The sequence below is a fragment of the Oceanobacillus sp. FSL K6-0118 genome, from assembly GCF_038006665.1.
Lineage (GTDB): Bacteria > Bacillota > Bacilli > Bacillales > Amphibacillaceae > Oceanobacillus > Oceanobacillus caeni.
Genome location: NZ_JBBOVR010000001.1, coordinates 980,416 through 1,038,086, shown reverse-complemented (window position 1 = coordinate 1,038,086; position 57,671 = coordinate 980,416). Strand labels below are relative to the sequence as shown.

Genomic DNA, 57,671 nt, shown 5'->3' with positions numbered 1-57,671 from the left:
TTCAGATGGCGCTATATGTAAAAAATCCCACCAACCTAAGTTAGTGGGATTAGAAGATTATTTATTACTTACTACGATTTCTCCATCGGCAACATCAACTTTTACATGATCAACTTTCTCTTCTTCTAAGATTAAATCAGTAAGTTGGTCTTCAATTTTATCTTGGATAACTCTACGTAAAGGTCTTGCACCAAATCGTACATCGTATCCAAGTCGTACAAGTTCTTGTTTAGCTTCTTGTGTAATATCAATTTTAATATTATTTTCCTCGATTGTTTTCTCTAATTCATGAAGCATTAGATCCACAATTTCTAATAAATTATCTTCCGTTAATTCATTGAACTTGATAATAGCATCAAATCGGTTTAAGAATTCTGGTTTGAAGTAATTGCTAAGTGTTTCTAGTGTTGAAACAGATTCATGTTTTGCTTGATTAAAACCAACACTAACCTCTTTCACACCAGTACCAGCATTACTTGTCATGATGATAACTGTTTCCTTAAAGTTAACAGTACGACCTTGTGAATCCGTTAAATGACCATCTTCTATGATTTGTAGGAACATATTTTGTACGTCTGGATGTGCTTTTTCAATTTCATCTAAGAGAATAATGGAATATGGATTGTGACGTACTCGTTCCGTTAATTGACCTGCTTCTTCATGACCTACATATCCTGGAGGTGAACCAATAAGTTTAGACACGGAATGTTTTTCCATATACTCACTCATATCAAGTCTGATAAGTGCATCACGAGTACCAAACAATTCTTCTGCTAAAGCTTTGGTCAATTCCGTTTTACCTACCCCAGTCGGTCCAACAAATAAGAAGGAGCCAATTGGACGATATTTGGATTTCAATCCCGCACGACTTCGACGGATAGCTTTTGCAACTTTTTGCACTGCTTCGTCTTGTCCAATAACCTTTTTACTGAGGTTATCGCTTAAAGCTTTCATTTTTTGTTGTTCATCGGATTGCATTTTTGTTACAGGAATACCTGTTTTTTCTTCTACAATCAATTGGATATCTGATACATCAACATCGATAACTTTTTCTTTGTCATCTGCTTTTTCCAATTGTTTTTGTAGTTGAATTTCTTGATAGCGTAAGTTTGCAGCACGTTCATAATCTTCTTTTTCAGCCGCTTCTTGTTTTTCTTTAACAACTTCATCTAGACGAGCTTTAATAGTTTTGGAATCCCCTTGCGAATTCCTTAAATTCAAACGGGAACCTACTTCATCCATTAAGTCTATCGCTTTATCTGGTAAGAAACGATCTTGGATATAACGATTAGATAACGTTACGAACGCTTCGATCACTTTATCGGAATAGCGTACTTCATGGAATTTTTCATAACGGTCTTTAATTCCATTTAAAATTTTGATTGCATCTTCTAAAGAAGGTTCTTTTACAATAATAGGTTGTAGACGACGTTCTAATGCTGCGTCTTTTTCAATTTGACGGTATTCTTTTAGAGTTGTTGCACCAATTAATTGTAATTCACCACGTGCTAATGCTGGTTTTAAAAGGTTACCTGCGTCCATTTGTGAATTTTCTGCAGTTCCAGCACCTACTAATAAATGAATTTCATCAATAAATACAATCACATCATTACGTGTTTTCAATTCTTCTATTAGTTTTTTCATTCTTTCTTCAAATTGACCACGAATACCAGTGTTGGCAACTAATGATGCAACATCAAGCATATAAATTTCTTTATTTAACAATTTAGTAGGTACATTTCCTTCTACAATCTTGAGAGCTAATCCTTCTGCGATTGCCGTTTTACCTACCCCTGGTTCCCCAATTAGTACAGGGTTATTTTTATTTCTTCTATTTAAAGTTTCAATAACACGTTTAATTTCAATATCACGACCAATTACTGGATCAATTTCACCAGCTCTTGCGGAATCAGTTAAGTTTTTACCTAATTGATCGATAAGGCCTTTTCTCTTTGTAGTTTGTTGTTGTGTTTTTGTTGTAATAAAGCCTTGATTTTGACCATTTCCTTGATTAAAGAAATTAGAAAAAACTTCTGCATTACCTAATGGGAAACCGGAGAAAAAGTCAGATTGATTAAACATTTGACTTTGAATTTCTTGAAAACATTCATTGCAAAGGTGTAATTCCATCTTTTGATTGTTCATTTGCATTGTTGCATTAATGTTCGCTTCATTTACACCACATTTTTGACATTTCATCGTTCCCATTCCTCCTTGAAATAAAAAGATTTTTAAGATCATAAAGCCATTTTTGACTTTGACTATCTTTGACCTTATGACTTCATTATACTCTGACCTTTTTTGACTTTCAAGGGTTTTGATCAAATTTTTTTATCCTTTTCTTAACGTTACGCTGTTATTCAATCTGAAGCTGAATCACTTCCTATTTAGACCAAAAGCTTATGAGTGACCGTTTGACGATTCGGCTGCTTCATTCGGGCACTCATTTACCTTATGAGTGACTATTTGACGATTGGATTGCCTCATTCGGGCACTCATTCATCTTATGAGTGACTATTTGACGATTGGATTGCCTCATTCGGGCACTCATTTACCTTATGAGTGACCGTTTGACGATTTGGTTGCTTCATTCGGGCACTCATTTACCTTATGAGTGACAATTCGTTGGTTATTTTTCTGTATAAAAAAAGCTTGGATAAAATCCAAACTTTTCTTCTATTCAATACTCCTCCATAATGTTAAGGAAGCATAACTACGGTAAGGATACCATTCCTGACTTATTTCCTCTAATACTTCTTTTGTCGGCTTTTGATCCATCGCCAAGAATTTTTTCACTGCATTTTGAATCCCGATATCAGCTTTTGGAAATTGATCTTCCCTTCCTAAGCCAAACATAAGCCAGTTTTCGGCTGTCCACCTACCAACTCCACGAATTTTAATCAGTTCCGATAAAATCTCTTCGTCCGCTTTCCCTTTTAATTCGTTCAAATCTAATTTCCCTTCTGCAATCAATCTCGATGTATCAATCACATACTCCGCTTTTCTTCCACTAAATTGCAGCTCACGCAAATCTTCTACTTTTATACTCGCTATTCTCTCAGGAGTCGGATAGAACCATACACCCTCAACTTGTTCTCCGTAGCGCTCCACAAAACGAGTAGATAGGACATAAGCAAATTTCATATTTAATTGTTGGTGAATGATTGTTTTCATCAAACTATAGTAAAGGTCAAATTCTCTTACAATTGGAGTTCCGGGATATTGATTAAAAAGTGAAACCAAATTAGTACCAATAAAATGATTTTTAATTTTAGCTAAATCTTTCTTCCATTGAAATAAATCAACTATAAATTCTAAGATTTCATTTTTTCTTTTAGCATCTTTACTTTTTACAATAAAACGAGGCTGTTTCGTTGATCCAATTGCTTGAACATGGATAATATGTTTTTCATTCCCCATAACAAAAGGAATAGAAACGAATCTTTCCTCTATTTGAACTGATGCAAGTGGATCGAATGAGATACGATATAAAGAATAATCAAAATCATAAATGGTATTTAATTTTATTTCTTCTTCCCACATTCTATATGTCCCCTTTTTCCCTAGAATACAAAATCTAACGAAAAAAAGCGAGGTAAACATACCCGCTCTAAAATCCAGGAAACCCATCCGGCAACATATTCTTAACTACTAGATCGTCTAAGTTTTTAAATTCATAACCTTCTTTTTTCAAATCTTGAATGATTTTTTCTAAAGCTTGCGCGTTATCAGAAGATACGGCATGAAGTAAGATGATAGCCCCTGGGTGGATTTGTTCCATCACACTATCATAGGCATATTGCCAGCCTTTTTGATTGGATGTATTCCAGTCTTTAAATGTAAGGGACCAGAATACATGGGTAAGGCCTAGTTCGTTCGCCCATTTTAGCGTTCTTTCATTAAACATCCCACGTGGAGGGCGTAAAAATTTAATTTCTTTTTGATCTGTCACTTCAGCCACCGCTGCTTCTAGTGTCTTTAATTCCTCCGTCATCGATTCCTTACTAACAATCGTAAAATCTGGATGGTGGAAAGAATGATTTCCTACTATATGACCTTCGTTTACCATTCTCTTTACCAAATCCGGAGAACTTTTAACATAGTGACCTGTTACAAAAAAAGTCGCTGGAACCTTTTCTTTTTTTAATACATCAAGTATTTCATCTGTATAACCCTCTTCATAACCATTATCGAACGTTAAGTATACGACCTTATCCCCTGAAAGATCTGCATAATAAGCACCGTACTTATCCAACATTTCTTGGTATTTACCAATATCCGGAACTTTATGATCTTTATTCTTCTGATATCCCCATCCGTATCCACTTGCTTCTATTTGTACTGGATTCGCCCATGCAAGGAAAAAGGCAAGAGAAAGAATAATCGTTGTGAAAACATGTTTTTTCATAACAACCCACCTACTATTTTTCTCTTACCTTTCCTCAAATCAAATTAAATTATTCTAAAGTATAAGGGATGCAATCCACCCAAAAACAAACAACGGAATATTAAAATGAATAAACGTCGGAACAACCGTATCCCACATATGATTATGGTTTCCATCCGCATTCAGCCCTGATGTTGGACCTAATGTACTATCGGATGCTGGTGAACCTGCATCCCCTAATGCACCTGCAGTACCAATTAAAGCTGTTATAGCTAATGGTGAGAAGCCAGCCGCTAAACAAATCGGTACATATAACGAAGCTAAAATAGGTACCGTTCCGAAAGAAGTGCCAATTCCCAGTGTGATTAATAAACCTACTAATAGTAATACAAAAGCAATAACTGCTTTATTATCTCCTATCATACTAGAAGATGCTTCAACTAAAGCGGAAACCGCACCTGTTTCTTGTATGACAGTAGCAAATCCTGATGCGGATAACATAACAAACGCAATGAATCCCATCATTTTAATACCATCTGAAATAACTTGATCTCCCTTTTTAAACGGAATAACAAAAAATAAAAACATACAGATTAGTCCAGCTAATGCTCCTAAAATCAAGTTACTTGTCACAATCTGTACAACGAAAGCGGCAAGGATGGAAATTATAGTTAGCACATGTTCTTTATTAAATGTTACATTCTGATCGTCTGCTTCACCTATTATAGTTCCTGTACCACCTGCTCCTTCTACAGCATCTCGACCTTTTCGGTACGTAATAAATATAGCAATGAATAAACCTGCTACCATTCCAAGACCAGGGATAATCATCGCTAGTACAATATCTCCCATTTGTATAGTTAACCCAGCATCAACCATTGCATTATAAATCGTCTCATGGAATAAAAGACCAAATCCAGCCGGTATCATCATATATGGAGTTGTCAGGCCAAAAGTTAAGGCAACAGCTACCGCTCGCCGATCCAATCGCATAGAATCAAATAATTTTAATAATGGCGGAATTAATATTGGAATAAAGGCAATGTGAACCGGAATTAAATTTTGCGATAAACATGCTACGCCCGCAATTACAAGTAGTAACATCGTTTTCTTCCCAGTTAATACACGGATTAAGAATTTAACAAGTAAACCGGTAATCCCTGTATAACTTATCGTAACTGCAAAAGCCCCTAATAAAATGTAGCTTAATGCAGTACTAGATTGACCACCCATTCCACTAACAAATAAATCAATTGAATCTACTATTGAAAATCCTGACATCAATCCTGCAGAAATAGCAGCAGCAATAATGGCTATTATAACGTTCACACGTAATAAACTAAGAACTAACATGACTAGTACGGATATAACGACTACCCATTCCATTTTTACTTCACCTCAAATTTTTCCTTACTCTTTAATACTTCATCATGATAAAGCATTAAAGAGAATAAATCAACCCTTTTTAATGAAAAAATAACCCTGATTGATAACCAGGGTTTCTAACACTATTTAATTTGAAATGAAAAGGAAACATGATCCTGAATCGGAATCCAGCCTCCGATACCTTGTTTCGTTACATTCTTAATGATTAAACCTTTATTACTACCTTTTAACTGAACATATACTTCCCCAAAGGTTACTTGTCCCTTTTCATTGACCGCGGGCGCGAAAGCATTCAATACACCAAATTTTTCTGCAGGAATATTATAGGAATTTTCCTTTTTTGTATTTTTACCAATGATGGTTTGGTAAGATAGTGGTAATTTTGTTTTTTCCTTCGTTGCTAAAAGCATCATTTTTTTTACATCATCTGGATTTTTTATTTTGTTTGTTAAAGCACCTTTAATTTCCTTTTGTTCTTGTTGAACATAATTCATCACCTGGTTAGCATCCCCACCAAGATTGTTTAGTTCATTTGTATTAATTTTTTGATATTCCCAGTTTATATTTGTTTCTAGTGACTCATAATTTAATGGCCAACGTCCCAAATAAATCATTCCCCGGTAACCAATTGCAACTGGAGATGGGTCTAAAGTGGATTCATTCAACATTTTTATTAAATCCGGATTTTTTATCGGGATGTCTGTTCCCTCCATTAATTCTTTTGTTAATTCACTAGGCTCAATAACTTCCTGATTTTCTGTCGTATTTGGATACGTATTTTCTTTGGAAATATCTAATACGTGGCTAGGAATTTCAAAAGGATCTTTACTCTTTTTAGCATCTTTTTGTTCTTCAGCGGAGCTTAGAATCGGAAAGATTAATGCATAAAGGCAAGCCATTAGTATAGTAAGTTTTCTTCCCTTCATTTCAGTTTCATCCTTTCATTTTTCCCTAGTTTTTTCTTATAGGATAAAAATATACGTGACTGAAATTAAATATTAAAATAAGACCAAATCACTCAAGATTTGGTCTTGTAAAAGGGTATAAAAATTCAGCTTAATAAATCTCGCCATAAGGAAGACCATGTCAAGGACAGGCGACAGGGCGCTTCCGCTTTTGTTCATTAAACATACTTACTATAATGACTTTCTAATCTTTCCTGCATGTAACCAATTAAGATACATATAGGCCAATAAATAAGCGCAACTAATATATACATCGTCATGGCATCAAACTCTCTACCGGCAACGATTTGTGTTTTTTGAAAAAGCTCCGGTACAGTGATGACAGCTGCTAATGATGTTGCCTTCACAACATCCATAAACACATTGGTTAGAGGCGGAACCGCTATACGAACAGCCTGGGGCAAAATAATCGATCGTAATGTCGTTCCGTAACTTAACCCTAATGACCTAGCAGCTTCCCATTGCCCTTGATCTACAGAGCTTAAAGAGGAACGATTGATTTCAGCGATATAAGCAGCACTATTTAAGCCGAACCCTAATATAGCTGCACTAATTGCATTTAATTTCATCCCTACAACTGGTAATCCAAAATATAAAATAAATAAGAAAACAAGCATCGGAGTTCCTCTCATAAATGATATATATAAACGTGCGGGCCAGCGTAACCCCCTCATATTTGAACCTCTAGCAAGCGCTAAAAATAGACCAAGGACTAACCCAATTCCCATTCCTACTACCGAAATTAGAATCGTCATGGGTAATCCTTCTAAAACAAAAGGCAAACTCCGTATCGCTAGTTCTACATCAAATAATCCTTCAAAATCAAAGCCATTCACATTCATTGTACTCTCCTTACAGATCTAACCCTTCAATTTCCTCAATTTCTCCCTCTGGTTTTTGGGAGGCATCTTCTTTGTAAAATTGATTTGCTAATTTCGATAATGTTCCGTCTTCACGCATTTCTTTTAAGGCTTTATTAATTTCTTCTGTAACTCGATCTGCATCTTTAGGTAAAATAACACCTTGTTCTGTTGGGTGGAACTTCAATGTCGGATGTAAATGAATATCGAAGTCAGGGAATGCTGCTACACCAAATTTAGTTAAGAAGTAATCGTTTATAACAACATCCGTTCTACCGTTATCTACATCTCTTAAATATGCCTCATTTGGTGCATTTCCGTATGTAACTACTTCCGCTCCGAAACGTTCTGCAATTTGACTATAAATCGTAGTTGCTCCACCACCAGCTTTTTTTCCTTTTAAATCTTCCAATGATTCAATTCCAGAATTATCTTCTTTTCTTACTGCCATCGTTGTATAAGAATACTTATATGGTTCACTAAAATTAAATTCTTCTTTTCGTTTATCTGTAATTTCAATGTCATTCGCTGCCATATCGATTCTTCCACTCTTAATTGCTGGAAGCATACTATCGATTCCCATTATTTCAAAAGAAACATCTAACCCTAAGCGCTTACCGACTTCACGCATTATTTCAACATCATAACCTGTTAAATTTTCATCCTCATCATAATAAGAAGAAGCAATTAAAGTTCCGGATGTCCCAACAACTATTTTTCCCGTATCTTGAATTTTCTCCCAGACCTTATCATCAGACGCCTTCTCTGTATCACCACAGGCTGATAAAATGGTAATACACAGAATGAACAACAAAACTAAACTACCTTTAAATTTATTCATCCTAATCTCCCCTTTGTTATAATTTATTATCCGAATTACATTGTAACAGCATCAACATAGTTAATCCACAAAATCATAAAAAAAGACATCCGTTTATGATAACGAATGCCTTCTGAAATTTATGATTCTGTAATGATTAAAAAAATGTTCCTCTTTCTTTCTTAAACTTACTAATGACCGAGTTAATAATTCCGCCTATAATAATAATCGCGCCAAGTAGATAAAACCAAATCATTAAAATAATAATTGCACCTAGACTTCCGTATTTAACGGAATAATTTGCAAACGTACTTACATAAAAAGAAAAACCATAGGATACAACTTGCCATGCAATCGTACCAATAATCGTTCCCCAAATTGCTTCTCCAAAAGAAATATGTTTATTCGGGGCTAATTTATATAAGAAAAGTAATACGATAAAAAATATAACGGTAGATAACACCCATCTTAATGTGTGCCACAATTGTAAAAAGCTATCCGATAATCCAACAAATGCAAAAATGTATTCACCAATAATTTGCCCAAATACCGGCAGTAGTAAGGAAATAATAATAACTAGTACCATTGCGATGGTTAAAACAATCGCAATTAACCTTGTTGCAAGAAAAGAACGATCTTCATCGATATCATAAGCACGGTTAAAAGCTTTCATAATACCATTAATAGCGTTGGAAGCAGCCCATAAGGTCCCGATAATCCCAATTGAAAGCAATCCCCCATTTGCTTGGCTCAATAATTGATCTAAATTCGATTCAATTAACGTCATAATCTCGTCTGGAGCATAAACGTCCATGATTTCCATAACCGATTCCACATTAATTGGAAGATATCCGATTAAGTTAAGTAAAAACAGTAAAAACGGGAAAAGCGAAAGTAAGAAGAAATAAGCTAGTTGTGCGGCCAATCCAAAAACATCCACATCATCCATTCGTTTAAACAACTGTCTACTCATAATGATTAAATTATCCAATTTCCTCTCTCCTATTGTCAAACGGAACTTTTCTTTATTCAGAAAAAAATCGGCTTTTCGCCGATTCCCTTCCCTTTACATTATGTAAATTACCCACTATTTATTATTCGTAAACTTATTTATTGTTTCTTCAACTTGCTCTAAAGCGTTAATTGCATTATCCGCCCCACTAGTTAATGTTTCATTCCAACGATCAACTGTTGTACGGAATGTTTGAACTGCTTCAGATGGATTCTTAATATAATGAGAAGAACAAGATTTTACTGAATTCAAATGTGTTTTTGCATATTCTCTCGTATCCTTATCAAGTAATGCAACAATTGCTCCAACTGTTGCACCTGCAACCACTCCTGTAATCAATCTAGCTTTACCCATAAGTAATCTCTCCTTTTACAATGAATGTTCCATTTTAATATAGTTTAATAATTGGGTGCAACCCTCTAACACTAACTCATAAGCGTAATCAAAATTCCCAGTAAAGTAAGGATCCGGCACATTTTTTTCTTTAGGATTCTCTATAAAGTCCATTAATTTTCCAGTGGTTGCCTTATGGTTATTAGCATTTCCTAAATCCTTTAAACCTTTCATATTTTGATCATCCATTGCAATAATATAATCAAAATCCTCAAAGTCATGTACATTTACTTTTCTCGCAACCATGCCTTCGTACGAGATATTCTTACTATCTAATATATCTCTCGTACCTTTGTGTGGTGCTTTACCAATGTGCCACTCACCTAGACCCCCAGAATCCACTTCAATTTTATCGGCCAAGTTTTCTTTACAAACCATGTCTCTAAAAATAGCCTCTGCCATTGGCGATCTACATATATTCCCTAAACAAACAAATAAAACACGTATCATTTAATCACCTATTTTACAACTATTGTTATTATAATCAACTATTCCTATCATAAGCAATATTAATCCATTTTTCCAGAAGTTCTCCTTAAAAAACTTGGCATTTGTTTTTAAACTTATGTAATTGGTTGAATACACATTTCATCATTATTTATTGCAGCATTCACATAAGAACCTACATTATAAGCTGTCAATTCTTCCATCTCTATTGAATGTATAAATTCATGCGCTTGTTCGGGATGAAATTTAATAGGTGAAATCCATTCATTTTCCTTCTCTTTTGGTAAAATAACTGGCATCCGATGATGAATATTTCGCATAAATGTATTAGCCTCTTTTGTAAGGATTGTACATGTAAATAAGACCTTATCGTCCTGCACCCACTTATCCCAAAGACCGGCAAATGTGAAAATGTTCCTGTCTTTTACTTGAATTCGCTTTGGTTGCTTTTCACCATCTACCTTTTTCCATTCATAAAAACTGTCTGCTACAATAAGACATCGTTTTTGTGACATTAATTTTTTAAAACTCGGTTTTTCATGTGCAGTTTCGCTTCTTGCATTTATCATTTTATACCCTATTTTTTCATCCTTCGCCCATGACGGAACTAATCCCCAGCGCAAATATCCCGCTCGCTTTTTCTTTCCATCATGAATAATAGCTAATACATTTTGACCAGGAGCGATATTATAACTAGGTTGATAGGAATCAATTGGTTCATCGATATCAAATTCTTCAAGAATCTCTAGTTCATCTTTAAGCAACGTATACCTGCCACACATGTTCAATCACCCCTTGTAGAAAACCTTGCATTCCCTTTTCCTTTAAACGTACGATAAGCCCCTTCCATACATGCTACTATAAACGCAAAAACTTTTGAATTACTTTGAATTGAGAATGGGACTTCAACATTCCTAGACTTGATTATCATTCCGAGTTTGATAAGTGGACTTAAACCTGTAAATATAATTGCAGTTACCAAACCATTGGAAAGGATTCCCCGAAGCTAGTTGATCTGAAGCTTATTAATCAACCTGATTAAACAGATATTAGACAACTACTTTTTGGGCATATTATCAATATCTTTATCATTCATTTTTGTCCGAAGGGAGAAGATCAGATGGATTTTTTTCACGGTCAAGAAACACTTACGGCCATGCAATGGGTTTTGAGGGCAGTAGTAAGCTATTTTTTTATGCTTATTATCACAAAATTAATGGGACAGCGCTCCATTTCACAGCTTAATTTACTTGATTTTGCGATTGCAGTGATTATTGGTAACATAATCGCCCACCCTTTATCTGACGAAGGATTAGGCTTAAAAGGAGCTATGATTACGATGGGTTCACTTGTCATTTTATATGTATCAAGTGTTTTCATCGTATTAAAATCAAAATATATAAGAAAATTTGTTTTACCAAATCCAATGCCATTAATTAAAAATGGACAATTTGTTTATAAAAACTTAGCAAAGGCAAGAATTTCAGTGGATTACATATTATCAGAAGCCAGAAAAGAAAATATTGATGACCTTAAAAAGCTCTCGTTAGCTTTATGGGAGCCTAATGGAACGATTTCATTTTTTGTTAGTCCTAATTATCAGGCTATTACTCGGGGGGATTTAAATATTTTAACGAAGCCTTTTGATTTTCCAAAAGTTGTTATAAGAGAGGGGAATATAGAAAAATCTGTCCTACAGCAAGCCGGAAAGGAGGAAAGCTGGCTGCTATCAGCATTAAAAACAAATCATAATGTTGTACTGGAAGATGTGTTATTAGCTACTATAGATAAGAGCTATCAGTTAAAAGTTTTCTTATATCGCTAATGAAGGTACTGATTACTCACATACTCCATTAGGAAAAGCCATCATTATCATTCCGTTGTAGAATTTTTCTTGAATAGCAGATGAAAAAAACAGCACGAAACCAAATGTTTATCCATTCGATTTCATGCTGTTTATTTGTTTTAAAAAAGTTTTGTTCCAGTCTTATTTACCAATAAATTGTTGTGTCCAAAGGTTACCATTTTCTACATAACCCACACCGATGTGTGTAAAGTTTCCGTTAAGGATATTAGCACGGTGACCTTCACTGTTCATCCAAGCATTTACCACTTCTGCTGGAGTACGTTGACCTTTGGCAATGTTTTCACCTGCAGTACTGTAGCTAACGCCGAATTTCTTCATCATATCAAATGGTGAACCGTAAGTTGGGCTATTATGATCAAAGTATCCATTCGCTGCCATATCACGAGATTTTTCACGAGCTACTTTACTCAATTCATTATCTACTTTTAGTGCTGCTAAACCATGTTTTGCTCTTTCTTGGTTTGTTAAAGTAACTACTTCTTGTTCAAATTGGCTTAATTGATTACCTTGTTCTTTTGTAGCTTCTTTTTCAGCTGGTTTTTGAGTTTCCTTCGTTGGTTGTTGTACTTTATTATCAGCTGGTTTTTCTACTTCTTTTGCTGGTTGATCTGCTTTATTTTCAGCAGGTTTTTCTACTTCTTTTGCTGGTTGGTCAGCTTTATTTTCGGCTGGCTTTTCTACTTCTTTTTCCGGTTGATCTGCTTTATTCTCTTTTGTTGGTTGTTGATTGTTGTCATTACAGTTTATCTTATACTTGTTCATTGCTTTCTGAACTAAATCGTGAATCTTAGCTTGATCTAGATTTTTATTGTTTAGGTTAACTTGTTCTCCATTAATAGAGTAATAAACTTTATATGAACTATTTGCATTAGCGTTTGTATCTGCATGTGCATCTGCGGAATCAAATGCTCCCCCAAAGATAATTGCAGCCGATAGTGCTGTTACAATACCTACCTTCTTAAACATATATATGTTCTCTCCTTTTGGTTTTTATTTTTGAAAAGCCCTCGTGTGACTTACAAAATCATCATAGCACAGGTTTTTTGTAATAATTTTGGCTCTAATTTCCAAATGAGAGATTTAAAATAAACTAGATTCATAAAAAAAGAGAAAACCTTGATTTATCCATCAAACTGAAAAATCCTTGATTTAGAATAAATGGATAGGGATGCTTCTTCCTACAAAATTTTCCATAATATTAATGTTGACACTTTTTTTAATGGCGTCATTTGTTACAAAACCACCTTTTTTGTAAACAAATTGTCACTTGATTTGTTCTCTATTTCGGATTATTTTTATTAATATGCTTTTCACTATTAGATATATATAGGAAGTTTCTAAAATCTATTAAAGGGAAAAATTAAAACTATTATACAACCCCCATAAAAAAGTAGAATTAGAAGTATTACTATATAAAGTCTGACTTCATTGGAGGAACTTAAATGTTTTCAAATGCTGAAATTGGAATTGATTTAGGAACAGCTAACATCCTGATCTATTCAAAATCAAAAGGTATCGTACTAAATGAGCCATCTGTTGTGGCAATTGACATAAATACAAAACAAGTCGTAGCCGTTGGGGCTGAGGCAAAAGAAATGATCGGAAAAACTCCTCAAAACATCGTACCTATCCGCCCCTTAAAAGATGGCGTTATTGCGGATTATGACGTAACCGCGCAAATGTTAAAAGTTCTCTTAAAAAAGGTAAGCAAAAAAGCAGGAATTTCTACGAGGAAACCTATTGTTGTAGTCTGTACTCCATCTGGAAGTACTTCTGTGGAGAGACGCGCAATCCACAATGCAGTCACTAGTTACGGTGCAAAGAATGTACATTTAATAGAAGAACCAGTTGCTGCAGCAATTGGTGCTGACTTACCGGTTGATGAACCTACTGCAAGTGTGGTTGTTGACATTGGTGGAGGTACAACCGAGGTTGGAATTATCTCATTCGGGGGTGTAGTTGCTTGTAATTCAGTACGTGTAGCAGGCGATCGTTTGGATGAAGAAATCATTCTTCACATTCGCAAACATTACAACATTTTAATTGGGGAACGTACTGCTGAAAGTATTAAAATGGAGATTGGCCATGCAGATTCGGATCATGAAGAAGTAAATATGGAGGTTCGTGGACGTGATATGGTTACGGGGTTACCAAAAACCATTACAATCTCATCTAAAGAAATTCACTCTGCTCTTAAAGAATCTCTAGAACAAATCCTTGATACAATCCGTGCAACATTAGAAGATTGCCCACCTGAACTAAGTGGAGACATCGTAGACCACGGTATTGTTCTAACTGGTGGCGGAGCATTATTAAATGGAATACAAAAATGGTTGTCTACAGTAATCAATGTTCCCGTTCATATTGCACCTAGTCCACTAGAATCAGTTGCAATTGGAACAGGTCGTTCTTTACAAATGATTACAAAATTACAAAAGGCTGCAAAATAATCCTCTTCAGTTCATGTATTTTTTTAATGCATGAACTGTTTTTTTAATCATAATAAAAAATATTTAGAAATTAACGATAGAAATCGTTTACAAATGTTTTACTTTGCTTTATAATACTAATTAATCAACCGTGTTCATTCACGGTTAAAACCTACGAATAAGTTACTGCCTAGTCTGTTCACATTCCTTTATAGGTCTGTTCCAACAGATGTAAGCCATTTCAAAACATTTGAAATGGCCTTTTTTTATTCCACCTAAATGGGCAGTAAGAAGTCTTCTTTATTATATTCGAAACGAACAACATTAAAAAACCTGCTTCACATAGCAGGTTACATTCTAGCAGTCACATTCTATCAGCATTAGCACTCTTTTATATTTACTCCACGTTTTGCCATTTCTTTTATATACAAATCCCCAGGAACTATTTGCTCTGGAGGTAGAACGCCTTTATCCTTGATCGTTCCATTTCCTATCATTTGTGCAACAACAGAAATCGTATTAGCAGTAGCGCGAGCCATTGCTGTTGTTTTCTTTTCTTTATAGGTCACCATTTCATATTGACGTTTGCAAGGTTTCCCGTCTTTTAAACCTGAGACAATAACCCGAAGTAATACAACATCGTCTTTTTCTCCTAATTCTACGATTGGATCCAGCACTTTTAAAAATACTTCTCTCGGACTTACCTTCATTCCGTTGATATCTACTTTAAAGCCTTTACGCGTTAAATTTAAATCAATCAAAAACTTAAATTTTTCTGCATGGCCTGGGTAGCGTATGGTTTTATATTCTAATTCCTCTAGGTTAGGAAATGAAATCGACAGAGTAGATGTCCCCCCCGAAGTATGAAAGGCTTCTAAAGGTCCAAATTTTTCAAAATGAATTTCCTCTACTTCAGATAAGGAAGGAATCTCTTGTTTCACGCCATTTCGTATAATAAAGGATGGGTCTGTATAATGATCAAAAACGCCTTCCATGGAAAATACATGATTATACTGAAATGGAGGCTCTGGTCTTAATGGAATTCCACCAACAAATAGTTTAATAGACCTAACGTTATCTAGTTTACTACCCCCATAGCCAGATAAAATATTGATCATGCCAGGAGCAACACCTAGATCCGGAATGATTGTAATTTTAGCTTTTTTGGCTTCCTCAGCTAATTTTAATACTTTATCCGTTATATGACCGATGTGTCCTCCTAAATCAACAGAATTTACCCCTACTTTAATAGCCGTCTTAGCAACTGTTTCATTAAAAGTATAAAATAATGCATTAATAATCACATCAAACTGTTTCATGAAATTCTCTAATTCATTAAGATTATTCGCATCAACTTGATAGGCGGTTAGTTTAGCCGATTCAAGTTGTTCACATACCTTTTGAGCACGATCTAAATCCACGTCAGCCAAACCAACAGCTGAAACATTCGGACTCGTTACTAAATCTCTTACCACTTCTTTCCCCATTAACCCAGATCCCAATACACCAACTTTCATACGGTTACCTCCAGTATCTCAAAAGTTGTTTACTTTCATTGGCAGGTACCCCCTGCATAAGTGCAACTAAGACATTCGCTAAAAGCATGCGAATGTCAAGTTTTCTAAGTGTCTTCATTAGTCTACGTCAATTTGGGCACGTTGTAATTTACCACTATAATCCACATAAACCGCCTTCCATTCTGTAAACACGTCCAGTGCCTGAACACCTGAATCACGATGACCATTTCCCGTTCCTTTTGTACCGCCGAATGGTAAATGAATTTCCGCTCCAGTTGTTCCTGCATTCACGTACACGATACCAGTATCTAAATCACGTTGTGCTTGAAATACACGATTTACATCTTGAGTAAAAATAGAACTTGATAGACCAAATGACACCCCGTTATTAACCTCAATCGCCTCTTCTAGACTTTGGACAGGAATTAACGAAACAACCGGACCAAAGATTTCTTCCTGCGCTATTCTCATATCTGGTTTAGCATCTGTAAACAAAGTTGGAGCAAAGAAAAATCCACCCTCAAAACCAGAGCCGCTTAATTCATATCCACCTTCGACTAATCTGGCACCTTCCTTTTTACCAATCTCGATATAATCTTTAATTTTATTCATACCTGCCTGATTAATGATAGGACCAACTTTTATGTTTTCATCTAAACCATTGCCAATTGTTAATTCTTTCATTTTTACTAATAACTTTTTCTCAAGCTGCTCTTTTACTGCTTCATGCACAATAACACGGCTACATGCTGTACAACGCTGCCCACTTGTTCCATAGGCGCTCCACAATATTCCCTCGACCGCTAAATCTAGGTCAGCATCATCCATAACGATTACTGCATTTTTTCCCCCCATCTCTAGTGAAACCTTTTTTAGTTGTCTACCACAATCAGCCGCAATATTTCTACCGACATCATTAGATCCTGTAAACGAAATCACTCGAATATCGTCGTGATGGACCATCGCATTTCCAACAGTCGCTCCACTACCAAAAACAACATTTATTACTCCTTTTGGTAGACCAGCTTCTTCAAAAATTTTAGCGAGTTCATAAGCCATAATTGGCGTTTCCGAAGCTGGCTTCCATACTACTGCATTTCCAGCAACAATTGCCGGGAATGATTTCCATGTTGCGATTGCAATCGGAAAATTCCAAGGGGTAATTATCCCAACTACTCCAACTGGAACCCGCTGACTCATAGCAAACTTACTTTTTAGTTCTGCCGGGGTCGTCTGTCCAAACATCCTTCTACCTTCTCCTGCCATATAAAAGGCCATATCGATTCCTTCCTGCACTTCTCCCCTTGCCTCTTCAATTACTTTTCCGTTTTCCATCGTTAGCAGTTTAGATAAATGTTCTTTTCTTTCTTCTAATAAATGACCAACTCGATATAAAAATTGTGCACGTTGTGGAGCTGGTACAAGTGCCCATTCTTTTTGAGCGTTCTTTGCCGCAAAAACAGCATCATTTACCGAATCTTGACCGGATAATGGAACTTGAACAATCTCTTTACCGTTCGCTGGATTAATAACAGCTACTGTTTCTTTCACCTCCACCCATTTTCCGTTGATGTAGTTCTTTAATTTGTTCGTATCTAAAGAAACTGACATATAAGCATCCCCTTTCCCTTTTTTAAAGAGAGACTCATACTACTTCTAAATTCATCTGACACTATATTTTATTAAAAGGCCAATTGTTTAAGAACATTTGTTTACATGGATATGCTTATGTTATACTTATAGAATTGTAAAGCAGAGATATACAAAAGAGAGGACATAGTTTCATGCAGAAAAAACAACAATGGACATCACGTTTAGGATTTATCCTTTCATCTGCTGGTGCTGCCATAGGCCTTGGTGCAATTTGGAAGTTTCCATATATGACCGGTACTAATGGCGGAGGAGCATTTTTCTTATTATTTATCGCTTTTACCATCATTATTGGATTACCTATTCTAATTGCAGAATTCATTATTGGTAGGGGGGCTGGTACGGAAGCTGTTCGTGCCTATAAAAAGCTTTTACCAAATGGTATTTCTAAATATATTGGTCACTGGGGAGTTGTTGGGGCTTTTTTACTTATGTCATTTTATTGTGTCGTTGGTGGATGGGTTCTCATATATAGTATTTTGTCTATTCCTGGACTTATTGTTCAAGAAGGCGCTAATTATAATGAACTTTTCTCCCAAATCACAGGCACTCCATGGGTTACCCTCTTAGGTTTTGCACTATTTCTTCTAATCAATATGATAGTTGTTTCTTTCGGAATTCAAGATGGAATAGAAAAGGCTAGTAAAATATTAATGCCGCTATTATTTATCTTTTTTATCATATTAGTGATTCGCGCTGTCACGTTTGAAGGTGCTATAGAAGGTATCCGCTTTTTCCTTGAACCTGATTTTTCAAAATTAAATCAGGAAAACATTTTATATGCATTAGGACAATCATTCTTTTCCTTAGCAGTTGGAATTTCGGTTATGGTAACATATAGTTCCTATTTAGGTAAGGATGTAAGTTTACCAGTATCAGCTGGTTCTGTTTCGATTATGAATATTTTAGTTTCCTTGTTTGCTGGACTAGCTATCTTCCCTGTTGTATTTGCATTTGGATTGGAGCCAGCAGAAGGACCTGGGTTATTGTTTATCGTATTACCAGAAGCTTTTAGCAGCATGCCATTTGGTGAATTGTTCTTGAGCTTATTCTTATGGTTGTTTTCATTTGCGGTCTTCACTTCTTCCTTTAGCATGCTTGAAATTATAACAGCAGCATTTATGAATAAAAACCGTTCGCGTAGAAAAGTAGCAAGTATTTCAACTCTATTAGTATTCATCGCTGGTATTCCAGCTGCACTTTCTTCCAATATACTTAGTGATTTCACAATTTTCGGTTTGACCGTATTTGATGCTACAGATTTCCTTGTTAGTAATATTATGCTACCGGGTGGGTGTTTGTTCATCGCTTTATTTGTCGGATTTAAAATGGATCGAACTTTAGTACAACAAGAATTTCTAGCTGGAGGTCAATTTGGGATTAACACGTATCACGTATGGTACCAACTTATACGCTGGTTAGTTCCGATAACGATTATTATTGTGTTCTTAACAACACTTGGAATCATATAAAATAAAACAAGGCTCTGGAACTCTGGAGCCTTGTTTTATTATTTATAGTTCAAACTATAGACGTGAAAATAATATATTATTTTCTAAATGAATGCGTTGGAACGTATCCTCTTCTGATTCTGCTAAGCACGCATATGTGATTTGATAAGAACCACATGCATCTGCTGGCGGTAAGAAATCACCAGTAATGATTCTCATTTCTTTCAACAGATTTCCTACAGCGTTATGTTCATCTTCTAATCCACCATTTGCTACCCGAATCTTTTCTAGCAGTTCTTTACTTTGATTGGCCTCATATTCCTTGATAAGCGGGAATACTTCATTATTTTCTTTAATCGTGTGTTGCTTCAAACGTAGAGAGTGGGTATCATGGACAAAAGATACTGGATTTTTATTTCAAACGTCCGTGAGATCCTACACCTGCTTCTGTCAAGTAGACAGTACCAAAGTGTCTCAAAAAACTTTTCACAATACCTTTGTTTCCGATAGTTTGAGCTATGATCATATACGCCACCCTTGCCAGGCATTTGGGTTCGTGGTGGTGAATAAAGTGGCGAATCGGGAAAAATAAAGCTATTAAAGCTCCCTATTCGCACACAGAGCGTACCACGAACCATCTCTTCTAAGTTCTCGCTGGTCGGGGGCCCCTATCCCCAACACACCGAATCACTAAGAAGAGGCATGCCAGGCAAGGGCAAGCAGCTCCGCTGTGGTTCCCTGCGGTGCATTTTTAGCTTGCGTAACGCTTGATATATTTTACAGGACTCGTTTGTAATTTTGTGTTGATTCGATTATGATTAAAGTAATGGATATATTGGTTTGCCGCATTTTGAACTTCGAATACAGTCTCTGTGTTTTCAAAAAAACATTCTATTTCACACTTGTAATGACTAAAGAAGTTTTCAATGCATGCGTTGTCCCAGCAGTTGCCTCTGCGGGACATGGATGGGGTGAGGCCCATCTCTTTGACACGCATTTGATAACCAGCGTTTGTGAACTGTGTGCCTTGATCACTATGTAAAATGGCACCTTTCACAAACTTTTTTTCTTTTAAACGATCTAACGCTTCGTATACAAGCTCTATATCCTGACGTTGACTAATAGAATACGCCACAATCTCGTCATGAAATAAATCTTTAATCGCACACAAATAAAGATTCTTGTTTGGCCCCTCTATCACTGGTAAATAGGTAATATCAATCGCAAACTTCATTCCGGGTTTCTTTGCTTGAAAGTTTCGATTTAATATATTCGGTACTTTTTTATTTATCTCGTTACGCTTAACAAAGCGCCTTTGGCGGATCTTACAACGAATACCATATTTCCGCATGATTTTAGAGACACGCATCTCTCCAACCTCAATGTCATATTCCTCCTTTAATGCCATTTTCATTCTTTTTCTTCCCAATGTACCACGGTGTTTATGATGTAATTGGATGATATAGTTGTATAATTCTTCGTCCTTTTGTGCCTGCACACTACCCCCTCCACGTTTTTTCCATTTGTAATAACCAGATCGTGATACATCAGTCAGTTGCACTAACATCGTAACAGGATAATCTTTCTCATTTGCTTCTATAAAGGCAAATTGTACCTCTTTCTGCTTTCTCACATCCTTTCCAGCTCCAAAAGCTTTTTTAAATATTCGATTTGTAATGCTTGTCGTTCGATAAGCTCATCTTTGGTTTCCTCTTCTTTTCGTTTCTGTTTACCTATGCTTTTCATACCTCTTGTATCTTTTAACGCTTCATAACCTCCTTCACGTACCTTATTAACCCACCGATTCGCTACTCGAGGTGCACTAATGTTATATTCCTTTATCAAATCTCGGATTGCATACCCCTCAAAATACTTTTCAACCACTTTTTTCTTTAATTCATAACTGTATCTTTTTAGTTGTCTTGTCATATTCATCCCCTATTTTCTATCTAATTCTATATATAAGATTATCAAATGAATAGGACACTTTCTAAAATTGTCTACTTTATAGATACAATATCAGGAGTTATCACGGACAAATCTGGCTGGTTTCCTCCTTCAATCGTCCGTGAGATCCCTTATCATGGACAAATCTAACTAGTTTTCTTCTCCAATCGTCCATGAGATCCTTTGTCACGGACAAATCTGGCTGGTTTCCTCCTTCAATCGTCCATGAAAACCTGTCACAGCCCAAACACTCTTTCATTAAAAAAAGCAGAGCAAATTCAATTTGCTCTGCTTTTTTAATTCTATTTAATCTTCATCAAATCGATATAGCAATTCATAGTTGTCTTCGTTTAAAAGCTCGGCAACATGCACTCTTACTCCATGCCCAAAAACAACCTCGTCTTCTGTCATTGCCACAATCATTGCTTTTGTTTTGTTTTGAACATCCAAATAAATATCCCCAACAACCGGGTTTAATGCATCATCATTTTCAGCTAAATACGAAATCGATTCATCTTGTAATTGTTTTTCTTCGGGTACTAGGCTCTTGTCATAATAAGCAATTTCCTGGCTAGCGTCTTTCTTACCAGGAACTAATACGACATACTCATGATGTTTAACACCATTATCTCTTGTCGTTACAACATTTCCACCTTCCACACTTTCTACCTTTTCAATTTCATTTAAAGAATAGTGATCAAGAAAGTCTGGTGCCGGTTTAACGATGAGAATATAATCTCCAGGCTTAGCTTTTTCATTTTCGTCAATTGTGTAACGTTTACCATAAAAAATAAATGTATCATTATGTTTCGGTTTGTAATACTGTATCTCTTTCGCTTGCGTTAAAACTTGTTGCATATCCTTTAAGCGATATAAATGGACTGATCTTTTAAACATTGGTTTTACACTATATACTTTATGCAATTCATTTTTATAGAAAACAAATTGACCCTTTCTTACCTGGAAAAGTTTCATTTAATTCCTCCTAGTTGATTAATAAAGATAAAAGTTCAGAAAAAAGTATAGGACTTATCTCTTTATGTTAGCTGGTCGTAGGAAAGCATAAAGAAGACTTCCCCTACATAAGCCAACCAAGCATTGCTAAATTCTAATAGAGGTTATTCAAAAAGTCCAGTAAAAATGACACTTCGAATTCCCGACGCGCAGAAAACAAATTAAAGGAAGGCCGACTAAAACAGCCTTTGCGGCTAACTCACGTCTCCCTATGTAGGGGCAGCGTTGCAACAAATCTTTACCGCGGGATGAGTAATCGTAGTCCCAGGACGTTGTGTTCTTAGCCGACTCGGTCTTTTTAAACACACTAATAGTGAATGCTAAGTTTTCTAAGATTCATCCTCGAATAATCTTATATTATTTTCCACTAAAAACATATATTTAAACATATCTTCTAGGCATTTTCCATTTCTTCTATCAGTAAAGACAATTCTTCCCAACGCTCCATTTTTGCTTCTAGCTCCGCTTCAACTTCTTGCTGTTCTTTAAATAACTCCTGAACTTTCTCAGCATCACTTCCAGCTTCAACAATACCATTTTGTAATGCTTCTATTTTCATTTCCAATTCCGTTATTTGATCCTCTATTTGATCCCATTCTTTCTGATCCATATACGATAATTTTTTTCGTTGCTTTTTCGGTTTTGCTGTCTCCTTTACCTTTTCAGCCTTGACTTCCACTCTTCTTTCCATTCCTAGTTTATCTAAATACTCACTGTAGTTTCCGTAAAAGAGATCGATTCGTCCATTTCCTTTAAATACAAATAGTTGATCCACTACCCGATCTAAAAAATAACGATCATGGGATACAGTGAGAACGACACCGGGGAAATGATCCAAATACTCTTCCAAAATACTTAGTGTTTGTGTGTCTAAATCATTCGTTGGTTCGTCTAGAAATAATACATTGGGCTCTGTCATTAATACTTTTAGTAGATAAAGTCTACGTTTCTCCCCACCAGAAAGTTTACGAATATACGTATATTGTTCATACCTAGAAAATAAAAATCTCTCTAACATTTGTTCCGCAGTAATCATTTGCCCATCTTTTGTATGGATGACCTCGGCAACTTCCTTGATATAGTCAATGATTCGTAAATCTCCGTCTAGTTCTTCATCACCTTGTGTGTAATAACCAATTTTGACCGTTTCCCCAATATCAATTTCCCCATCATCAGCTTCTATACGAGCCGCCATCATATTAAGTAAAGTTGATTTTCCCGAGCCATTTGGTCCAATAATTCCGATACGATCCCCCGGGACAACTAGATGACTGAAATCTTTAATTAATGTTTTGCCTGCAAAGGTTTTAGAAATTCCTTTTAACTCCAATACCTTCTTACCTAGTCTAGTTGACCCTACTTGAAATTCAAGCTGATCTTTATTCGTATCAAATGATTTCTCTTTCATCTCCTGAATACGATCAATTCTAGCCTTTTGCTTCGTTGAACGAGCTTTTGCACCTCGTCTTAGCCACGCTAATTCCCGTCTTAAAGTGTTTTGATGTTTCGTTTCATTACTTATCTCTAGCTCTTCGCGTTCTGCCTTTTTTTCTAAGAAAACTTGGTAATTTCCTTCATAAATATATAAATACCCTTTATCCAACTCAAAGATCTTATTTGTTACTCGATCTAAGAAGTAACGATCATGCGTTACTAATAATAAAGAACCCTTGTATGTTTGCAAATACTTTTCCAACCATTCCACGGTTTCATTATCTAAGTGGTTGGTCGGTTCATCCAAAATTAATAAATCCGCTGGTTGAATTAATGCTTTCGCAATCGCTACTCTCTTCTTCTGACCACCAGAAAGTTCAGAGACCTTTTTATCAAAATCAATAATACCTAGCTTTGTTAATACCGTTTTGGCAGTGGTATTAGCTTCCCAAGCATCTTCTTCATCCATTTTTTGTTGCATTTTCATTAAATGACTTTGAATATCAGGGTTTTCAGGATCTTGTTGGAGCTTTAGTAAAGCCGCTTCATACCCCCGCATTAATCTCATGATTTCTGCTTCACCATAGTAGATTTGTTCCATCACCGATAATTCTGGATTAAGTTCTGGTTCTTGCGCTAAATACTCTATATGATAATCTTTCGGGTGATAAATATCTCCCTTTTCTGCAGAGTCAATTCCAGCAATTACCTTTAAAAAGGTGGACTTTCCAGTACCATTAACCCCGATTACTCCTATTCGCTCATTTGGCGAGATGGTACACGTAATATCTTTAAATAACACTTTTTCGCCATACGACTTATATAAATTTTCAATTGTTAGCATAGGTATCTTCCTTTAAATAAAAGTGTGGGTTCAAAAAGGAGGATGAAAAGGACCGAGGTCGGCTAAATGCGCAATGTCCTATTGCAACGCCGACACTAGCACGTCCTGTGCGTCGCAGTTCGAGGCGGCGTAGCTCCCGGCAACGGAACGTATGCAATTAATACGTGAGTAGCGGAAAAGCAAGCCAACTAGAAACGTCGAAGTGTCATTTTCACCGGACTTTTTGAACAACCTCTAAAAGCTTATTTTGCATTCTCTTTTCGATTTGTCAACCATGTTTTGATCACCACTACAAAAATAAATAATAACCATGAAGTTACTAAATAAAAAATCAACTTACTTCCTTGATTCATATCACTATAGAAAACAGCCATTGCAATCCAAATTACGAATGTTAATGCCAGTTGGCCTAATAATAGTTTCATTGTCATCTCCCCCAGAAAGTAATAAAGAAGACTTCCATCAGTGGAGGTTTTCCTTCATCTCCCATTGATGGTGGGATAGATATCTCGAATCATCTTAAGTTCTTCTAACCCTTAGTTTAGCTTAGAAGACTATATTTTTCCACTTAAGAAAACAAAAAACCAAGTATGTATAATATGTACATACTTGGCTCCAAATCATTACCCTATTAATTTCATCATATTTGCCATTTCAATTGCTGTTACAGCAGCTTCTGCGCCTTTATTTCCTGCCTTTGTTCCAGCTCTTTCTATTGCTTGTTCAATTGTTTCCGTCGTCAATACCCCAAACACAACAGGTTTCCCGCTTTTCACAGAAGCTTGTGCAACACCTTTAGCAGCTTCATTACATACATAATCAAAATGAGGAGTAGAACCACGTATAACCGTACCTAACGTTATCACTGCATCATATTTATCTTGATTCGCCATTTTGTCGGCAATTAACGGAATTTCAAATGCACCAGGAACCCAAGCTACATCCATTTGATCTTCACTCACACCATGTCTTTTTAATGTGTCTATAGCACCATCTAATAATTTACTCGTAATAAATTCGTTAAATCTCCCAACTACGATTCCAATTCTTAAATCTGTTCCAACTAAATTTCCTACGATTGTATTTACCATTTATTTCTCCCCTTTTCTTCTATATTTCCCTAAGAAATGATCATTTCTGTTTTCTTTCGATAAGCAATTAAGTCCGCTATCGTAATAAATTTCAAATCAAACCTTTTTGCCAACGTTTTTAAGTGAGGCATTCGAGCCATTGTTCCGTCTTCTTTAATAATTTCGCAAATAACCCCGGATGGAAAAGCTCCACTTAATTTCGCCAAATCCACAGCAGCCTCTGTATGACCTGGGCGTGTGAGAACACCACCATCTTTAGCAATGATGGGAAAAACATGTCCAGGTTTTTTAAAGTCCTCTTCTTTTACCCCCGCTTCCATTAATGCGCGAATCGTTAATGCTCGCTCATAAGCACTTATACCAGTTGTTGTTTTTATATGATCGATGGATATGGTAAAAGCTGTAACAAGTGGATCAGTGTTTTCTCTAGCCATTCGATACAAACCTAATTTTTTTGCCAATTTCTCTTCTATCGGTGTACATACAAGTCCTTTTCCATGGGTAATCATAAAATTGATGACTTCTGGTGTTATTCTGTCAGATAAAGCAACAAAGTCTCCTTCATTTTCTCGGTTTTCATCATCACTTACAATAATTGGTTTTCCTTTTTGCAAATCAGCTATAGCCTCTTCAATTGTATGCATTTTTTCACTCCTTTACATAAAGCCATTTTGTTGTAAAAAGTCTTTACTTATTCGATTTACTTTCTGCTCGCGATCATCGTTATGAAGCATTTTTTGAACATACTTTGCGAGCATATCACACTCAATATTTACAATATCTCCTTCTTCTTTTTCGCCAAGAATCGTTTCTTTTGCAGTATGTGGAATTAAGGAGATCGTAAAAATATTTTTTTGGATTCCAAATATAGTTAAACTAGTTCCATCCACCGTTATGGAACCCTTATGCAAGATGTATTTGGTTAAGTCGTTGGGAATTTCTATGTCGTAATAAATCGCATTTTGTTCTTTTTTCTTTTTAACTATTTTCCCTGTAGCATCAATATGTCCAGAGACAAAATGCCCGCCAAATCTTCCATTCGCTGCCATAGCCCGTTCTAAATTTACGGAAGATCCTTTTTTTAGACTGTTTAACGATGTTGCTTTTATCGTTTCTGGCATGGCATCGACTTCAAAATAATCAGATGTAAAATGAGTAACGGTTAAGCAAATACCGTTTACTGAGATGCTATCGCCTAACCCGACATCTTCAAGAATTTTACTCGAAGAAATAGTCATCGTTACAGCTTGATCAGAAACCTTTTGGATCTTTTTTACAGTTCCAATTTCCTCAATAATACCTGTGAACACAAATCTCCCTCCTTTTATTCCTTCATCAGGGGTATAAGATATTTAAATAAATGCAAAAAGCTCTCGACAGTAATACCATCGAGAGCTAAAAGGTTAGAATTTTAGTTAGCAAAATAAAGCATTTTTAACCTATACAAATACAGTATAGACCAAAATACGCCATTCTAAAATTCCTTCTCCCATCCAGACTTTAACTGTCGGTTCCGGATTCTCACCAGATCCACCGCTTGGTATCATAACCGCACGGGTCACGGACTTTGAAGCATTGCTTCATCACCGCCGGTAGGGAATTTCACCCTGCCCCGAAGGAATATATTCGTTATTAAATTCTATTTCATTGTAGCATAAGTTACCGTTCAATTCAAAATATTTTTTAATCCATCTTATTTAAATGCTCTACCATTGTTTCGTATGGCATAGCTCCTAGCGATTTATGCCGAATAATCCCTTTTGAATCAATCATATAAGTCGTAGGAATGGGATTGATTCGATATTTGCTTGAAACGGCCCCATCCCCATCTAGCCCAATGGTAAAGGTCATGCCAAATTCATCCACAAATTTTTGAACATGATCCCTTTTCATTTCTGTGTCTAATAAATTAACAGCTAAAACGACTACTTCATGTTTTTCATGAAATTTTTGCATGTCTGGCATTTCAACTTGACAAGGTGGACACCAAGTTGCCCAGAAATTAAGCATGACTGGTTTTCCTTTATAATCAGACAAGCTTACTTTTTCTCCATTTAACGTTTCTATTTCAAAATCAGGCGCTTTATTCCCTACTTCGATACCCTCTTTATTTTCCTCCGCCAATAATTGTTCCGTCATAAAAAAGGAAAAAAATATCCCTAATACGATAGGTATTAAATAGTTAAACTTCATGATTCATCCTCCGCTTAACATTATTTACTCTTATTGTTCCTGTGCATTACTAATTCATGCAAATAAAAAAGTGAAGTGAATGCTTTTAAGCTTTGCATTCACTTCACTTTTTTTCTAATCTTCATCTTTCACATCAATATCATCAGGAATAGGTTCATTTAGGTATTCCTGAATCATTAGTCGATATTTTTCTACTTGTTCGAAATGCGTGGTGAATTGATTTTGATTAATTAGGTACTGCTCACCATCATGGATTGCACGTATTCGTCCTTGCAGTACTAATGCAGAAACCTTTGTTACTGGCATAGATAAATAATCTGCAGTTTCCTGTACAGTTAGATACATTCGCCAATCGCACCTCTCTTTAATTTACTTTTCGGAAAGCACATCGTGATATTCTGGAGTTTCTTCTAATTTCCGCTTCACGTATGGACATAACGGAATAATTTTCTTATTATTTTCACGTGCATAGGCAACTACTTTTTCTACTAGTTGTCCAGCAATTCCTTGACCGCGAAGTTCATCAGATACATAAGTATGATCTACCACAATATTATTGCCACTAGACTGATTAAATGTTAACTCTGCAATTGGCTCCTTTACATCATCCCCAACATAAAATATATTCTCTGCCTTATTAATTGTAATCATACTATCTCTCCTATGTCGTTTTTCTATTATTATTAGGCGAGAGGACTCCCATCCTCAAGGTATGTGTAAGGGGTAACCCAATGAGTAAGTAGGAGGTGAATCGCCTTTTTGTACCAGAAAATATATGTTTATTCGTCCGCCAACGTTAAGCGTTCATCCATGTATGTTCGATCGTTTGAAACCCCTACTTCAAATTTTTGTTAGAAAATTAAGTGGTGGGAGTATTCATTAGCTATTATACCAATTATATCAATTTTATTGTAATCTTAGCCTTTATACCTGAAAAATAATAGTTACAATATAACATACATTAAACTACATTTAAGATCGTTGAGCAATTAGTCCTTTAAATTAAATAAGAAGAAATAAGAGTTGAAACTTCATTTGGTCTTTCCTCTGACACTAAATGCCCCGTTTCCTTAAAAGTAATTATTTCTGCATTCGGTAAGTCTTGAACTAGCCGTTTTCCTATACGTAATGGAACCACCCGATCATCTTCCCCCCATATAAGTAAGGTAGGGGTGTTAATTTTACACAACTCGTAAGAAGATAAATCTCCTTCACGATGACGTAACAAACGGATAAGGGATTTGGGAAAGTTTTTCTCCTTTATAGGTCTTTCGAATTCTCTTATATGGTCGGCAGTAATATTGGATTGGTTATAAAATACATTTCTTAAACTATCCATCACACTACGACTATTAATAGCTCTTTTTACATACAAACTAAAGAAAGGTAAATAGGAAGAATACACTAATAACCTGTTCGAGCTTTTTAAATAACCGGAACTGGCTATTAAAAATAATTTCTTTACCTTATCTGGAATTAATTTTGCAATATTAAGGGCTATTTGACCTCCCATCGAATGACCAACAATGCAAACGGCATCCATACCAAAGTAGTCCATAATTTTTATTACTAATCTTGCATAGTTTTCATAAGAATAAAAAAATGATATAGACTTCTCGCTTCTCCCAAAACCAGGTAGATCTATTGCAACAATGGAGAAGTCTTTTTCTAAAAGGGGAATGATTTTATTAAACGTATAAGTGGAAGACACAAAACCATGAATAAGGATAACTGGTGGATTTTCATTACAAACATATTCACAATAGACCTTTACATTATCTATATTTAACATGGTACTTGAAAGCTTATCTTTCATCTTTCCACCTCAAAATGATTTATTCATTTTTATATTTTCCCTTATCATAGTTGATATACTTTTTAATTATTATATTAGGCAAGTGCCCTAATATGTGATTTGTACCGTTCTTTTAAAAAAACTAAGGCATTCACCAAAGGGTTGGTAAAGTGCCTTAGTTTTTTTATTATTGTACTTCCATTTTTAGATCACCAGTTTCGGCCCAGCCTTTTAGTTTCAATGCATGATATATAGCTACAGAAATAACAGCTGGTAGAACTACACTAATAACAATGTACATTAGGAAAACTCCGATTCCTTGGTTGACTATGATATTAATTGGGGCAATTAGTGAGTTCAAACCTAATCCAGCTAACTGATATGGTACTTGGAAATTAAAAACAAGTATTGCTATTGGTGCACAAATGATAGCCGATAAGAATGGTCCAATTACTAATTTTGGATTTCTTACTAAGTTCGGAACTTGTACTTTTGGTGTAATTAAAGATTGTGCGATATTTGCACCAGCCTCGTTTTGCCTAAACGACATTGCCGTCCATCCAGCAAACTGTGCGGTACATCCAATCAAAGCAGCCGCACTCGAAACCGGGTCCAATTGAAGTGCGATTGCAATTGCCGCGGAAGATGCAGGAGACATAAGGAAAACACTCCATACAAGAGAAATCAACATAGCCCCAATCAATGGTGAGCCTGACACAGCATTCGTTATTTGTGCACTAATCAGTTCTAGTAATGGTGTAACAATTGCTGCTATACCAACTCCGCAAACTCCTCCTACAAATATGGCAGCGAACGGAATTGCCATCATATCTAGCTTTGTTTTTCCTGCTACCTTTTTACCAACATAAATCGCAAGTACAGCTGCTACTACCGCGCTTATAGGTTGTCCTGTGGTAAGAACCCACGATCCATCTGCATTTATATTTAATGCTCCAGCACCAACTGTTGCAGTGGCCATCGCGCTAAATATGATAAGTGTATTTCCACCTAGTTGATACGCTATACCTGCACCAATTGCCGGAGCAAGCATTAATTGCGCTGCCATCCCAACCGTTATAAATCCTTGCCAGCCTGTAAAATTTCCTAGAGTTTCAATTAGAAGGCCAATCCCTAATGTTACGAGAACCGCATTTGCTAGTCCGATCGAAGCTTTATATGTTCTATCTACCAAATATTCTTTTGTTGATTTCTTCATCCTTTTGCCTCCTAATTTACGTGAATTGATTGTTTCTATTAAATTTAGGGAAAATAAAAAGCCCTCCGGAATGGATGGGCGCTTAACTTAATTGCTTGAGCGCCGCTTCAAAAGTTAATACGCAAAACGGACTCAAACAATTACCATATATTTAATGGAAATGTTTCAGTCCTAGCTAATTAAGTTAATAATGAGAATGTTATTATTTTTTAATTGTTGGATGCGGTTCATGTCGATTCTCCTTTTATATTAAAAATTGTTTTTTAACATAATAATATAAGTTTTTAAAAGTGTCAATTAATTATTTTTTCTGAATTCAAATTTCCCCAAAAACGTTTAAACAAGATGGTATTTACTGATTGTTTTTGAATGTTTTTGGTGTTAAAATACTGCGTGGGAGGTTATGCTATGTTAACCGAAGAAAGACATCCCATAATAGTAGACATGGTAAAAAGGCAAGGAATCGTAAAAACCCAAGACTTAATGAAAGCATTAAACTGTTCGGAGTCAACGATTCGCCGAGACCTTGAAACCCTACATAACGAAGGGAAAATTAAGCGCATCCACGGAGGAGCGAAACGCATATATCAAATTGATGAGGAATTAACTGTTAGTGAAAAGTCACTCAAAAACGTTCAAGAAAAATCCGTAATCGGAAAAGTGGCTACATCACTAATAGAAGAAAATGATGTTATTTTCTTAGATGCCGGTACGACAACAATGGCCATGATAGATTTCATTGAAAAAGGGAATATTACAGTAGTAACCAATGGAATCCAACATGCTTCTCTACTAATCGATAAACAAATTAAAACGATATTGATTGGAGGAAGAATTAAGCAAGGCACTAAAGCCATGGTTGGTTCTACAAGTTTAACGAACCTGCAATCGTTTCGTTTTAATAAAGCCTTTCTTGGGGTAAACGGTATAGACATCGAATTTGGTTTAACGACCCCTGATCCTGAAGAAGCAGCCATAAAGAAAATGGCACAACAACACTCCTCCATGACCTATATATTGGCTGATCATACAAAATGGAATAAGGTCAATTTTGTTCATTTGTTTGACTTAGAAGATGTGACAATCATAACAAATGATTCCAAAGAAGATCTATCATTATTTAAGGAAAAAACAACAATTTTGGAGGCAAAATGATGATTTATACGATAACACTGAACCCTTCTATTGATTACATTGTTCACGTTAACCCTTTTCATCTAGGTGAATTAAATAAAATGAACGACGATGCAAAATTTCCTGGTGGAAAAGGCATCAACGTTTCAAGAGTGTTAACGGAATTAGAAAGTGATACAACAGCAATTGGTTTTCTTGGAGGTTTCACAGGTAATTTCATAAATGATCGGTTAAACAAAGATGGGATTCATTCAGATTTCATCTCCATTTCCGATGATACTCGAATCAATATTAAACTCAAATCTGACGTTGAAACTGAAATTAATGGTCAAGGCCCTACTATTACACCATCTGAGGCCAATGAGCTTTTATCAAGGTTAGACAACGTGAATAAAAAGGATACGGTTATCTTATCAGGGAGTAAACCACCATCCCTATCAGAAGATTTTTATGAAGAAATGGTTAAAAAGGTAAAAAAAGCACAAGCGGAATTTGTAATTGATACGACCGGTAAAGATTTAAAAGCAACACTCTCTTATCAACCGCTTTTAGTAAAGCCGAATCGTGAAGAGTTATCCGAGCTATTCCATGTAAGTTTAAATACTATTCAAGATGTAATCCCTTATGGTAAAAAATTACTAGAAATGGGAGCGAAGCATGTCATTGTATCGATGGCAGGTGACGGTGCATTACTATTTACTAATAATGGAATTTATCAAGGATTCAATCCAAAGGGAAACGTAAAAAATTCCGTAGGTGCAGGAGATTCCATGATTGCTGGATTTATCGGTGAATTCACCAAAAATCAGGATCCAATATCTGCATTTAAAATGGGAATTGCTTGTGGAAGTGCAACAGCTTTTTCAGATGATTTAGCGAAAAAGGAAACAATCCTTTCCCTTCTCAATCAAATAGAAATTAAAGAAATTTAACAAAGGAGATAGTCATGAAAATAACCGATTTACTTAGAAAAGACATCATGCTCCTTGACCTTCAAGCAACTGAGAAAGAAGCTGTCATTGATGAGATGATTGAAAGTCTAGATAAACATGGTGTCATCACAGATGTAACTGAGTTCAAAGAAGCTATTTTAAAGCGAGAAGCACAAACATCAACAGGACTTGGTGATGGTATTGCCATGCCACATGCTAAAAACAAAGCAGTGGAAAAACCAACTGTTTTATTCGCAAAAAGTAACAAAGGTGTCAATTATGAATCACTTGACGGACAACCTGCTTACCTTTTCTTCATGATTGCTGTACCAGAGGGAGCAAATAACACTCATTTAGAAACATTAGCCGCTTTATCTCGTCAATTAATTGATAAGGAATTTGTCGACAGTTTAAAAAACGCCAAAACTCCAGAAGAAATCCATGCTTTATTTGATGAGGAGCAAGAAGAAGTAGAACAAGAAGAACGTGCGGATGAAGAAAAGGAAACAAATGGAACGAAACCATTTGTAGTCGCAATTACCGCTTGTCCCACAGGAATAGCCCATACGTATATGGCAGAGGATGCTTTAAAGAAAAAAGCAAAAGAAATGAATGTCGATATTCGGGTGGAAACCCAAGGGTCAGACGGAGCTAAAAATTCACTATCCAAGGATGAAATTGAACGTGCCAATGCTGTTATAATTGCAGCAAGTAAAAAAGTCGACCTTGAACGTTTTAACGGAAAACATCTCATTCAACGCCCTGTTTCAGATGGAATTAATAAAACAGAGGAGTTAATTACGAAGGCAGTCAATAAAGATGCCCCTGTTTACCAAGGTAATAACGGTGAGAAACAAACAGATAATAACGAAGAAAAATCAAATTCGGTATGGGGTGGCATTTATAAAGACATTATGAATGGAATCTCCCATATGCTTCCATTTGTTGTCGGTGGTGGTATTTTAATTGCTATCTCCTTCCTAGTGGAAAGTTTTGTTGGAAGTGAGAGTACGATTTTTACTTTCTTAAACGATCTCGGTGGAAATGCATTTGATTTCCTAATACCGATTTTTGCTGGATTTATTGCCCTAAGTATTGCTGATCGTCCGGGACTTATGCCCGGTATGGTTGGTGGTTTAATTGCCGTTAATAGTAACGCGGGCTTTCTTGGTGGTTTAGTTGCCGGTTTCTTGGCTGGTTATGTTGTTGTTTGGCTTAAGAAAGTATTTCATCGTCTACCGAAGTCAGTAGAAGGCCTAAAACCAATCCTTATTTATCCAGTGTTAGGTCTATTCGTAACAGGATTACTAATGTACTTTATTTTCGGTCCTATTTTTGCAACCATTAATACGGCTATGGTAACATTCTTAGAAAACCTAGGTACTGGAAATGCTGTTATTTTAGGAGCAATTCTAGGTGCTATGATGGCAATTGATATGGGAGGACCATTTAATAAAGCCGCTTATGCCTTTTCTATCGGTATTTTCACAGATACTGGTGATGGAAGTTTAATGGCTGCAATTATGGCCGGTGGGATGATTCCACCACTAGCTATCGCTTTAGCTACTACATTATTTAAAAACAAATTTACAGAATCAGAGAAAAAATCTGGTCTTACTAACTATATAATGGGGCTTTCCTTTGTTACAGAAGGGGCTATTCCATTTGCTGCGGCAGACCCATTACGTGTAATAGGTTCCTCTGTTCTTGGTGCTGCAATTGCCGGAGGTCTAACACAATTCTTTAGTACTGCTATCCCAGCACCTCATGGTGGAATATTTGTTATTCCACTAGCAGAAAAACCACTTCTTTTCTTGCTTTCTTTAGCAATCGGTATGATTATATCAGCAGTTGTATTAGGAGTTTGGAGAAAACCTGTAAAGGAAAAGTAATGAAAATATGAGATAAACCGGATATGGTTTATCTCTATTTTTATTCGAATAACCCCCTAAGAAGCGAAATAACGAACGTAAAAACATTTGAAAGCTATTCGACTGTGGAAATTACAGATAATGGTCATGTTCGTATCTTTCCTTAAAATTTAAAAGTCAACCATTCGCCAAAATGGTTGACTTTTTTTCTACTCAAATTCCGATACTTCTTTTGCCGATTCTTTTACTTCTTTAGGAATTTCAATATGTTCAATTGTATTTATATTACGATAAACAGTATTCACATTCTGTTTAATATTCATTTCTTCTCCTTCAACAGTCATTTTCATATCCATATCTACATGATACTTCTCAATTTGATAGGAGTCCTTATTAATCGATATTTCTACTTCTAAATCATTAATCTCTGTATTTTCAAGAACTTCTGTTATTTCTTCACCCATTTGAGAAGTGAGTTCCTCTGGTATAATCTCTTTGAGCAAATCTTCTGTTAAATTTTTTACTTCATCTTGATTAGGGGAGAATTGGAATATATAGGCCTCATCGGTTTCTTCATATTTTAGATTATCTACATAATCTTTAAACATGTTTAACTGGTCTGATGTGTCCATTTGTTCTGTATTAATGAAATCCATAGGAATTGTAGAATCATCCATTTTTAACCATTCTTCCGTTATGGAGTCATAACTGTAAATTTCGTTATCAACGAAATATAATTCTTGCTCCATTTCCATCGGCTCATCCATTTCTTCTCCCATCGAAATAGAAGTTGTTCCCTTTTGATGCATGGCGAGTGGTTCAGTAATAATAGCTCCTGACATTTGACTTTCCATTACCATGGCATCTTCTTCCTGAGGCACACTCATCTCCTGTTTCATCTCTATATCTACTTCTGCACTGTTCATTTCTTCTGCGGCTTCTAAAGCTTTGTTATAAATCTCATTTACTTCCTTATCTCCACTACTACAGGCTGCAAGCCCCAAAAAGGCAAACGTAAGTAAAAGTAGTGTAATGCTCTTTTTCATTTTGCAATCCCCCATTTGATCATGATACCTTTTCATACGAAAGTATATATATAAAGGTTTCAATTATTTTCTAGTTATAATTGTGAATTAATGAGCATTTGAATACATAAAGCTCTATTGTATAGAGCTAGGTTATTTAAGCACCTTCAATTGAATGAAACTTTCCCCTTCTTTAATCAGTTCGCTAATGGTCATTCTTCTTTTACTTACTTCCTTTTCAATTATGCCTAATTCAGTTCTCATCTTTTTAATTTTAATCCCTTTCTCGATATTTTTACTTATGTAGATATAGAAGGCGCCCAATAAATGTTTTGGTATACTTGAATAGAATTCATTTCTTTCCACTCTTCTTCCCCCTAAGCTATTCTTTTTTATAGCATCAAACATTAGAAAACTTGGCATTTTACTATAGCTACTTAAAATGAAATTTTCTAACAACAACTGCTATTCCCAAAAGCAGAAAGTTTTAAACCTCCTAATCGAAAAAAATTTGATGAAACCTCTCATTTTTTTCGGAAGGATTTTTTAACTATTATAACTACAAATCTTTTTCCACTACATTTTTACTCAAATTTTACCGAACGAATTCCTTGGCAGTTTCAGTAAAAACGAATACATCATTAAATGAATAATTGCTCGAACTATTTGCCCATCTCTAATTCCCAACTATTAAATAATAAATGAATGGCCTTCTCCAATTCGCCCTCGGGAATACCAGCAAACCCTAAAATAATCATCGGTGGATTTTTATCCCACTTTTCAAGAAAATAATAGGACAATGGATAGATAGTAATCTTTGATTCCCTTGCTCTTTCTACTAGCTCTTCCTCTCTCATCCCATTTTTTATAACTAGTACAATATGAAGGCCGGATTGTTCTCCAATCACTTGTATTTCTTTAAAAGGTTTTATTAACTCTAACGTTTTATCTAATTTTCTACGGTAAATTTTCCTCATTCGATTTAAATGTCTTTCAAAGTCGCCCTCTTTCATAAACTCTGTTAAGATATGCTGATCAATTCTGGAAACAGTACATTGATAAAAAGACAATTCTTCCTTATATCTCTTCCATAACTTTTTCGGTAAAACCATATAACTAATTCGCAAAGATGGAATAAGTGACTTGGAAAACGATCCAAGATAAATTACTTTTCCTGCTTGGTCCATACTTTGCAAAGAAGGAATAGCCTTACCACTATACCGAAACTCACTATCATAATCATCTTCAATGATATATCGATTCTCCGATTCTCTAGCCCATTTTAATAATTGCATCCTTCGATTGACGGAAAGAACAGAGCCATAGGGAAAGTGATGAGAAGGTGTAACGTAAACGATATCAATATTTGTATCTTCTATTTGCTTTACTTTAATTCCATCCCCATCCACTCGTAAAGGATATACTTCTTTTTCATTGTTCTTCAGCAATTTTGAGATGATGTGATATCCAGGATCCTCTACTCCATAAATGGTGTCCCTCTTAAATAAAAGAATCAATTGCTGTAGTAAAATCTCACTTCCTGCACCAATGATGACTTGTTCAGGTGTACATTGAACTCCTCTAGCATGATATAAATATTGTGCGATTTCCTGTCGCAGTTCCAATTCCCCTTGCATATCTCCTAATAAAAGTAAAGAATGATAGTTCTCATCAATCATATTTTTTGCATATTTTCTCCATTTTTTAAAGGGAAAATTTTCCGTGTCAATCCAACTTGGGTGAAAATGATACGTTAATCTTTCCTCCTCTACTTCCTTTTCACCCACTTTTATTTCATTTTGCTGAACATATTCTAATTCTTCATATGCTAATACAAAATAACCTTTTCTCGGAATACTTTCGACATAACCTTCTGCTAGTAATTGATCATAAGCCGTCTCAACCGTATTTTGACTGATTCTAAGAAACTCAGATAATTTCCTTTTAGATGGAAGCTTAGCCCCGTATTCTATTCTTCCTTCAATGATTTCGTTTTTTATAAAATTATATAATTGTTCATATAATGGTACTTTACTTGATCGGTTTAAATGACAAGATAACATCTCCATTTTTATACTCCTTTTCAATTGACCCCTTCAATTAATTAAAAACTGACACTTCCAATAGTATCACATTTATTTTTATAATGTAATATATATTTTGAAAAGAGAATGGAGTTGGATTAATTGGAAAAATTATTAGGAACTGAGGAAGTAAAACGTGGAATGGCTCAAATGCAAAAAGGTGGCGTCATCATGGACGTTGTAAACGCGGAACAAGCAAAAATTGCGGAAGCATCTGGTGCAGTTGCAGTTATGGCTTTAGAAAGAGTGCCATCTGATATTCGTAAAGCTGGTGGCGTTGCTAGAATGGCTGACCCAAGAATTATGGAAGAAGTCATGAATGCCGTATCTATTCCGGTAATGGCAAAAGCACGGATCGGACATATTACTGAAGCCAGAGTGTTAGAGGCTATGGGTGTTGATTACATAGATGAAAGTGAAGTTTTAACTCCTGCAGATGAGGAATTCCATTTATTGAAGAGTGATTTTACCGTTCCATTTGTCTGCGGATGCCGTGATTTAGGTGAAGCAGCACGTCGTATCGGTGAAGGTGCATCTATGCTTCGTACAAAGGGAGAACCAGGAACAGGAAATATTGTTGAAGCTGTTCGTCACATGCGTAAAGTAAATGCCCAAGTACGTAAGGTAGTCAGAATGAATGATGACGAATTAATGACAGAAGCGAAAAATCTTGGTGCACCATATGAGATATTAAAACAAATTAAAGAAGCAGGAAAATTACCCGTCGTTAACTTTGCAGCAGGTGGCGTCGCAACCCCAGCAGATGCAGCATTAATGATGGAACTTGGAGCTGACGGTGTATTCGTTGGATCAGGTATTTTCAAATCAGAGAGTCCTGAGAAATTTGCCAATGCTATCGTTCAAGCAACAACATACTATACGGATTATGATTTAATTGGTAAATTATCTAAGGAATTAGGATCTGCAATGAAAGGAATAGAAATATCTAAACTAGGAAACGAAGATAGAATGCAAGAGCGTGGATGGTAAACAGAAAAGTGAAACTGTTATAGTTTTGTTAGCAGGATGTGAAAAATAATGACTAAATTAACAATTGGTGTTCTTGGGCTTCAAGGAGCAATTGAAGAACACGTTAAACATATTCATGATTTAGGATTACAAAGTCTTATTGTAAAGAAACCCGAACAACTAAAAGATGTGAATGGACTAATTCTTCCAGGTGGGGAAAGCACAACGATGAGAAAACTTATTGATCGTTATGGATTTTTTGAACCTCTTAAGGAGTTCTCAAATAAGGGAATACCTATATTTGGAACTTGTGCCGGTATGGTTCTTATAGCAAAGGAAATTATCGATTCTAATACGAGTCATTTAAACTTAATGGATATTAGTGTGAAGCGTAACGCATTTGGTAGACAGGTCGATAGTTTTGTAACTGCGCTAGATGTAAGGGGTTTAAACGATCCATTTAACGCCATTTTCATTCGTGCTCCTTATATCGAATCGGCGGGAAAGAATGTGGAAATCTTGGCTACATATGACGGGAAAATTGTTGCTGCAAAACAAGATCATATTCTAGTTAGTTCCTTTCACCCAGAACTTACCGATGATAACCGATTTCTGGAATTATTTGTAGAGATGGTAAAAGAACCAAAAGTGGAAATGGTAAATTAAATAACCTACGAATACCCTGGTAGTTCTGATCGTGGAGAAACACATGAAATAACATACTTCTATAGAACATATTCAAAAAATAATCGGCATGAGATCAAGTTTTTAAAATTGATTTCATGCGGTTTTTCATTTTAAAAGTGGTTTGTTTTATCCCGAATTCTTTTAATATCTAATATTTAATTGTTTAAATAATTAACTATATCGAGTGACGAATCCCTAAACAAAGAGGAAAACCTAAATCCGAACACTTTGATATTCAACGAAAAAAGCATACCAATCACTTTTGGATTTGATATGCTTTTAACTTGTTAATTTATTTTTTATCCACCAAAGATAAACTAATTAGCCTTTTACATCCTGTGTTATATTCTCTATTACTTAACACGTTTATAGTTCTTATGATTCACTACTGTTTTGATTGGCTCCCCAGTTTCTTGATGTTTTCCAGTTTGAATGATAACAGAGTTTTCTCTTACTAGAAGTACTTTACCTTTTTTTCCTTTTTGTTCACCTTTAACTACTTTTATCGTATCGCCTTCACTTGCTTTCTTTACCTCTTTTTCTTCCGTTGCCATTTCGTTTCCTCCTTTATAGAAAGGCTCCTCTTATTCTTGTACAAATTGTAAAAATCATTCATATTTGAGCCTGATATCATTTAGAAGCAATTGCAGTCTTTTGACCTATTTAAATTTAGCATATTTTTAATAGAATCTCATTTATTTTGTATTGGTTTATTATCTTTTAGGAAAATTAGGTTTGTCAGAATAGCCTTTTGCAAAACTTTATACTTTCACGAAATACAAAAAAGGCAAGATATGCATACCTTGCCTTTTTTGTATTTATTGCCTGGCGGCGTCCTACTCTCGCAGGGGGTAACCCCAACTACCATCGGCGCTGGAAAGCTTAACTTCTGTGTTCGGTATGGGAACAGGTGTGACCTTTCCGCCATCGCTACCAGACAACTTTTATTTAATTAGGTTATCTCTGATAAAATCAGCAACAATCATTATTATAATTGTTCTTCCAATTTTAGTCAAGATTAATAAGGAATTTTATACCTTAAAAACTAAATAAGAGTAAATTATAACATCAAAAGAAGTTAGTTAAGTCCTCGATCGATTAGTATTTGTCAGCTCCACGTGTCGCCACGCTTCCACCTCAAACCTATTAACCTCATCGTCTCTGAGGGATCTTACTCATTTAAAATGATGGGAAGTCTCATCTTGAGGGGGGCTTCATGCTTAGATGCTTTCAGCACTTATCCTTTCCATACGTAGCTACCCAGCTATGCTCCTGGCGGAACAACTGGTACACCAGCGGTATGTCCATCCCGGTCCTCTCGTACTAAGGACAGCTCCTCTCAAACTTCCAACGCCCACGACGGATAGGGACCGAACTGTCTCACGACGTTCTGAACCCAGCTCGCGTACCGCTTTAATGGGCGAACAGCCCAACCCTTGGGACCGACTACAGCCCCAGGATGCGATGAGCCGACATCGAGGTGCCAAACCTCCCCGTCGATGTGAACTCTTGGGGGAGATAAGCCTGTTATCCCCGGGGTAGCTTTTATCCGTTGAGCGATGGCCCTTCCATGCGGAACCACCGGATCACTAAGCCCGACTTTCGTCCCTGCTCGACTTGTAGGTCTCGCAGTCAAGCTCCCTTCTGCCTTTACACTCTGCGAATGATTTCCAACCATTCTGAGGGAACCTTTGGGCGCCTCCGTTACCTTTTGGGAGGCGACCGCCCCAGTCAAACTGCCCGCCTGACACTGTCTCCGAACCGGATCACGGTCCTGGGTTAGAAGGTCCATACAGCCAGGGTGGTATCCCACGGATGCCTCCACGTAAGCTGGCGCTCACGTTTCTAAGGCTCCCACCTATCCTGTACAAGCTGCACAGACATTCAATATCAGGCTACAGTAAAGCTCCACGGGGTCTTTCCGTCCTGTCGCGGGTAATGCGCATCTTCACGCATCGTATAATTTCACCGGGTCTCTCGTTGAGACAGTGCCCAAGTCGTTGCACCTTTCGTGCGGGTCGGAACTTACCCGACAAGGAATTTCGCTACCTTAGGACCGTTATAGTTACGGCCGCCGTTTACTGGGGCTTCGGTTCTAAGCTTCGGGCGAAAGCCCTAACTCTTCCCCTTAACCTTCCAGCACCGGGCAGGTGTCAGCCCCTATACTTCGCCTTTCGGCTTCGCAGAGACCTGTGTTTTTGCTAAACAGTCGCTTGGGCCTATTCACTGCGGCTCTACTCCGTAGAGCACCCCTTCTCCCTAAGTTACGGGGTCATTTTGCCGAGTTCCTTAACGAGAGTTCTCCCGCTCACCTTAGGATTCTCTCCTCGCCTACCTGTGTCGGTTTGCGGTACGGGCACCTGTGACCTTGCTAGAGGCTTTTCTCGGCAGTGTGAAATCAGGAACTTCGGCCAGAAGGCCTCCCCATCACAGCTTGAAATGGCCAGGCGGATTTGCCTACCTGACTTTCTCACTGCTTGGGCGCACACATCCATCCGTGCGCATTCCTTATCCTACTGCGTCCCCCCATCGCTCAAACGGTCATGAGGTGGTACAGGAATATCTGCCTGTTGTCCATCGCCTACGCCTTTCGGCCTCGGCTTAGGTCCCGACTAACCCTGAGAGGACGAGCCTTCCTCAGGAAACCTTAGGCATTCGGTGAAAGAGATTCTCACTCTTTTTTCGCTACTCATACCGGCATTCTCACTTCTAAGCGCTCCACCAGTCCTCACGGTCTGACTTCACAGCACTTAGAACGCTCTCCTACCATTGTTCGTAAGAACAATCCACAGCTTCGGTGATACGTTTAGCCCCGGTACATTTTCGGCGCAGAGTCACTCGACCAGTGAGCTATTACGCACTCTTTAAATGGTGGCTGCTTCTAAGCCAACATCCTGGTTGTCTAAGCAACTCCACATCCTTTTCCACTTAACGTATACTTTGGGACCTTAGCTGGTGGTCTGGGCTGTTTCCCTTTCGACTATGAACCTTATCACCCATAGTCTGACTCCCAAGTTTAAGTATCTGGCATTCGGAGTTTGACTGAATTCGGTAACCCGATGAGGGCCCCTAGTCCAATCAGTGCTCTACCTCCAGTACTCATCATCTTGAGGCTAGCCCTAAAGCTATTTCGGAGAGAACCAGCTATCTCCGTGTTCGATTGGCATTTCACCCCTACCCACACCTCATCCCCGCATTTTTCAACATACGTGGGTTCGGGCCTCCAGTCAGTGTTACCTGACCTTCACCCTGGACATGGGTAGATCACACGGTTTCGGGTCTACGACCGCATACTAAATCGCCCTATTCAGACTCGCTTTCGCTACGGCTCCGTGTCTTCCACTTAACCTCGCATACAATCGTAACTCGCCGGTCCATTCTACAAAAGGTACGCCGTTACGCATGAACGCGCTTCGACTACTTGTAGGCACACGGTTTCAGGTACTCTTTCACTCCCCTCCCGGGGTGCTTTTCACCTTTCCCTCACGGTACTGGTTCACTATCGGTCACTAGGGAGTATTTAGCCTTGGGAGATGGTCCTCCCGGATTCCGACGGAATTCCACGTGTTCCGCCGTACTCAGGATCCACTCCGGAGGAAATTCTTTTTCGATTACAGGGCTGTTACCCTCTTTGGCTAACCTTTCCAGGTTGATTCATCTAAAGAATTTCTTTGTAACTCCTTGTGGAGTGTCCTACAACCCCAGAGAGCAAGCTCTCTGGTTTGGGCTGTTTCCGTTTCGCTCGCCGCTACTTGGGAAATCGCATTTGCTTTCTCTTCCTCCAGGTACTGAGATGTTTCAGTTCCCTGGGTGTGCCTCTTATGCCCTATGTATTCAGACATAAGTCCTGTTCCATTACGAACAGTGGGTTTCCCCATTCGGAAATCCTCGGATCTAAGTTTACTTACAACTCCCCGAGGCATATCGGTGTTAGTCCCGTCCTTCATCGGCTCCTAGTGCCAAGGCATCCACCGTGCGCCCTTATTCACTTAACTAAGTTTACAATGAATAAGCGTGCTATTATATAGCCTTGCTTTAAAATTTGATGTCTTGTTTACTCTTATTTAGTTTTCAAGGTACAAAGTTTCAGAGAGATTTGCTCTCTCAAAACTGAACCAAACAACACAGTATGTTTCATCCAAATTAGGATGTTCCGTAATGTCCAGCTGCAGCACCCAGCGACTAGCAAACTTCCTTCACCTCCGCGCGATAAAGAAGACTTGCCGACTGGTGAAACCAGAGGCTTAGTCGCACTTATACCCTTGTGGTGTAAGTCAACATCGATTCACTTACGTTCATCGTGTTTCCTTTATCTCCTTCGGTAGAAGAATGTCCGATTAAAATCGCCACTTTGCGCGGCAACATCGGACCACCTGGCATGGCCAGGCGCAGTTTGTACGTCGCTAACCGGGTGCTTTCGCTTTTCGTATATCCTTAGAAAGGAGGTGATCCAGCCGCACCTTCCGATACGGCTACCTTGTTACGACTTCACCCCAATCATTGGTCCCACCTTCGGCGGCTGGCTCCAAAAGGTTACCTCACCGACTTCGGGTGTTACCAACTCTCGTGGTGTGACGGGCGGTGTGTACAAGACCCGGGAACGTATTCACCGCGGCATGCTGATCCGCGATTACTAGCGATTCCGGCTTCATGTAGGCGAGTTGCAGCCTACAATCCGAACTGAGAATGGTTTTATGGGATTTGCTTGACCTTGCGGTTTCGCTGCCCTTTGTACCATCCATTGTAGCACGTGTGTAGCCCAGGTCATAAGGGGCATGATGATTTGACGTCATCCCCACCTTCCTCCGGTTTGTCACCGGCAGTCACCTTAGAGTGCCCAACTTAATGCTGGCAACTAAGATCAAGGGTTGCGCTCGTTGCGGGACTTAACCCAACATCTCACGACACGAGCTGACGACAACCATGCACCACCTGTCACTTTCGTCCCCGAAGGGAAATCCCTATCTCTAGGGAGGGCGAAAGGATGTCAAGACCTGGTAAGGTTCTTCGCGTTGCTTCGAATTAAACCACATGCTCCACCGCTTGTGCGGGTCCCCGTCAATTCTTTTGAGTTTCAGCCTTGCGGCCGTACTCCCCAGGCGGAGTGCTTAATGCGTTAACTTCAGCACTAAGGGGCGGAAACCCCCTAACACCTAGCACTCATCGTTTACGGCGTGGACTACCAGGGTATCTAATCCTGTTCGCTACCCACGCTTTCGCTCCTCAGCGTCAGTTACAGACCAGAGAGTCGCCTTCGCCACTGGTGTTCCTCCATATCTCTACGCATTTCACCGCTACACATGGAATTCCACTCTCCTCTTCTGCACTCAAGTCCTCCAGTTTCCAATGACCCTCCACGGTTAAGCCGTGGGCTTTCACATCAGACTTAAAAGACCGCCTGCGAGCGCTTTACGCCCAATAAATCCGGACAACGCTTGCCACCTACGTATTACCGCGGCTGCTGGCACGTAGTTAGCCGTGGCTTTCTGGTTAGGTACCGTCAAGGTCAGGTCAGTTACTACCTGACTTGTTCTTCCCTAACAACAGAGTTTTACGATCCGAAAACCTTCTTCACTCACGCGGCGTTGCTCCGTCAGACTTTCGTCCATTGCGGAAGATTCCCTACTGCTGCCTCCCGTAGGAGTCTGGGCCGTGTCTCAGTCCCAGTGTGGCCGATCACCCTCTCAGGTCGGCTACGCATCGTTGCCTTGGTGAGCCTTTACCTCACCAACTAGCTAATGCGCCGCGGGCCCATCTATAAGTGACAGCTTACGCCGCCTTTCAAACTTCTTATTATGCAATAAAAAGTATTATCCGGTATTAGCTCACGTTTCCGCGAGTTATCCCAGTCTTATAGGTAGGTTGCCCACGTGTTACTCACCCGTCCGCCGCTCGTTCCACTCTCTTCACCCCGAAGGGATCAGAAGAGATTCCCGCGCTCGACTTGCATGTATTAGGCACGCCGCCAGCGTTCGTCCTGAGCCAAGATCAAACTCTCCAAAAAAGTTTGTTTCAAATGAATGAAATTCATTTGAAATTCTTAGCTTTTAGAGGAAAAACCTCTATTTTTTAAAAAGAAAAACGAGTTTCTTTTTCTTGACATACTGGTTGTTTTGTTCAGTTTTCAAAGAGCAAAATTTATTATCGCTTCAAATAAGTAACTTTAATAATATATCATATTCACTATATCTTTGTCAACAACTTCTTAAAAGATATTTTTGGATCATCCAACTAAAATTCATTGGATGGGCCTGAGTGGACTCGAACCACCGACCTCACGCTTATCAGGCGTGCGCTCTAACCAGCTGAGCTACAGGCCCATTATAAAAATAATGGAGCGGGTGATGGGAATCGAACCCACGACATCAGCTTGGAAGGCTGAGGTTATACCATTTAACTACACCCGCACAATTTAATTAAATTTGTACTTTAGATTCAATCCCGACCAACATGCCTCTCCATCTACAAGCCTATTCAAGGAAGTCAATGCTTCGAGGCAACTCGTAGATTATTCGGTAGAAGTGTCGCTCGTGGCTGAGGTTATACCATTTAACTACACCCGCATAATAATAAGGTGGCCGAGAAGACAGGATTCGAACCTGCGACCCACAGCTTAGAAGGCTGTTGCTCTATCCAACTGAGCTACTCCCCGTGCACTATGTATATGGCGCGCCCGAGAGGAGTCGAACCCCTAACCTTTTGATCCGTAGTCAAACGCTCTATCCAATTGAGCTACGGGCGCATGGTGCCGAGGACCGGAATCGAACCGGTACGGTAGTCACCTACCGCAGGATTTTAAGTCCTGTGCGTCTGCCAGTTCCGCCACCCCGGCAAGAGTGGAGCGGAAGACGGGATTCGAACCCGCGACCCCCACCTTGGCAAGGTGGTGTTCTACCACTGAACTACTTCCGCATGATATTATATTAAGTAATGAAATGGTGCGGGTGAAGGGAGTCGAACCCCCACATCCGAAGATACTAGATCCTAAGTCTAGCGCGTCTGCCAATTCCGCCACACCCGCATAATGATGAGCCATGAAGGATTCGAACCTTCGACCCTCTGATTAAAAGTCAGATGCTCTACCGACTGAGCTAATGGCTCATTAAAAATGGTGCCGGCCAGAGGACTTGAACCCCCAACCTACTGATTACAAGTCAGTTGCTCTACCAGTTGAGCTAGGCCGGCGAATGATAAAGTTATTAAATGGTGGAGGGGGGCAGATTCGAACTGCCGAACCCAGAGGGAGCGGATTTACAGTCCGCCGCGTTTAGCCACTTCGCTACCCCTCCAACAATGGTGGCTCGGGACGGAATCGAACCGCCGACACACGGATTTTCAGTCCGTTGCTCTACCGACTGAGCTACCGAGCCATCATAATGGAATCTATTCATTTAAAATGGCGGTCCGGACGGGACTCGAACCCGCGACCTCCTGCGTGACAGGCAGGCATTCTAACCAGCTGAACTACCGGACCAATTCAAATATTTGGTTGCGGGGGTAGGATTTGAACCTACGACCTTCGGGTTATGAGCCCGACGAGCTACCAGACTGCTCCACCCCGCGATGTGAAAAATATAAGATTTAGAAGTTAATGGTGGAGGATACAGGGCTCGAACCTGTGACCCCCTGCTTGTAAGGCAGGTGCTCTCCCAGCTGAGCTAATCCTCCAACGCATTAGGATGTGCTAGTACATGTGTTGCGACAGGTCATCGCGTACTTAACATGACTTCCTTAAAAAATGGTGACCCGTACGGGATTCGAACCCGTGTTACCGCCGTGAAAGGGCGGTGTCTTAACCGCTTGACCAACGGGCCATTTCATATTTCGAATTAATTTGTCAACGCGCTTTAATATATCATATTTCAATGTTTGATGTCAACAAGAAATTTCATTTGACTTTATTCGCGTTTTTTAATCGGTTTTTAACAGCAAAATTTATATTAAAGCAAACTCATATAAATGTCAACATAAAATAATAAATTTTGTTTTTTAATTTTAACAATCGACAAAAACGCCCCCAAAATGACGCTTGTTATAATTATACACAATATTGAAAGAAGAGAAACTATATACTAGGATTCCTCTTCTTCTTTTTCATCCTTATCCAAGTTCACATCTTCTAGATCAAGCCAAGATAACATTTCTCCCACAACTATATTTACTTTTTCATTTACAATATCTTCCCCATATTTTTTCTTCGCCTTTTCAATAAAACTTAAAACCTCATCATTATATTTTATAATCGGCTCATCACTTTCAAGATTATTAAACAAATCCAGTATTTCATCTAATGCTTTATCAAATCGTTTACTTTCTATTTCAGTTGCTTTCATAATAAAGTCACCTCAAGATTATCATGCCCCAAAAAAACTCAATTTCTACCTTTTTCTTTTTAAGAGTTTGTTCAAAAGTCCGGTAAAATGACACTTCGATACTAAGGAGGCGTTGCAACAAATCTTTAGTGGGACGAGTAATCGTAGTCCCAGAACGTTGGCGACCTCAGTCCGTTTCATTCACCTTTTTAAACACGCATTTTAAGAAGTCTTTTCCAAGGCTAGACTCGTAAAAGCAAGGAAGTGACAAGTGCTCATGTTATCGATATACTTAGGTAGACACTGATTTAAGTAGAAAGGGGATTCTCAGAACATGAAATACATCGGATACATTGGCACATATACAAAAAAAAGCAGTGAAGGAATATATTCATTTGAATTAGATACGGAAGAAAAGAAAATATCGAACGTTAAAATTGCAGCTAAAGTTGACAGCCCTACTTACTTGAAGCTTACTATTGATAATAAATTTCTTTTTTCTGTCGCAAAAGACGGAGATAATGGTGGAGTTGCCTCTTTCAAAGTTAATGATAGAACCGGTGAACTAACAGCAGTTAATAATCAGGTAGAACCCGGTGCGAACCCTTGTCATATCAACACGGATAAAGATTATCAATTTTTATTCAGTGCTAATTATCATAAAGGTACGGTAGATTCTTATAAAATAAATCAAAATACTGGTGAAGTTAGCCAAGCTATATCAACTATTCAACATACTGGTAGTGGACCCGATCCTAGGCAAGAAAAATCGCATATCCATTATGCTGGCATGACTCCGGATGAAAATTACTTAGTTGTCACTGACTTAGGCAGTGATTTACTTCTTACTTACCAAGTTAGTGACAATGGTGAGCTAACTGAGGTAAATCGTTTAGTTGTTCCAGCTGGTAGTGGACCTAGACACCTAGCTTTTCATCCTAAACTTTCTACTATTGCGTATCTTGTAACGGAATTCAGTGGGGAAGTTTTTGTCCTATCATACGATCAAGAAAATGGAAGCTTCTCCATTGTTCAATCGATTAAAACCATTCCAGAAGATTTCAAGGAAAATAATCAAGGTAGTGCGATTCACGTTTCTTCTGACGGAAGATTCGTATACTCTGGAAATCGAGGACATAATAGTATCGCTGTTTTTAAAGTAGATACGGAAACTGGAAAATTATCTTTTATTGAGAATACACCAACAGAAGGTGACTGGCCAAGAGATTTCGTTCTCGATCCTAGTGAAAAGTTCTTAATTGCTTCCAACCAAGAATCAGATAATCTTACTTTATTCTCCCGTGATACCGAAACAGGCAAATTATCGTTATTACAAAAGGACATACATGCTCCTGAACCGGTATGCCTTAAGTTTTTATAAAATTACGTTTGAATACAAACAGCTAGGAACTATTGTCCTAGCTGTTTCTCTACCTCTTCATGAATCATTCTATGTTGTTTCCTTGAGCGGGATGTCTTTTTCCCATGTACGAAATAATATACAAAAATGGAAACAAAAACGATACATGCCATTCCAACATACATTCCTCTATAACCCGTTAAAGGTAAAGTAAACCCTAATAAAAATGGACCAACGCCTACTCCTGTGTCAAAGAATACAAAAAAGGTAGAGGTTGCAAGTCCAATTCTATGTGACGGAGCTCTGTTAACTGCAATAGTTTGAGCACTTGATTGTACGGTACCAAATCCAATTCCAATAACGGCTCCCGCAATAAGTAAAATCAAACCATGTGAAGCTTGACTAAGCAAAATTAGTCCAAAACCAAATATGACAAGGCATGGATAAATAACGGAGTTTTCTCCCTTTAAATCAAATAATTGACCAGTAAACGGTCTAGATATTAATAAAAACGCCGCATACATGACGAAAAAGAAACTTGCTGTATCAACTAAATTTATTTCTGTCGCATAAGACGTCATAAACGATAAAATGCTGGAGTATACAAATCCAAGGATTGCTATAAAAATCGCAATCGGTACAGTTGTCTTTTCAAAGTAATCACTAATTTGAAAGGACTTTTTCGCAGTCTCCTTTGGTACCCGAGCTACTTCTGGTACTCTCAACGTTAAAGCAGCTATCAAGGATACTAGAGCAAAGGTAGTAGTAGTTACAAATATCACTGTATAGTCGAAATGTTGGCTTATAAATAATCCTAAAAAAGGACCAATGGCCATGGCTAAGTTCATACTTGTAGCAAAATAACCCATTCCCTCTCCACGTCTTACCACCGGAATAATTTCCGCTGCGATTGTTCCCGTTGCAGTGGTACATATCCCAAATGAAAAACCATGGATAAATCGAAGGGCTAATAATAAAGGTAAATTGTTAATAGGAAAATACAATAGCATCATAGCTAGAAAAAGTACCGAACCGAGTAATAAAAGTTTTTTCTTACCAACCGTCGCAAGTGCTTTTCCCGCTATTGGTCTCACAAGCACTGCGCCAAGTACGAAAATACTTGAAGCAAGCCCAGCCAAACTTTCTGATGCATGGAAACTTTTTATCGAATAAACCGTTAACGTTACGATTAACATATAAAACGAAATAAATAATAAAAAGTTTGAGGTGGATACCATGATGAAGTCTTTCGTCCATAACTTAGGTTTTCTACTCAAACTTATTCCTCCCTTATTTAATTTTTTCTTTTAGCTTATGGATTGTATGTAAAGTCACCATTAGATCCTCATCTGAAATTTCGTTTACTAGATTTTCTTCAAAGGTGTCTATAATCCGCTTTGCATCGTCATAAACTTGCATCCCTTTTTCCGTTAAATGGATTTTTCTCTCCCGTTTATCTGTACTAGGAATTTTTTTAATTAAGCCTATTTTTTCTAAACGATTCACGGTACGAGTTATAGTTGGTTTTTCTACATCATAATAATTACTTATTTCAACAAGAGTAGCTGTATTAAAATGCTTCAAATAGAAAACTATCAACCATTGCGAATGATATAAACCAACTTTTGCTAGTTGTTCATTTATCTTTTTCGTAAATGCCCGGGTAAACTGTAACTGATGATGAAAAAAAGAATCCACATTAAACCTCCACTTGAACAATTAGTTACCTAGGTAACTATATACATTTTTTCTTTTCTTGTCTAGTACAAAAGAAAATAAGGCACCAAATGAAACGGTGCCCTACGAATTTTCCAACACTTTTTAAAGATTAGTATCCATAACCTACATAAGAGGTTCCAATAATAATTAACAGTATGAATAGAACTACAATTAAGGCAAAACCTCCACCATAGCCAAAGCCTTTTTCGGGTGCACTCATAAATTAACACCTCCTCATTCACGTACATAATTACTATATGTTAAGGCGTACGAATTGTTATAGATAAATGCCTACATTTGATACTTAACTCCTAAAGATTATGGGAAAAGAGCCGTGATTTTCCCGAAAGTTTTTGTCTACACCCTTGTCTTTCTAGCAATAAAAAATTAAGTATACACATATTGGTTCTATATGGTTCATATTAGAAGACTTAGTTAAGTAGTAGAAAAGTCAACGGGAAGCCATTTACGTACACTATTGATTAACCAAATACCCTCTTGCCTATCTAAGTCTTCTACATATAATACTTTCTCCCTTATTTTTCCTGTTGTAATCAGGAATTGACGATAAGTTCCTGCAAGTAGCCCGCATTTTATTGGTGGCGTCCATAGCTTTCCATCAATCTTTAACACAACATTACCAATCGTAAATTCCGTTAATTCTCTGTTCTTATTCCATAAAAGCAAATCATAGATTCCCTCTTTTTTTTCAAAGCATTGATACATGGTACGATTCGTCGTTTTATGGTAATAAAATGGATTTTCCAAATCGATTGGCTCGTTTGCAAGCATTACTTTTACTGGAACATCTGGGGCAGTAATGGACTTGGCTTCTAACTCGATTTTTTCTTTTTTTGAAAAAAGCAAACGGACTTTATACGGACCATTTTCATAACTTTTAGCAAAAGAAAGTAAAGCTGTTTTAACCTTCTCTTTATTCATTGGTATTCCAAAGTAATTAGCGCTATTGCTAAGACGATGGATATGCTCTTCCAACAGAAAATACTCCCCATCTTCTAATAGTAAGCTCTCTAACAATCGAAAATCAGGTCTCTCTTCCTCCAACAATCTAGCTTTGTCAAGCATTTCGTGATACTCCCCTTTAGTTGTAGAATCCCAAGTGATTCCACCTCCTACTCCATAAGTGGCAACCCCTGTTTTTCCTTCAATAACAACCGTACGAATCGGCACGTTAAAAATTGCTTCCTTTTTCGGTGTAATAAAACCAATTGCACCACAATACACTTCCCGAGGAGTTGTTTCCAATTCTGAAATAATTTCCATCGTACTTATCTTTGGGGCACCGGTAATGGATCCACAAGGGAAAATCGCCCGAAAAACATCTACTAAATCAGTTTGTTTCTTTACCTTTGCTTGTACAGTTGATGTCATTTGGTGAACGGTTGGATATTGCTCGATTTCAAATAATTTCGGTACATGAACGGATGTTGGTTGTGCAATAACACTTAAATCATTTCGTAATAAGTCCACAATCATGATGTTTTCAGCACGATTTTTCTCCGATTTGTACAACCATTTTGCATTTTCCTTATCTTCCTCTACTGTTTTTCCCCTATTAATCGTTCCCTTCATTGGACGGGTTGTAATGGTTTCGTCCTTCATATGAAAGAAAAGTTCCGGTGAAGCTGATAAAATCTGATAATCTCCTATATTAAGGTAGGCAGAATAGTTGGATGTTTGCGCTCTTTTTAGTTTTTCAAAAAAAGCTACATCATCACCTTGAAATTTAGAATACAATCGAGTGGTATAATTCGTTTGGTAGGTAACTCCATTTTTTATAGCCTTTTTAATCGTTTTAATAGATTTACTATATTCATCTTTAGGTGTAGAAATATTCCATGGACCCACCTGATAGTATCCATCACTTTCTACAGATTTTTCACTAACTTCCTTAAAAATTCCAAACCATAATAAAGGCATTTTGTTATTGGGATTTACTTTAAATTTTTCATTAAAAGCAGGTGCACTCTCATAAGCCAAATATCCTGCAGCATAATACCCTTCTTCAACCGCATCCTGTACCATTCTTAAACACGGGATCACTTCTTCCACTGCATTAGTCGAAATAACTCGAACTGGATTCGTAAACGTATGTGGACAAATCTCCCCTGTTGATGAAGCAAATTCAAATGATAATATAATTTCTTTATTCATTAGTTTTTTCCTTTTCCATTTAATTTTTTCTTTTTATTATAATATTACTAAATGACACATGTCACTTCAGTAAAAACTTCGACAAAAACCTTTAACTTTCACCAAAAACCAACATTAGTTTGACTTTATTTGTTGATAAATTCTGTAAAGTGATATAAATTTAATACAGTTTATCGTTTAGAAAATGGATGGAGGAAAAGCAATGAAATTATCTAATGATGAATTGAATATATTAGCAATTCTAGAAGAAAATCATAGAATCTCCACAGAAACTATTGCAATGCAATTAAATATGACGGAAGAAAACGTTCATAGGACGATTAAAAAATTAGAAGAAGATAAAATAATTGTTAGTTATCCAACCCTTATTGATTGGAATCAAATTGAAGGTAAAGAAACTGTCGTAGCAATGATAGACGTTAAGGTTACACCACAACATGGCGTAGGATTTGATGAAATCGCCGAGCGAATTTATCGTTATCCAGAAGTTAATTCCGTCTATTTAATGTCAGGTACTTATGACTTATCAGTTACATTAGAAGGAAAAACATTGCAAGAGGTTTCGAAATTTGTTTCGAATAAATTATCAACAATTGATAATGTTATCTCCACAACCACACATTTTATATTAAAAAAATACAAACATGATGGTGTCATCATCGAAGGGAACGACGATGATGATAAAAGAATGGTGGTTACCCCATGAGCATGGATTATGAACAATACTTATCAAAAACAGCAATAGACCTAAAACCATCTGGGATAAGAAGGTTTTTTGATTTGGCAGCAAGTATGGAGGGTGTCATCTCACTTGGGGTTGGAGAACCTGATTTTATTACTCCATGGAACATTCGTGATGAGGCTATCAATGCCCTACAGGACGGATATACATCCTATACAGCAAATGCTGGGCTAATCGAATTACGCCAAGAAATATCAAATTACGTACAAAGAAGATTTGATGTTCACTATGATCCTGAGAATCAAATCATTGTCACTGTCGGAGCAAGCCAGTCTCTTGATTTAGCCTTTCGCGCCATTGTAAACCCAGGTGATGAAGTGTTAATTGTGGAGCCTGCTTTTGTATCTTACGCTTCACTAGTATTATTGGCTGGAGGGGTTCCGGTTCCAATCTCCACCTACTCCGATAATGGATTTAAGGTAACACCGGAGCAAATTGAAGCAGCGATAACAGATAAAACGAAAGCTGTTTTAATTTGTACACCAAATAATCCAACCGGTACTTGTTTAAATAAAGAGGAGTTAACACAAATCGCTAACGTCATTCAAAAGCATGACCTCATTTGTCTCACAGATGAAATTTATGCAGAACTTACATATGATGATGGATTTACGAGTATGGCTTCCATCCCAGGAATGTATGAGCGAACGATTTTAATTAACGGTTTCTCCAAAGGGTTTGCAATGACGGGATGGAGGCTGGGTTTTGTAGCAGCCCCTAAAGAAATGGTAGACCTAATGGTAAAAATTTATCAGTATACAACCATGTGTGCGCCACATATGTTACAGAGAGCTGCCATAGAGGCTTTACAAAATAGTACAGATCAAGTTGAACATATGAGAGAAAGTTACTGGCGAAGAAGGAATTATATCGTTCAAGCCTTAAATAATATTGGGCTCAGCTGCCATATACCAGGTGGCGCATTTTATGTTTTCCCATCGATTAAGCAAACTGGACTCTCTTCGGAAGAATTTGCAAGCGAACTCCTCCAACAAGAAAAAGTGGCAGTCGTTCCGGGCAATGCTTTTGGTGAATCCGGAGAAGGATATATTCGTTGTTCCTATGCTACATCTATCGAACAATTGCAAGAAGCAATGAAGCGTATGGGAAGATTTATCGATTCATTGAAATAAAATAAGAAATCCCTGCTAAAAAATTAGTTAGGGATTTCTTATTTTTTACTAACCAAATGTGCTCTCCACTTTTCCCTTCCAAATTTAGCACTTTATACCACCTATTCTAGGCTTCTTCACATTTGTTCATAATGTTGATACTTGATATGATAAAAAAACATAAATGAAGACTGGATGTGGGGACATGTTACGCTTAAGAAATTGGATAGTTTTATTGCTTGTCGCCGGAGCTTTATGGCACTTTTATGGGGAGACATATGAGCATTCTGGTTTTCAAGGTGTTTTTCATGAGATAAAAGAAGATGTAAATGAGTTTATAGAAAATCCAATCGTCACTTCGACAGTAAATACAATAAAACAAGAGTTTCAAATATTATTGTCAAGGCTAAACGGGACTCAGGAAAATCATGATATAAAAACCGAACCGACTATAGAAAAACCAAAACTAAACGAACCGACCAATCAAAGCTTTTCCATCCATAATATTGAAATTGGTGATAAACGATCAGATGTAGAGCAACAAGTCGGAACCCCCAAACGTTCAAGTCTGAACGAATATGGAGTAGAATGGAATACTTATCATGAAAATTACCAAAACTTTTTTATGGTAGCATATGATAAGGAAGACAAAGTCGCTGGTCTATATACGAACCAGGATTTATTAAGTTCTACACTTGGCATTGATTTAAATAGTTCACGAGAGACTGTTTTATCAACTTTAGACGAACCATTATCAGCTATTCGCAAAGGACTAGTCCGTTATCAAATACAAAATGATGATGAAAATGATACATTTTTCATTGATCATAACTATGTGACGATTTTTTATGATAAACATGAAAATAATACGGTTACCGCCATTCAAATTATTAGCGACAAGCTAGAACAACAGAAAAAGGAATACTTCGGAGAACCGACCCCTGATTTAAAAGCAGGACTAGAATATCAACTTTTTGATTTAACCAATGCAGCCCGGGTCGTTCATGGTTTGCCAGTATTAAATTGGGAGGAACCACTTAGAAAAACTGCTCGTGATCACAGTACAGACATGGCTGAACATAATTACTTTAGTCATACGAACTTGCAAGGACAATCACCATTTGACCGGATGCAGGAAGATGATATTGTATTCCGAATAGCCGGGGAAAATCTTGCAACCGGGCAACCTAGTAGCATTTTTGCTCATGAAGGGTTAATGAACTCCTTGGGCCACCGAGAAAATATATTGAAAAAGGAATTTGAGTCTTTAGCCGTTGGTGTCGATTTTAACCAGAATTCGCAACCATTTTATACGGAGAACTTTTTAACGAAATAACAATCATTCGGACGCAGGAAACCAGCGTCCTTTTTTTATCCCACCTAAAACGGGTAGTAAATGCGACTAACCATCAGTGGAGGATGATTGAAAACCCCACTAATGGAAGTCTTCTTTATAATTTTCTTAAAATTATCTAACATTTCATATATAATAAGAGAATGAAACATAGTATTACTAGAATAGGAGCTGAGCAGAGAATGAGTGAAGAAGTTGTATCTGAGAAAGGTTATTTTGGTGAATTTGGTGGCAGTTTTATTCCCGAGGATTTAAAGGTGATTTTGGATAATATTGGAGACCAGTTCGATAAATATAAAGATGATCCTAAATTTCTAGAGGAATATCGTTACTATTTAAAAGAATATGTTGGGCGTGAAAATCCGCTAACATTTGCTAAAAACCTTACAGAAAAAATAGGTGGGGCCAAAATCTATTTAAAACGTGAGGATTTGAATCATACAGGTGCACATAAAATTAACAACGCCTTAGGTCAAATACTTCTAGCAAAACGTATGGGTGCCAAACGCATTATTGCGGAAACTGGTGCAGGTCAGCATGGAGTTGCCACCGCAACTGCAGCGGCAATGGTTGGTTTACCTTGCACCGTGTACATGGGAAAAGTCGATACAGAAAGACAAGCCTTAAATGTATTCCGTATGCAACTTTTAGGTGCTGAAGTAGTTGCCGTGGAAGATGGCCGTGGTCGGCTAAAAGAAGCGGTAGATGCAGCGTTTGAAGACCTAGTAAAAAATCATCAAGATACGTTTTATCTAATCGGTTCTGCTGTTGGGCCATATCCATACCCAGAAATGGTGAAATACTTCCAATCTATCATCAGTGAAGAATCCAAAAGACAAATTTTAGAAAAGGAAAATAAACTACCAACAGCCATCGTTGCTTGTGTAGGTGGTGGAAGTAATGCGATTGGTTCCTTTGCTAGTTACTTAGATGATAAAGACGTTCGGTTAATTGGTGTAGAACCTTCCGAAGCTCCATCTATTTCAGAAGGTATTCCGGCAGTATTCCATGGATTTAAGTCTTATACATTATTCGATGAGAATAACGAATTAAAGCCAACCAATTCGATTGCAGCAGGTCTTGACTATCAAGGTGTTGGACCAGAACATGGTTACCTATATGCTTCCGGTCGTGGAGAATATGTTCAAGCTTCTGGCGGGGAAGCACTTGAGGCATTCCAAGAGTTATCTAGGGTGGAAGGAATTATTCCGGCATTAGAAAGTTCGCACGCTGTTGCACATGCTATGAAACTAGCAAAAGAACTAAACAAAGAAGATGTCATTATTGTTAACCTTTCCGGTAGAGGCGATAAAGACGTAGATCAGGTTTATACTATGTTGAATAAATAAGTTTAACAAGAGCAGATTTCCTGCTCTTATTTTTATTATTAAAATACTTCCACAACCTATTGGAAGGGTAATGTTTCTAATTAAAAAATACTATACAAAATAACTGCTAATGCAAGTACTGCTGTTGG

At 37.4% G+C, this 57,671-nt stretch carries 50 protein-coding genes, 15 tRNA genes, 3 rRNA genes, 1 pseudogene and 1 riboswitch (1 of these 70 running past the window's edge); of the genes and pseudogenes, 13 read left to right on the top strand and 56 right to left on the bottom strand.

What is annotated here, in order from left to right; genetic code table 11:
• Window positions 1–57: 57 nt before the first annotated feature.
• The 11 genes from MHI02_RS05425 to MHI02_RS05375 all read right to left on the bottom strand — a co-directional run bounded on the left by MHI02_RS05425 (window position 58) and on the right by MHI02_RS05375 (window position 11,052).
• A complete protein-coding gene (locus tag MHI02_RS05425; protein WP_204798691.1) occupies window positions 58–2,199 on the bottom strand; it encodes an AAA family ATPase in 2,142 nt (713 codons plus the stop codon).
• 477 nt (window positions 2,200–2,676) lie between these two features.
• On the bottom strand, window positions 2,677–3,543 hold the full coding sequence (locus MHI02_RS05420; protein ID WP_047185702.1) for a DNA-3-methyladenine glycosylase family protein: 867 nt from the start codon (window positions 3,541–3,543) through the stop codon (window positions 2,677–2,679).
• Window positions 3,544–3,610: 67 nt separating this feature from the next.
• Window positions 3,611–4,408 (bottom strand): delta-lactam-biosynthetic de-N-acetylase, encoded by a 798-nt coding sequence (gene pdaA, locus MHI02_RS05415; RefSeq protein ID WP_047185703.1) that lies wholly within the window; start codon window positions 4,406–4,408, stop codon window positions 3,611–3,613.
• 54 nt (window positions 4,409–4,462) lie between these two features.
• Complete coding sequence (locus tag MHI02_RS05410; protein WP_047185704.1) at window positions 4,463–5,773, bottom strand: Na+/H+ antiporter family protein; 1,311 nt, start codon at window positions 5,771–5,773, stop codon at window positions 4,463–4,465.
• Between the two features lie 122 nt (window positions 5,774–5,895).
• Complete coding sequence (locus MHI02_RS05405) at window positions 5,896–6,699, bottom strand: YfkD famly protein (RefSeq protein ID WP_047185705.1); 804 nt, start codon at window positions 6,697–6,699, stop codon at window positions 5,896–5,898.
• Window positions 6,700–6,896: 197 nt separating this feature from the next.
• Window positions 6,897–7,580 (bottom strand): amino acid ABC transporter permease, encoded by a 684-nt coding sequence (locus MHI02_RS05400; RefSeq protein WP_060668435.1) that lies wholly within the window; start codon window positions 7,578–7,580, stop codon window positions 6,897–6,899.
• 10 nt (window positions 7,581–7,590) lie between these two features.
• Complete coding sequence (locus MHI02_RS05395) at window positions 7,591–8,439, bottom strand: transporter substrate-binding domain-containing protein (RefSeq protein WP_060668436.1); 849 nt, start codon at window positions 8,437–8,439, stop codon at window positions 7,591–7,593.
• Between the two features lie 136 nt (window positions 8,440–8,575).
• Complete coding sequence (locus MHI02_RS05390; protein ID WP_341165708.1) at window positions 8,576–9,409, bottom strand: YihY/virulence factor BrkB family protein; 834 nt, start codon at window positions 9,407–9,409, stop codon at window positions 8,576–8,578.
• 96 nt (window positions 9,410–9,505) lie between these two features.
• Window positions 9,506–9,784, bottom strand: a complete 279-nt coding sequence (locus MHI02_RS05385; protein ID WP_047185708.1) for a YtxH domain-containing protein — start codon at window positions 9,782–9,784, stop codon at window positions 9,506–9,508.
• A gap of 15 nt (window positions 9,785–9,799) precedes the next feature.
• Window positions 9,800–10,273, bottom strand: coding sequence for a low molecular weight protein-tyrosine-phosphatase (locus MHI02_RS05380; RefSeq protein ID WP_047185709.1), 474 nt, complete (start codon window positions 10,271–10,273; stop codon window positions 9,800–9,802).
• Window positions 10,274–10,386: 113 nt separating this feature from the next.
• Window positions 10,387–11,052 (bottom strand): SOS response-associated peptidase, encoded by a 666-nt coding sequence (locus MHI02_RS05375; protein WP_216884158.1) that lies wholly within the window; start codon window positions 11,050–11,052, stop codon window positions 10,387–10,389.
• A gap of 338 nt (window positions 11,053–11,390) precedes the next feature.
• Between MHI02_RS05375 and MHI02_RS05370 the strand changes: the two genes are divergently transcribed.
• Window positions 11,391–12,095 carry a DUF421 domain-containing protein gene (locus tag MHI02_RS05370; RefSeq protein WP_047185711.1) on the top strand — a complete coding sequence of 235 codons (705 nt, stop codon included), beginning with the start codon at window positions 11,391–11,393 and terminating at the stop codon, window positions 12,093–12,095.
• A gap of 162 nt (window positions 12,096–12,257) precedes the next feature.
• On the opposite strand, the gene MHI02_RS05365 is transcribed toward MHI02_RS05370, so the two are convergent.
• Window positions 12,258–13,103 carry a CAP domain-containing protein gene (locus MHI02_RS05365; protein ID WP_060668440.1) on the bottom strand — a complete coding sequence of 282 codons (846 nt, stop codon included), beginning with the start codon at window positions 13,101–13,103 and terminating at the stop codon, window positions 12,258–12,260.
• Between the two features lie 476 nt (window positions 13,104–13,579).
• Between MHI02_RS05365 and mreBH the strand changes: the two genes are divergently transcribed.
• The gene (gene mreBH / locus MHI02_RS05360; protein ID WP_145523828.1) at window positions 13,580–14,587 is read left to right on the top strand and encodes a rod-share determining protein MreBH; all 1,008 of its coding nucleotides are present in this window, start codon (window positions 13,580–13,582) and stop codon (window positions 14,585–14,587) included.
• Between the two features lie 359 nt (window positions 14,588–14,946).
• Here mreBH and MHI02_RS05355 read toward each other — a convergent pair whose 3' ends face one another.
• Together MHI02_RS05355 and MHI02_RS05350 are read right to left on the bottom strand one after the other, a co-directional pair.
• Window positions 14,947–16,083 carry a saccharopine dehydrogenase family protein gene (locus tag MHI02_RS05355; protein ID WP_204798680.1) on the bottom strand — a complete coding sequence of 379 codons (1,137 nt, stop codon included), beginning with the start codon at window positions 16,081–16,083 and terminating at the stop codon, window positions 14,947–14,949.
• A 117-nt stretch (window positions 16,084–16,200) separates the two neighbouring features.
• On the bottom strand, window positions 16,201–17,694 hold the full coding sequence (locus MHI02_RS05350; protein ID WP_204798679.1) for an aldehyde dehydrogenase family protein: 1,494 nt from the start codon (window positions 17,692–17,694) through the stop codon (window positions 16,201–16,203).
• 173 nt (window positions 17,695–17,867) lie between these two features.
• Here MHI02_RS05350 and MHI02_RS05345 point away from each other — a divergent pair, with 173 nt between their 5' ends.
• Window positions 17,868–19,205, top strand: a complete 1,338-nt coding sequence (locus MHI02_RS05345; protein WP_145523826.1) for a sodium-dependent transporter — start codon at window positions 17,868–17,870, stop codon at window positions 19,203–19,205.
• Window positions 19,206–19,259: 54 nt separating this feature from the next.
• On the opposite strand, the gene MHI02_RS05340 is transcribed toward MHI02_RS05345, so the two are convergent.
• The 14 genes and pseudogenes from MHI02_RS05340 to MHI02_RS05275 all read right to left on the bottom strand — a co-directional run bounded on the left by MHI02_RS05340 (window position 19,260) and on the right by MHI02_RS05275 (window position 30,718).
• A complete protein-coding gene (locus tag MHI02_RS05340; RefSeq protein ID WP_060668442.1) occupies window positions 19,260–19,556 on the bottom strand; it encodes a hemerythrin domain-containing protein in 297 nt (98 codons plus the stop codon).
• 379 nt (window positions 19,557–19,935) lie between these two features.
• On the bottom strand, window positions 19,936–20,817 hold the full coding sequence (locus MHI02_RS05335; protein ID WP_052771790.1) for an IS3 family transposase: 882 nt from the start codon (window positions 20,815–20,817) through the stop codon (window positions 19,936–19,938).
• Window positions 20,814–21,113 carry a helix-turn-helix domain-containing protein gene (locus MHI02_RS05330; RefSeq protein WP_052771789.1) on the bottom strand — a complete coding sequence of 100 codons (300 nt, stop codon included), beginning with the start codon at window positions 21,111–21,113 and terminating at the stop codon, window positions 20,814–20,816. Before MHI02_RS05330 ends, MHI02_RS05335 begins: the two co-directional genes overlap by 4 nt.
• A gap of 324 nt (window positions 21,114–21,437) precedes the next feature.
• Complete coding sequence (locus MHI02_RS05325; RefSeq protein WP_047185718.1) at window positions 21,438–22,106, bottom strand: hypothetical protein; 669 nt, start codon at window positions 22,104–22,106, stop codon at window positions 21,438–21,440.
• A gap of 433 nt (window positions 22,107–22,539) precedes the next feature.
• Entirely contained in the window at window positions 22,540–24,423 is a 1,884-nt protein-coding gene (locus tag MHI02_RS05320; RefSeq protein WP_060668443.1) for an ABC-F family ATP-binding cassette domain-containing protein, read from the bottom strand.
• Window positions 24,424–24,665: 242 nt separating this feature from the next.
• A complete protein-coding gene (locus MHI02_RS05315; RefSeq protein ID WP_216884283.1) occupies window positions 24,666–24,848 on the bottom strand; it encodes a hypothetical protein in 183 nt (60 codons plus the stop codon).
• Between the two features lie 198 nt (window positions 24,849–25,046).
• Complete coding sequence (gene ribH, locus MHI02_RS05310; RefSeq protein WP_257457734.1) at window positions 25,047–25,514, bottom strand: 6,7-dimethyl-8-ribityllumazine synthase; 468 nt, start codon at window positions 25,512–25,514, stop codon at window positions 25,047–25,049.
• A gap of 35 nt (window positions 25,515–25,549) precedes the next feature.
• A pseudogene (gene ribB, locus MHI02_RS05305) lies at window positions 25,550–26,158 on the bottom strand (3,4-dihydroxy-2-butanone-4-phosphate synthase); the annotation flags it as partial.
• 12 nt (window positions 26,159–26,170) lie between these two features.
• Window positions 26,171–26,824: a riboflavin synthase gene (gene ribE / locus MHI02_RS05300; RefSeq protein WP_047185722.1), complete on the bottom strand. Its 654-nt coding sequence runs from the start codon at window positions 26,822–26,824 to the stop codon at window positions 26,171–26,173.
• A 167-nt stretch (window positions 26,825–26,991) separates the two neighbouring features.
• A riboswitch (FMN riboswitch) is annotated at window positions 26,992–27,138 on the bottom strand.
• A gap of 59 nt (window positions 27,139–27,197) precedes the next feature.
• On the bottom strand, window positions 27,198–27,707 hold the full coding sequence (locus MHI02_RS05295; protein ID WP_047185723.1) for a TlpA disulfide reductase family protein: 510 nt from the start codon (window positions 27,705–27,707) through the stop codon (window positions 27,198–27,200).
• Window positions 27,708–27,821: 114 nt separating this feature from the next.
• A complete protein-coding gene (locus tag MHI02_RS05290) occupies window positions 27,822–28,052 on the bottom strand; it encodes an excisionase family DNA-binding protein (protein WP_047185724.1) in 231 nt (76 codons plus the stop codon).
• Between the two features lie 24 nt (window positions 28,053–28,076).
• Window positions 28,077–28,358, bottom strand: coding sequence for a GNAT family N-acetyltransferase (locus MHI02_RS05285; RefSeq protein WP_145523822.1), 282 nt, complete (start codon window positions 28,356–28,358; stop codon window positions 28,077–28,079).
• Window positions 28,359–28,704: 346 nt separating this feature from the next.
• Window positions 28,705–29,523, bottom strand: coding sequence for an alpha/beta fold hydrolase (locus MHI02_RS05280; RefSeq protein WP_204798676.1), 819 nt, complete (start codon window positions 29,521–29,523; stop codon window positions 28,705–28,707).
• A 166-nt stretch (window positions 29,524–29,689) separates the two neighbouring features.
• Entirely contained in the window at window positions 29,690–30,718 is a 1,029-nt protein-coding gene (locus MHI02_RS05275) for a PTS transporter subunit IIC (RefSeq protein ID WP_047185727.1), read from the bottom strand.
• Between the two features lie 408 nt (window positions 30,719–31,126).
• On the opposite strand from MHI02_RS05275, the gene MHI02_RS05270 reads away from it, so the two are divergent.
• From MHI02_RS05270 to MHI02_RS05260, 3 genes are read left to right on the top strand one after another with little or no spacing between them, the layout of a single operon-like run.
• Window positions 31,127–31,873 (top strand): DeoR/GlpR family DNA-binding transcription regulator, encoded by a 747-nt coding sequence (locus tag MHI02_RS05270; protein WP_047185728.1) that lies wholly within the window; start codon window positions 31,127–31,129, stop codon window positions 31,871–31,873.
• The gene (gene pfkB / locus MHI02_RS05265; protein ID WP_047185729.1) at window positions 31,873–32,784 is read left to right on the top strand and encodes a 1-phosphofructokinase; all 912 of its coding nucleotides are present in this window, start codon (window positions 31,873–31,875) and stop codon (window positions 32,782–32,784) included. The genes MHI02_RS05270 and pfkB overlap by 1 nt, the downstream gene beginning before the upstream one ends.
• A gap of 14 nt (window positions 32,785–32,798) precedes the next feature.
• Window positions 32,799–34,676 (top strand): PTS fructose transporter subunit IIABC, encoded by a 1,878-nt coding sequence (locus tag MHI02_RS05260; protein WP_204798675.1) that lies wholly within the window; start codon window positions 32,799–32,801, stop codon window positions 34,674–34,676.
• 188 nt (window positions 34,677–34,864) lie between these two features.
• On the opposite strand, the gene MHI02_RS05255 is transcribed toward MHI02_RS05260, so the two are convergent.
• The 3 genes from MHI02_RS05255 to pdxR form a co-directional block, all read right to left on the bottom strand.
• Window positions 34,865–35,701, bottom strand: coding sequence for a DUF6612 family protein (locus tag MHI02_RS05255; RefSeq protein ID WP_204798674.1), 837 nt, complete (start codon window positions 35,699–35,701; stop codon window positions 34,865–34,867).
• 132 nt (window positions 35,702–35,833) lie between these two features.
• Window positions 35,834–36,046 carry a hypothetical protein gene (locus tag MHI02_RS05250; protein WP_128723430.1) on the bottom strand — a complete coding sequence of 71 codons (213 nt, stop codon included), beginning with the start codon at window positions 36,044–36,046 and terminating at the stop codon, window positions 35,834–35,836.
• A 296-nt stretch (window positions 36,047–36,342) separates the two neighbouring features.
• Entirely contained in the window at window positions 36,343–37,749 is a 1,407-nt protein-coding gene (gene pdxR / locus MHI02_RS05245) for a MocR-like pyridoxine biosynthesis transcription factor PdxR (RefSeq protein WP_047185733.1), read from the bottom strand.
• Window positions 37,750–37,866: 117 nt separating this feature from the next.
• Between pdxR and pdxS the strand changes: the two genes are divergently transcribed.
• Together pdxS and pdxT are read left to right on the top strand one after the other, a co-directional pair.
• Window positions 37,867–38,754 carry a pyridoxal 5'-phosphate synthase lyase subunit PdxS gene (gene pdxS, locus MHI02_RS05240; protein ID WP_047185734.1) on the top strand — a complete coding sequence of 296 codons (888 nt, stop codon included), beginning with the start codon at window positions 37,867–37,869 and terminating at the stop codon, window positions 38,752–38,754.
• 48 nt (window positions 38,755–38,802) lie between these two features.
• Window positions 38,803–39,399 carry a pyridoxal 5'-phosphate synthase glutaminase subunit PdxT gene (pdxT, locus tag MHI02_RS05235; RefSeq protein WP_060668455.1) on the top strand — a complete coding sequence of 199 codons (597 nt, stop codon included), beginning with the start codon at window positions 38,803–38,805 and terminating at the stop codon, window positions 39,397–39,399.
• A 374-nt stretch (window positions 39,400–39,773) separates the two neighbouring features.
• On the opposite strand, the gene MHI02_RS05230 is transcribed toward pdxT, so the two are convergent.
• The 20 genes from MHI02_RS05230 to MHI02_RS05135 all read right to left on the bottom strand — a co-directional run bounded on the left by MHI02_RS05230 (window position 39,774) and on the right by MHI02_RS05135 (window position 47,753).
• A complete protein-coding gene (locus MHI02_RS05230) occupies window positions 39,774–39,974 on the bottom strand; it encodes a DUF2187 family protein (RefSeq protein ID WP_204798672.1) in 201 nt (66 codons plus the stop codon).
• A 269-nt stretch (window positions 39,975–40,243) separates the two neighbouring features.
• A 5S ribosomal RNA gene (gene rrf, locus MHI02_RS05225) occupies window positions 40,244–40,358 on the bottom strand.
• Between the two features lie 140 nt (window positions 40,359–40,498).
• Window positions 40,499–43,415, bottom strand: a 23S ribosomal RNA gene (locus MHI02_RS05220).
• 443 nt (window positions 43,416–43,858) lie between these two features.
• Window positions 43,859–45,424 (bottom strand): 16S ribosomal RNA (locus MHI02_RS05215).
• Together the 16S, 23S and 5S rRNA genes with 15 tRNA genes alongside form the textbook arrangement of a ribosomal RNA operon.
• 242 nt (window positions 45,425–45,666) lie before the next feature.
• Window positions 45,667–45,740, bottom strand: a tRNA-Ile gene (locus tag MHI02_RS05210).
• 13 nt (window positions 45,741–45,753) lie between these two features.
• Window positions 45,754–45,827 (bottom strand) — tRNA-Gly (locus tag MHI02_RS05205).
• A gap of 168 nt (window positions 45,828–45,995) precedes the next feature.
• A tRNA-Arg gene (locus MHI02_RS05200) sits at window positions 45,996–46,072 on the bottom strand.
• A 13-nt stretch (window positions 46,073–46,085) separates the two neighbouring features.
• A tRNA-Arg gene (locus tag MHI02_RS05195) sits at window positions 46,086–46,162 on the bottom strand.
• Between the two features lies 1 nt (window position 46,163).
• Window positions 46,164–46,252 (bottom strand) — tRNA-Leu (locus MHI02_RS05190).
• Between the two features lie 5 nt (window positions 46,253–46,257).
• Window positions 46,258–46,332: transfer RNA gene (locus MHI02_RS05185), tRNA-Gly, on the bottom strand.
• A gap of 24 nt (window positions 46,333–46,356) precedes the next feature.
• A tRNA-Leu gene (locus MHI02_RS05180) sits at window positions 46,357–46,441 on the bottom strand.
• Between the two features lie 7 nt (window positions 46,442–46,448).
• Window positions 46,449–46,521: transfer RNA gene (locus MHI02_RS05175), tRNA-Lys, on the bottom strand.
• 8 nt (window positions 46,522–46,529) lie between these two features.
• Window positions 46,530–46,605: transfer RNA gene (locus tag MHI02_RS05170), tRNA-Thr, on the bottom strand.
• 19 nt (window positions 46,606–46,624) lie between these two features.
• A tRNA-Tyr gene (locus MHI02_RS05165) sits at window positions 46,625–46,709 on the bottom strand.
• Window positions 46,710–46,714: 5 nt separating this feature from the next.
• Window positions 46,715–46,790 (bottom strand) — tRNA-Phe (locus MHI02_RS05160).
• A 27-nt stretch (window positions 46,791–46,817) separates the two neighbouring features.
• Window positions 46,818–46,894, bottom strand: a tRNA-Asp gene (locus tag MHI02_RS05155).
• A 12-nt stretch (window positions 46,895–46,906) separates the two neighbouring features.
• Window positions 46,907–46,983: transfer RNA gene (locus tag MHI02_RS05150), tRNA-Met, on the bottom strand.
• Between the two features lie 29 nt (window positions 46,984–47,012).
• A tRNA-Val gene (locus MHI02_RS05145) sits at window positions 47,013–47,088 on the bottom strand.
• A gap of 71 nt (window positions 47,089–47,159) precedes the next feature.
• Window positions 47,160–47,234: transfer RNA gene (locus MHI02_RS05140), tRNA-Glu, on the bottom strand.
• A 258-nt stretch (window positions 47,235–47,492) separates the two neighbouring features.
• Entirely contained in the window at window positions 47,493–47,753 is a 261-nt protein-coding gene (locus tag MHI02_RS05135) for a hypothetical protein (RefSeq protein WP_047184328.1), read from the bottom strand.
• Between the two features lie 313 nt (window positions 47,754–48,066).
• Between MHI02_RS05135 and MHI02_RS05130 the strand changes: the two genes are divergently transcribed.
• Window positions 48,067–49,113: a lactonase family protein gene (locus tag MHI02_RS05130; protein WP_204798369.1), complete on the top strand. Its 1,047-nt coding sequence runs from the start codon at window positions 48,067–48,069 to the stop codon at window positions 49,111–49,113.
• Between the two features lie 29 nt (window positions 49,114–49,142).
• On the opposite strand, the gene MHI02_RS05125 is transcribed toward MHI02_RS05130, so the two are convergent.
• The 4 genes from MHI02_RS05125 to pabB all read right to left on the bottom strand — a co-directional run bounded on the left by MHI02_RS05125 (window position 49,143) and on the right by pabB (window position 52,986).
• Window positions 49,143–50,369, bottom strand: coding sequence for an MFS transporter (locus MHI02_RS05125; RefSeq protein WP_257457135.1), 1,227 nt, complete (start codon window positions 50,367–50,369; stop codon window positions 49,143–49,145).
• 13 nt (window positions 50,370–50,382) lie between these two features.
• Window positions 50,383–50,790: a MarR family winged helix-turn-helix transcriptional regulator gene (locus tag MHI02_RS05120; protein ID WP_341165707.1), complete on the bottom strand. Its 408-nt coding sequence runs from the start codon at window positions 50,788–50,790 to the stop codon at window positions 50,383–50,385.
• 130 nt (window positions 50,791–50,920) lie between these two features.
• Entirely contained in the window at window positions 50,921–51,031 is a 111-nt protein-coding gene (locus MHI02_RS05115) for a YjcZ family sporulation protein (RefSeq protein WP_083452606.1), read from the bottom strand.
• Between the two features lie 215 nt (window positions 51,032–51,246).
• Window positions 51,247–52,986: an aminodeoxychorismate synthase component I gene (gene pabB, locus MHI02_RS05110; RefSeq protein ID WP_341165706.1), complete on the bottom strand. Its 1,740-nt coding sequence runs from the start codon at window positions 52,984–52,986 to the stop codon at window positions 51,247–51,249.
• Between the two features lie 202 nt (window positions 52,987–53,188).
• Here pabB and MHI02_RS05105 point away from each other — a divergent pair, with 202 nt between their 5' ends.
• The 4 genes from MHI02_RS05105 (at window position 53,189) to trpB (ending at window position 57,543) form a co-directional block, all read left to right on the top strand.
• The gene (locus MHI02_RS05105) at window positions 53,189–53,692 is read left to right on the top strand and encodes an Lrp/AsnC family transcriptional regulator (protein WP_047184332.1); all 504 of its coding nucleotides are present in this window, start codon (window positions 53,189–53,191) and stop codon (window positions 53,690–53,692) included.
• A complete protein-coding gene (locus MHI02_RS05100; protein WP_060668926.1) occupies window positions 53,689–54,861 on the top strand; it encodes an aminotransferase in 1,173 nt (390 codons plus the stop codon). Before MHI02_RS05105 ends, MHI02_RS05100 begins: the two co-directional genes overlap by 4 nt.
• 184 nt (window positions 54,862–55,045) lie before the next feature.
• On the top strand, window positions 55,046–56,176 hold the full coding sequence (locus MHI02_RS05095; RefSeq protein ID WP_083452605.1) for a CAP domain-containing protein: 1,131 nt from the start codon (window positions 55,046–55,048) through the stop codon (window positions 56,174–56,176).
• A gap of 200 nt (window positions 56,177–56,376) precedes the next feature.
• Complete coding sequence (gene trpB / locus MHI02_RS05090; RefSeq protein WP_047184335.1) at window positions 56,377–57,543, top strand: tryptophan synthase subunit beta; 1,167 nt, start codon at window positions 56,377–56,379, stop codon at window positions 57,541–57,543.
• A gap of 80 nt (window positions 57,544–57,623) precedes the next feature.
• Here trpB and MHI02_RS05085 read toward each other — a convergent pair whose 3' ends face one another.
• A protein-coding gene (locus tag MHI02_RS05085; RefSeq protein WP_047184393.1) for a GntP family permease crosses the window boundary here: on the bottom strand, window positions 57,624–57,671 show its 3' portion. It continues 1,272 nt past the right edge of the window; the window shows 48 of its 1,320 coding nt (coding positions 1,273–1,320); the start codon falls outside the window, past its right edge; the stop codon is at window positions 57,624–57,626.

Coding starts and splice junctions, on each gene's coding strand:
- ribH (WP_257457734.1), bottom strand. CDS start 25,514: ATGGTAAATACAATCGTAGGAAATTTAGTTGGAACAGATTTAAGAATT.
- pdxR (WP_047185733.1), bottom strand. CDS start 37,749: ATGGAGATGTTATCTTGTCATTTAAACCGATCAAGTAAAGTACCATTA.
- MHI02_RS05105 (WP_047184332.1), top strand. CDS start 53,189: ATGAAATTATCTAATGATGAATTGAATATATTAGCAATTCTAGAAGAA.
- MHI02_RS05420 (WP_047185702.1), bottom strand. CDS start 3,543: ATGTGGGAAGAAGAAATAAAATTAAATACCATTTATGATTTTGATTAT.
- MHI02_RS05355 (WP_204798680.1), bottom strand. CDS start 16,083: ATGAAAGTTGGTGTATTGGGATCTGGGTTAATGGGGAAAGAAGTGGTA.
- MHI02_RS05295 (WP_047185723.1), bottom strand. CDS start 27,707: ATGAAGTTTAACTATTTAATACCTATCGTATTAGGGATATTTTTTTCC.
- pdxT (WP_060668455.1), top strand. CDS start 38,803: ATGACTAAATTAACAATTGGTGTTCTTGGGCTTCAAGGAGCAATTGAA.
- MHI02_RS05375 (WP_216884158.1), bottom strand. CDS start 11,052: ATGTGTGGCAGGTATACGTTGCTTAAAGATGAACTAGAGATTCTTGAA.
- MHI02_RS05135 (WP_047184328.1), bottom strand. CDS start 47,753: ATGAAAGCAACTGAAATAGAAAGTAAACGATTTGATAAAGCATTAGAT.
- mreBH (WP_145523828.1), top strand. CDS start 13,580: ATGTTTTCAAATGCTGAAATTGGAATTGATTTAGGAACAGCTAACATC.
- MHI02_RS05385 (WP_047185708.1), bottom strand. CDS start 9,784: ATGGGTAAAGCTAGATTGATTACAGGAGTGGTTGCAGGTGCAACAGTT.
- MHI02_RS05380 (WP_047185709.1), bottom strand. CDS start 10,273: ATGATACGTGTTTTATTTGTTTGTTTAGGGAATATATGTAGATCGCCA.
- MHI02_RS05320 (WP_060668443.1), bottom strand. CDS start 24,423: ATGCTAACAATTGAAAATTTATATAAGTCGTATGGCGAAAAAGTGTTA.
- MHI02_RS05255 (WP_204798674.1), bottom strand. CDS start 35,701: ATGAAAAAGAGCATTACACTACTTTTACTTACGTTTGCCTTTTTGGGG.
- trpB (WP_047184335.1), top strand. CDS start 56,377: ATGAGTGAAGAAGTTGTATCTGAGAAAGGTTATTTTGGTGAATTTGGT.
- MHI02_RS05115 (WP_083452606.1), bottom strand. CDS start 51,031: ATGAGTGCACCCGAAAAAGGCTTTGGCTATGGTGGAGGTTTTGCCTTA.
- pdaA (WP_047185703.1), bottom strand. CDS start 4,408: ATGAAAAAACATGTTTTCACAACGATTATTCTTTCTCTTGCCTTTTTC.
- MHI02_RS05285 (WP_145523822.1), bottom strand. CDS start 28,358: ATGATTACAATTAATAAGGCAGAGAATATATTTTATGTTGGGGATGAT.
- MHI02_RS05275 (WP_047185727.1), bottom strand. CDS start 30,718: ATGAAGAAATCAACAAAAGAATATTTGGTAGATAGAACATATAAAGCT.
- pabB (WP_341165706.1), bottom strand. CDS start 52,986: ATGAATAAAGAAATTATATTATCATTTGAATTTGCTTCATCAACAGGG.
- MHI02_RS05345 (WP_145523826.1), top strand. CDS start 17,868: ATGCAGAAAAAACAACAATGGACATCACGTTTAGGATTTATCCTTTCA.
- MHI02_RS05315 (WP_216884283.1), bottom strand. CDS start 24,848: ATGAAACTATTATTAGGCCAACTGGCATTAACATTCGTAATTTGGATT.
- MHI02_RS05260 (WP_204798675.1), top strand. CDS start 32,799: ATGAAAATAACCGATTTACTTAGAAAAGACATCATGCTCCTTGACCTT.
- MHI02_RS05400 (WP_060668435.1), bottom strand. CDS start 7,580: ATGAATGTGAATGGCTTTGATTTTGAAGGATTATTTGATGTAGAACTA.
- MHI02_RS05100 (WP_060668926.1), top strand. CDS start 53,689: ATGAGCATGGATTATGAACAATACTTATCAAAAACAGCAATAGACCTA.
- MHI02_RS05330 (WP_052771789.1), bottom strand. CDS start 21,113: ATGACAAGACAACTAAAAAGATACAGTTATGAATTAAAGAAAAAAGTG.
- MHI02_RS05270 (WP_047185728.1), top strand. CDS start 31,127: ATGTTAACCGAAGAAAGACATCCCATAATAGTAGACATGGTAAAAAGG.
- MHI02_RS05280 (WP_204798676.1), bottom strand. CDS start 29,523: ATGAAAGATAAGCTTTCAAGTACCATGTTAAATATAGATAATGTAAAG.
- MHI02_RS05425 (WP_204798691.1), bottom strand. CDS start 2,199: ATGAAATGTCAAAAATGTGGTGTAAATGAAGCGAACATTAATGCAACA.
- MHI02_RS05290 (WP_047185724.1), bottom strand. CDS start 28,052: ATGTATCTAACTGTACAGGAAACTGCAGATTATTTATCTATGCCAGTA.
- MHI02_RS05370 (WP_047185711.1), top strand. CDS start 11,391: ATGGATTTTTTTCACGGTCAAGAAACACTTACGGCCATGCAATGGGTT.
- MHI02_RS05325 (WP_047185718.1), bottom strand. CDS start 22,106: ATGAAACTTTTCCAGGTAAGAAAGGGTCAATTTGTTTTCTATAAAAAT.
- MHI02_RS05350 (WP_204798679.1), bottom strand. CDS start 17,694: ATGTCAGTTTCTTTAGATACGAACAAATTAAAGAACTACATCAACGGA.
- MHI02_RS05130 (WP_204798369.1), top strand. CDS start 48,067: ATGAAATACATCGGATACATTGGCACATATACAAAAAAAAGCAGTGAA.
- MHI02_RS05095 (WP_083452605.1), top strand. CDS start 55,046: ATGTTACGCTTAAGAAATTGGATAGTTTTATTGCTTGTCGCCGGAGCT.
- MHI02_RS05230 (WP_204798672.1), bottom strand. CDS start 39,974: ATGGCAACGGAAGAAAAAGAGGTAAAGAAAGCAAGTGAAGGCGATACG.
- MHI02_RS05395 (WP_060668436.1), bottom strand. CDS start 8,439: ATGAATAAATTTAAAGGTAGTTTAGTTTTGTTGTTCATTCTGTGTATT.
- MHI02_RS05410 (WP_047185704.1), bottom strand. CDS start 5,773: ATGGAATGGGTAGTCGTTATATCCGTACTAGTCATGTTAGTTCTTAGT.
- pfkB (WP_047185729.1), top strand. CDS start 31,873: ATGATTTATACGATAACACTGAACCCTTCTATTGATTACATTGTTCAC.
- MHI02_RS05365 (WP_060668440.1), bottom strand. CDS start 13,103: ATGTTTAAGAAGGTAGGTATTGTAACAGCACTATCGGCTGCAATTATC.
- MHI02_RS05405 (WP_047185705.1), bottom strand. CDS start 6,699: ATGAAGGGAAGAAAACTTACTATACTAATGGCTTGCCTTTATGCATTA.